The organism is Thermopolyspora sp. NPDC052614, from assembly GCF_040678635.1.
GTDB lineage: Bacteria > Actinomycetota > Actinomycetes > Streptosporangiales > Streptosporangiaceae > Thermopolyspora.
Genome location: NZ_JBFATZ010000016.1, coordinates 56,778 through 114,448, shown reverse-complemented (window position 1 = coordinate 114,448; position 57,671 = coordinate 56,778). Strand labels below are relative to the sequence as shown.

The window sequence follows — 57,671 nt, the reverse complement described above, 5'->3', positions numbered from 1 at the left end:
CCGCCGCTGGAGGCTCCAAGGCCACCGAGTCCGTCACCGGGGTCAGGGTGCTCGTCTCGGTGACCGTGACGGTGACCGGCAGCTCGGCCCCGGGGACCGGGTCGGCGATGTCGAGCGGCACCTCGACCACGCCCGTGCCGGTCGCCTCCCCGGACACCCCCGGGCCGGTGACGGCGACGGTGACGACGGTGGCGGGCGGGCCGTCGAGCACCACGCGCAGCACCTGCCGCGGCGCCTCCTCGGTGCCGACGAACAGGTCGGTGGACTCAACGGCGGTGATCGTGACCGGCACGGGCTAGGTCCTCTCTGTCAGCGTCCGGTTCCTTCATCCGGTACGTCGGGGAAACACCGGATGGCCGGGTCCGTCAGGTGCCCCAGATCTCGAACTCGTAGATCCGGGCGGCCGAGTCGGCGGGCGTGCTGGTGGGTTTGGTGATGTCAAGCCGAACGTACCGCGCCGTGGCCGACATGGGGTGCGTGGTCGTGGCGGCGGTGTTCCCGGTGATGTCCGCCACGGTCGTCTACGGGTCGGACTCGGCGGCGCGTACCCGGATGGTGAAGTCGGCGGTGTTGAACGACGGCGACTCGCCCCCGGACTCGGCGTGTTTCACGACGAACCGGTTGATCTCGTGCACCGACCCCAGGTCGATCTCCAGCCACTTCTCCGCGGTGAGCGTGCACCACTTGTCGGAGGGGTTGCCGTTGACGGCGTTCTCCGGGCCCTCCCCGGCGGCGCACCGGCCGGAGGCGGTGGCGGGCCGGTCCAGGGCCAGGTTCGTCTCCGCCGGCACGTCGCCCGACCAGGTCACTTGCGTACGCGCGGCGGCCGACCGGCCGTACTCGGTGGACACCGCCTCCACCTCGATCGTCGTCGAGGTCTCCGAGCCCGCTCGGTCGAGGCGCGGCACGAAGTAGACGGTGTTCGGGGTGCCGCCGAGGTAGGTGCGGGTGCCGTCGGCGTTGCGCCGGTACACGTCGTAGTGGTGCACGTCCCCGCGCGGCGACGGCCGCCACGACAGCCGCAGCGACTTGCGGGTGGCCGTCACGTCGGACGTGCCGAGCACGGTCAGCCGGGTCGGCGGGGCGGGCCGCTCCACGCCGCCGTCGTACACGGCGAGCTGCCCGATCCGCACGTCGTACCCGTCCACGGGCGCGCCGCCGGGCGACGCCCGCAGGGCGATCTGCGCGATCGTCCGGCCCGCGTGGCGCGACAGGTCGAGCGTCTTCCGCTCCCAGTCGCCGCTATGGGTCGTGCCGAGGTCGAGCGTGGTGAAGGTCGTGGGCGCGTCCGTGAACGAGATCGCGGCCTTGAGCCGCGACGGCCCCGCCGCCGGGGTCTTCAGCACGACCGACAGTTTGGTGTCGCGGTCCACGCGCAGCCGGGACTGGTACAGCCGCACCGTGTTGGCCGCGTCGAGCCGCCCGGTGAGGCGCAGCGACGACCCGCCCTCGTAGGCGTCGCCGAAGTCGATGGACGGGGTGAGCCTCGTGCCGGACGACTCGACGACCCAGCGGTAGGTGGGCGGGATGTCCTGCAACGACAGGTTGTTCCAGCCGCCGGTGCGCACCCGCCGTCCCGCGACGTTGTAGAAGTCGCCGTGCCCGGTGTTGAAGCCGGTCACGAACGGCTTGCGGGTGACCGGCGACGACTCGGCGATGTAGTCGGCCAAGCCCTTCCACGGCGAGGTGGTCGTGGTGTCGGACGGGTCGCCGTTGGCGCCGACCCAGAACCGGGAGTCCTTGGCGTAGAAGTCGGCGCGGTCGCGGGAACTGCGCCAGGTCCATTCGGGCCGGTAGATGCCGAACGAGGTGACGTGCGGGCGGCCGTCGGGGAACACCGCGTTCCAGTTCACGAAGGTGTTGTATCCGTTGGCCTCGGTGTCGATGCCGGCGAACAGCTCGTACTCGCTGCGCCCGAGCGCGCGGGCGGCGGCGCGTGAGGAGTCCAGCTCGGCCTCGGACCACCAGAAGTTGAGGAACATCGAGTGCGCCACCGGCCGGGGGTCGTTCAGGAAGGCGTCGTTCTCCGGGGTGAGCGCGTTCTGCCAGGCGATTCTGCCGTCCTCGGTCATCGCGTCGTACCACATGTAGTGGACCGAGGGGTTCTTGGCGCGGGCGTACTTCATGAACTCCCGCATGTCGGAGGCGATCTGCGGGTCGCCGCCCTCGGTCTCCTGGTTGATAAACCAGCCGTCGAAGCCGTAGTACTTCGCGACCTCGGCGAGCTTGTCGGCGACCGGGAAGCGCGAGCCGTCCTTCCGCAGGAAGTCGCGGACCCACTCGAACCGCCCGCCGTACACCGTCGGCGGGAAGAACACCGTGCCGTACACCTTGACGCCGTTGCGGTGCGCGGCGTCGATGACCGTGGCGTTGGGGGCGAGGATCAGCCCCTCGGCCGCCGAGCCGCCCCAGAAGACCAGCGTGTCCACGTACTGCCAGTGGGTGAACGCGTAGTAGTTGGAGGTCAGGGAGCCTTGGGAGGGGTTGCCCGAGGTGGGGGCGAACGCTACCAGTGCGGCGATGCGGGCCTCACCGGCGCGGGCGTTGGGGTTCGCCTTCAGGGCGGGGTCGGAGACGCGGGGGCGCAGCGGGGTGGTGGACCGGTTGAACGGGGCGTCGGGGTCGGTGCGCGGGTTCCATTCCAGGAGCGTGTTCGGATACCAGTACGAGGCGTAGGGCTGGGCGCCGGTTCCTTCCGGGGGCCGGGACGGCGAGGGCTCTGCGGGCGGGGATGACGCGGGTTGGGCGGCTGCGGGCGGTGCGGCCAGGGCGCCGACGGCCAGGACCACGCCGCAGGCCGCTGCTGACAGATGTCTTCGCATCCGAGAGCGCCTTCTTTCGTGTCGGAGGGGTCGGTGCGTTCGGTGGGGGCCGGCCCCGAGGCGGGAGGCGAGGGGACGCCTCGGGGCCGGCACAGGAGGGGGCAGGTGGCTTTGAGTTCGACCGGTTCAAGCGACCCCGTTCAAGCAGGGTCCGGGCGGTGCTGAGGCGGTGTTCAGGCGGGGTTGGAGCGGGATGGGTGGGTTCAGGCGGGGCTCAGCACGGTTTCGACGCCGCGTGCGCCGAGATACTCGGCGTCGTCGGCGTCGGTTGCGTTCACGATGGCGAGCGGGCCCGACTCGCGCAGCCGTACCCACTCGCGATGAAAGGGGCTGCCTGGCGCGACCTCAGCCCGCCGCTCCGGCACGGCCCGCAGATCCACGTCGCAGACCAGGGCGCGGAGGGGCGCCGGGGACGGCCCCGCGCCCGCGCGCAGGTCGCGGATGACGGTCGCGAGCTCCCGGGTCGCGGGCTTGATCTTGTGGTCCACGGTGAACAGGCCAAGGTCGTACTCCCGCTCGGGAAAGTCGGCCAGGCCGCGGTCGAGGTCGTGCGAGCACCACCAGGTGACGCCCCACAGGGCGGGATTGGCGGTGACGGCGTCGAGCATGCCGCGCACGAACGCCGCCGCGTCCGCCTCCCCGATGTCGGGCCGGGGCGCGCCGACCTCCTGCAGCCAGACCGGCCGCGCCGGGTCCGGGGAGTTCGCCGCCGCGAGCGCCACCAGGTAGTCGGCGTGCGTGACCGTCGCCGGGCCGAGCGGGCCGTCGATGGCGGAGACGCCGTTGAACACCCAGGAATGCACGGTCGTCAGGTCGCCGATCTCGACGCAGTCCGCGGGCGTGAACGGGTGCTCGGGGTCGTACCAGGCGGCGTCGTACAGCGAGTGCAGGCTGAGCAGGCGCGGGGCCGCCGCCCGCGCGATCTCCACCAGCTCGGCGGCCCAGCGCGTGGAGTCCGCCGCCGTCGTCGGGTTCGCCGGCCACAGGTTGTTCACCTCGTTGCCGAGCGTCACCGCGAACACGTTCTCGCGGGTGGCGACCTCGCGGGCGAGCAGGCCCACGTACGTCCCGACGCCCTCGCGCACCCGCTCGTCGGTGAAGACGCTGCGCCGATGCCAGGTGAGCACCCACGACGGCAGGAAGTCGAAGCTCGACAGGTGCCCCTGCAGCAGATCGACGCAGACGCCCAGGCCGAACTCGGCGGCGACGTCGATCAGGGCGAGCAGGTCGTCGATGCCGCGCCGCCGGATCAGCGTCCGGTTGGGTTGGATCCACGGCCAGATCGGGAAGACCCGTACGTGGTCGAGCCCGATCTCGGCGAGGTCGGCGAAGTCCCGCCGCGCGTCGTCGGCCGAGAAGTCGAGCCAGCTGTAGAACCAGCCTCGGGAAGGCACGTAGTTCGCGCCGAAACGCAACGAGGGCCGGTTGGCCTGGTGAGGTGACACACGTCCTCCGGCTGCCGGGTGGCGTCGGAGCGGGGTACGCCCCGAGCATGACCGCCCGCAGCCTAAACCGGTTTAGATCACCCTGCCAAGAGGGGCGGCGCCGCCGTGCTCTCCCGGACCGTGAGCCGGGGCGTGGGCGTCTTGCGGTCGGTACGGCGCGCCGGGTCGGCCACGAGGTCGAGCATCGCGTCGGCGACCTCGTGCCCGAGGGCGAAGGTGTCGCGGGTCAGCGCGGTCAGCGCCGGATGCACGATCCGGGTGAGCACCGAGTCGTCGAAGGCCACGATCGACAGCTCGCGCGGCACCGGCACGCCCATCTCGGTGGCCACCCCGAGACCGGCCACCGCCATCAGGTCGCTGTCGTACACGATCGCCGTCGGCCGCTCGGGCCGGGGCCGCGACAGCAGCGCGCGGGTGGCGGCGGCCCCCTGCGCGTCGCTGAAGTCGGTCGGCAGCGACGTCACCTCGGCCAGGCCGAGCCGCCGCGCGGCGTCGCGCAGCGCCCGCACCCGTCGCCGGGTGTGCTGGAAGGCCGGCAGCCCCGACACGTGCGCCACCCGGGTGTGCCCGAGCGCGGCGAGGTAGTCGGCGATCGACAGCATCGCCTCCCGGTCGTCGGCCCACACGCTCGCCAGCGAGCCGTGCCGCCCCGGCCCGCCGAGCACCACCGCGGGCACGCCGAGCTCCTCGACCACGGGGATGCGCGGGTCGCGGACCTTCAGATCGACCAGCACGAACCCGTCCACCCGGTGCTCGGACGCCCACCGCCGGTACACCTCGATCTCGGCGTCGGTGTCCTCCACCAGCATCAGCTCCAGCGCCACCGACCGCGCCGACAGGCCCGCCTGCAGCCCCGAAAGCAACTGGGCGAAGAACGGCTCGACGCCGAGGGTGCGGGCCGGCCGCGCGATGACCATGCCGACGGCCCCGGCGCGGGCGTTGCCGAGGGCGCGCGCCGCAGTGTGCGGGCGCCAGTTCATCTCCTCGGCGACCCGCAGGATCCTGGCCCGCGTCGCCTCGCTCACTCCGGGGCGGCCGTTGAGCGCGAACGACACCGCACCTTTCGAGACCCCGACGCGGCGGGCGATGTCCTCGATCGTCGGTCGCGCCACGACCGCACCTTCCTCACTCAACCGGCCTTGCTGACATCCGTGCAGCTCAGCAGTGGTACCGCCGAGCCGCGCCCCATGCATTATCCGCTTGGCGGCGGCTCATGGGAGCGTTCCGGCGAAGCTCCCCCACGGCCTCCGCTCGGCGTACCCCCTTGACACCGAAGTCTAGGGGGTGGATAGTCCCCCCACTGAAGCGGTTTAGTGACATGTATGGCGCGGGCAAGGGAGCCGGGCGTCTGCCGCACCATCCCGTCGCTCCACGGACGGCAGGAGGAACCATGCCAAGAAACCGGATACGGCTGGCCGCGATCGTCGCGGGACTGGCGACGGTGGCGGGGTGCGGCCTCGGCGGCGGCGGTACGGCCGGCACGTCGAGCACCCCGACCGCGAACGCCTCCGGGGCCGTGACCGGCACGGTCAGCTTCCAGACCTGGGCGCTGAAGCCGAAGTTCACCGACTACGTGCAGGGCGTCATCGACGCCTTCGAGAAGCAGCACCCCGGCGTCAAGGTGGAGTGGATCGACCAGCCCGGGGACGGGTACGCCGAGAAGCTGCTGAGCCAGGCGTCCACCGGCCAGCTGCCCGACGTGACGAACATCCCGCCGGACATGGCGTACCCGCTGGTCAAGCAGGGCCTGCTGCTCGACGTGGGCGCGGCCGACCCCAAGATCGCCGAAGACTACGTGCCGGGCGGCGTGGACGGCTACAAGTACGCGGGCTTCGAGGGCACCTTCGGCTACCCCTGGTACCTCAACACCGACGTGAACTACTGGAACTCGGAGTTGATGACCAAGTACGGCCTCGACCCGAAGAAGCCGCCGACGAACCTCGACGAGCTCATCGCCCAGGCGAAGATCATGAAGGAGAAGTCGGACGGCAAGGTCTTCCTGATGAGCCGCAAGCCCGTCCTGATGGACCTGGTCAACGCGGGTATCCAGGTGCTCGCCCCGGACGGCAAGAGCTTCACCTTCAACACGCCCGAGGCGGCGGCGATCCTCGACAAGTACCGCGAGGCGTTCAAGGACGGCCTCATGCCGCGCGACGTGCTGACCAGCAAATATGAGGGCAACGCCGCGCTGTTCAACTCGCGGACGGTCGCCTGGACCACCGGCGGCGGCAACTACATCACCAGCCTCGCCGTCGACAACCCCTCGCTCGCCCCCAAGGTCGTGCCCACCAAGGCGTTCGACACCCCGCCCCTGTACGTCCAGGGCCTGTCGATCCCGAAGAACACCAAGAACCTGCCCGCCGCGCTCGCCCTCGCCCGCTGGGTCACCAACGCCGAGAACCAGGCGGCCTTCGCGCACCTGGTGAACATCTTCCCCAGCACGAAGGCGTCGGCGAACGACCCGTTCTTCAGCAAGAGCGACGGCACGAACTCGGGCGACGCCAAGGTGATCGCGTTCGAGTCGCTCGCCACGGCGAAGATCCTCGAACCCGTCCAGGCCACGCAGACGATGCGGGACTTCATCGACCAGCAGTTCGCGCTGGCGATCAGCGGCAAGACGTCGTCGAAGGAGGCGCTCGACGCCGCGGTGGAGAAGTGCAACCAGTTGCTGAACAGCTGACGCCCGACCGCCCGGACGCCGAGCGGGAGGCGACATGACGCACAAGCGCTGGTTCACCCCCTGGCTGCTGGTGATCCCCGCGAGCCTCTGGCTCGTGGTGTTCAACATCTGGCCGGCGATCAACACGCTGATCCTGTCGTTCACGAACGCCAAGCCCCTCGGCGGCGGGCGGTTCACCGGCCTGGAGAACTACCGGCGGCTGCTCGACGACGGGCAGCTCGTGGACGCTCTGCTCAACAGCGTCGTCTACATGATCGTCTGCCTGCCGCTGCTGACGTTCCTGCCGCTGCTGCTCGCCGTGCTGGTGGAGAAGAAGCTGCGCGGCATCGCCTTCTTCCGGATCGCCTTCTACACGCCGGTGATCGCTTCCGCGGTGGTGGTCGCGATCATCTGGCAGTGGCTGCTCGACGACCGCGGGCTCATCAACGGGATGGCGCAGCGGCTCGGCTTCCTCAGCGAGCCGCTGCCCTTCCTCACCGAGCGGTGGCTGCTGGTGTTCAGCGCGATCAGCCTCACCGTGTGGAAGGGCCTCGGGTACTACATGATCATTTACATGTCGGCGCTCGGCAACGTCGGCCGGGAGCTGCACGAGGCCGCCGCCGTGGACGGGGCGGGCCCGGTGCGCCGGTTCTTCTCCATCACGGTCCCGGGCGTCCGCAACACGATGCTGCTGATCTCGCTGCTGATCTCCGTCTACGCGCTGCGGACCTTCTCCGAGCTGTACATCCTGTCGGGCACCACGGGCGGACCCGGCGGCGAGGCGATGTCGCTGGTCATGCTCATCCGGTTGTACGGCCAAGGGCTCACCGGGCAGCTCGGGTACGCCTCGGCGCTCAGCGTGCTGCTGTTCGTCATCACGATCGGGCCGATGGTCGTGCTGGCGCGGGTCAGCCGGAGAGGGGCGTAGTCCGATGGCCGAGAGCGTCCGCGTCAGCCGTACCGAGGAGCCGGTCCCGCAGGCCCCCGCCGACCGGCCCGATCATCACCGCCACCGCCGCCGGATGCGCCGCCGCCGCAGGGGCACGTTCAACACGATCACGCCGCTGGAGAAGATTGTCCGGTACGTCCTGCTGCTGTTCGTCCTGGTCATCACCATCGGCCCGTTTCTGTGGCAGTTGTCCACGTCGCTGAAGAGCATCACCGAGGACGTCTACACCCAGACGCCGAGCTTCATCCCCGAGCAGCCCACCCTCGCCAACTACGCCGAGGTCGCCCAGACCGTCCCCATCTGGTCGTACGCCGGAAACTCGCTGATCGTCGCCGCGTTGGTCGTGGGCGGCAACGTCGTCGGGGCCACGCTCGCCGGCTACGCGCTGGCCAGGCTGCGCTTCCGGGGCATGAGGCTGGTGCTCGGCCTGTTCCTCGCCTCGCTCGTGCTGCCCGCCGAGGTGACGATCATCTCCCAGTTCGTCATCGTGCGGGACCTCGGCTTCGTCAACACCCTGGTCGGCGTCGCCCTGCCCACCATGATCGCGCCGCTGAACGTGCTGCTGATGCGCGCGGCCTTCCAGGCGATCCCGCCCGACATCGACTCCGCCGCGATCATCGACGGCGCGACCGCCTGGCAACGCCTCATCCACATCGGCCTGCCGAACGTGCGCGGCATGCTCAGCGTCATCATGATCTTCTCGTTCATCGGCGCCTGGGACGACTTCCTGTGGCCGCTGCTCGTCCTCACCGACCCGGACAAGTTCACCCTCACCCTCGGCCTGCAGTACCTGAACGGCACGTTCGTCGCCAACCCCCGCCTCATCGCCGCCGGTTCGATGATCGCCTTCATCCCGATCCTGATCGTCTTCACCGTCCTGCAGCGCTTCTTCTTCCGCGGCGTCGACGCGGGGGCGATCAAGGGTTAGGGGAGTCAGCCGGCGAGGGCCGGGATCCAGGTGTCGAGGGTGGGGAACTCGGCGAGCCTGCGCACCTCGCGGCCGTCGCGGTCGATGACCGACAGGCGGTTGGGCGCGGTGTTCTGGTCGACCACGACGAGGTGGTCCTCGTCGTACCACTGCCAGACGAGCATGCCGGGGGTGCGGAAGGTTCCCTCGGCACGGCCGTCGGAGGTGCGCCACACGCAGGCCGTCTGGTCGCGGTCGGGGCAGTTGGTGAGGAAGCGGTCGCCGGACGGGGAGAACGAGGACACCAGGGCGGCCGGGGTGCCGGTGGCGTCGTAGGTGCGGGTGACGCGGCCGGTGAGGTCCTGGAGGCGGACGCCCGAGGCGGTGCGGTGGGCGAGCGTGGCGGAGTCCGGGCCCCAGGAGTAGGCGTCGAACTCGTCCATGCGTTCGTCGCCGGGGACGTCGACGCGGGTCGCGGTGCGGGTGGCGACCTCGACGATGACGAAGCCGCGTGGGGTGCGGGTGTTTCCGCGCACGGTGTGGGAGGTGAGCAGGAGGCGTCGTCCGTCGGGTGACCAGCGGGGGTTGGCGGTGATCACCGGCTTTTCGGTGGTTTTCACGGTGAAGCGGGTGCCGGTGCGGGTGTCGATGAAGGTGACCTGGCCGTCCGCGGAGCCGTCTACGGCGCTTCGGTCGTCCAGTGCGACCCAGGCGCCGTCGGGGGAGACCGCCGGCTCCTGCCGTACCCCGATCCGGGTGAACGCGGACGATCCGGGCGGTCTGGCGTAGGCGATCTGCGGGTCCGGTCGCAGCGCGGCGTAGGCGGCCAGCCGTACGGGGTCGCCGGGCCGATCGAAGGCCGTGACGTCCGTGCTCGGCAGCCGGGTGGCGACGGGGGACGGCGGCGGAGCGGTGGGGGACGCTGGGGGTGTGGGCCGCCCGGAGGAGGGTCCCGTGTCGCGGTCGGCGGACAGCAGTCCGGGCGCGAGTACGGCGAGCGTGACCGCGACGGACACGGCGACCGCACCGGCGACGGCCACCCGGGGGTTTCTCAGGGCGGATCGGCGGGCGGTCGGCGTCTCGGCGATCTGGCTGCCCTGCTCAAGCACTCCGGGCAGCGACGCCCCCGCCGCTCGTCCGAGCAGAGTGAGCAGCGCCTCCCGCGCCGTGGGCCGCTCGGCCGGATCCTTACGTAGGCACGCGGCGACGACGTTCCGCAGCCGGGGCTCCAGCACCGAGAGATCCGGCTCCCGGTTGAGGATCCCGTTCATGATCACGGGTATCGAGGCGCCGGGGAACGGCTGGCGACCCGTCGCGGCGTAGAGCACGGTGCCGCCCCAGGCGAACAGGTCGGCGGGGGGACCGACCGTCAGTTCCTCCCGGAAGTGCTCGGGGGCCATGTACGCCGGGGTGCCCACCAGCCCGCCCGTCAGATGGGTGGCGTCCAGAACCCGGGAGATGCCGAAGTCGATGACGCGCGGCCCGCCGCGCCCGAGCAGCACGTTCCCCGGCTTGAAGTCCAGATGCGCCACCCCCGCGTGGTGGATGGCGGCGAGCGCGGTCAGCGTCCCGACGGCCAGCCGGAACAGCGCCGTCCCCGCCATCGGCCCCCGCTCGGCGATCACGGAGGACAGGGAGGGGCCGTCGACGTGCTCGCTCACCAGGTACGGGACGCCGCCGTCGGTCCCGCTGTCCAGCACCGGCGCGGTGCAGAACCGGGCCACCCTGCGCAGAATCTCGCCTTCCCGGCGGAACGCGGCCAGGTCCTCCTCATCCCGCACGTGCCGCAACACCTTGAGCGCCACATGCTCCCCGTCGCGCCCGGCGGCCAGGTACACCACCCCCTGCCCGCCGGCCCCAAGCCGACCCAGGAGCCGGTACGGTCCGATCTCGGCCGGATCGTCCCCGGCCAGCGGTGCCGTCACCGGGCGGCCCCGGCGGCGTTCGACGGCATCGGGGCCATCCAGGTCATCGGGGTCGCCGGGGTCATCGGGGCCACCGGGGTCACAGGGGTCATCGCAGCGGGGTGAAGTCAAGCAGGATGTTGAACATCGGCTCGTCGCCGGGGATCTCCGTGAGCACCCGGCGGACGTTCCCGTCCAGGTCCACCACGAGGAAGCGGTTCTTCTTCCTGCGGAACTCGGTGAGGATCAGGTGGTTCTCGTCGAACCAGCCCACGGGCCTGGCGACGTCCTCCGGCGTTCCGCTGGGGACGGCCGCCTCGCGCTCGCCGGTGGCGGTGTTCCACAGGCACACGCTCTTCGGCGTACCGGGACAGACCGTGAAGTATCGCTCCCCGGAGGGGGAGAACCAGTCTCCTCTGGCGTAGACCGGGCCGACCTCCGCCGATTTGCGGACCTGTTTGCCTTCCAGGTCGTACCAGTAGACGTTCACCTCCTTGGCGTCCCCGGTGATCCTGGCGACCTGCTGCCCGTCGGGCGTCCAGATGAAGGAGCCGACGTCGGACCCCTTGCCCGTCTCGGCGGTGTACGCCTGCTGCGTCTGGACGTCCACGACGACGAAGCCCTGCCGGGTGTCGGTCTCGCCGCTGCCCTGGCTGTCGAAGTCGTACAGCGTCAGCAGCAGCTTGCGCCCGTCCCTGGACCAGATGGGCGCGACCACCCCGAACGGCTTCTCGCTGACGTTCAGCGAGAACTCGTTGCCGGTGGCGTGATCGACCACGGTGACGCTGTCGGTCGTGGTGCCGTTGAACTTCCGCCAGGTGATGTACGCGGTGTGGGTGCCGTCGGGCGACGTCACCGGCTGCCGGTACTCGTCGGCGCGGGTGAACCCGGCGGGGAACGTCCCATCCTTGGCGGTACGCAGGTAGGTGCCCAGATCCTTCTCGGCCAGGTAGCCGGTGAGCCGTACCGGGTCGCTGGGGTCCTCGTTGAGGGTGGCGTCGAGGCCGGGCAGCGGCACCTTCAGGCTCGCCTGCACCGGGCCGTTCGTCGCCCGGGCCGCGGGCGACGCCGAAGAGGCGGCAGCCGAGGGGGTGACCGGCACGGGGGATGATGACGCGTCCTGACGCGGCGTGGGCTCCGACCGGTTCAGGTACAGGACGGTGCCGGAGAGGGCGAGCGCGACCGCGACCGCCGCCGCACCGGCCACGACGGCGAACCGCCGCCGCCCGTCCGGGGCCGCTCCGGGCACCGTCGTGCCCTCCGCGACCGTGCCGTTCGTGGACCCGCCCGCTGCGGGGACTCCGGGCGCGACGTTCACACGCGCGCCGCCCCCGGCCGCCCCGGGCGCGCCGTCGGTGCCGGGCGTCCGGTCCAGCAGCCGATGCAGGACCTGATCCCCCGACGGCCGCAGCGCCGGATCGGCGACCAGACAGGCCGCCACGATGTCGCGCAGGTCCTTCTCCATGTCGCCCAACTGCGGCGACCCCTGCCCGATCCGCGCGACCACGTCCGCACCGTCCCCGAACGGCGGCCGGCCGGTGGCGGCGAACACCATCGTCGCCGCCCAGGAGAACACGTCCGCCGCGGGCCCCGGCCGCCCATCCTCGTACTGCTCGGGTGCCAGGTAGGGCATGCCCCCGGCGGTCCGCGTGGTGCCGCCGGCCATGCTGAGCGTGGTGTCGATCGCCCGCGCCAGCCCAAAGTTGATCACTCGCGGCCCGTCCGCGGCCAGCAGCACGTTGTCCGGGTTGAACGCCAGATGCACCACCCCGGCCTCGTGAATCGCCACCAGCCCGGTCATCGTCCCGATCGCGAACCGGTCCAGTTCGCCCCCGCGCAACGGCCCTTCGGCGGCAACCCTGCCCGCCAGCGTCGGCCCCTCGACATACTCGGTGACGACGTACGGCCGATCCCCATCCAGCCCGGTCCCCAGCACCTGCGCCGTGCAGAACCCCGACACACGCCGCAACGACTCCACCTGCGCCACGAACCGCCGCGCCGCCGCCCCACCGGGGTCCGGCCCGCCCTCCAGCACCTTGACCACGACCCGGTCACCGGCCTCCCCCTCGGCCAGGAACACCGTGCTGGTCGCCCCGCGCTTGAGCACCTCAAGCACGCGATACCCGCCGATCACGGCATCAGGAGCATCCACGATCACCATTCTTGGTGAGAAGAACCTGACACGCGCAGACAAATGCCATTTGTCTAGCTTTCGACGGATATCACCTGTCGATCGGTCGTTTGAGTGGTTCGGGCCGCAGGCTGGTGCCGCGCGTCGGTGCCGGTCGTACGGCTGCTGATCCTGCAGGCTTAACCGGGGCCTGGGGTTTTTGTCGGTGGCGGTGGGTAGCGTGCCCTCTGTCTTTCCGTCATGGACAAGGAGCGTGCTGTGGCATCTCGTCTCAACCCGTACGTCAGCTTCGCCGGTAACGCGCGGCAGGCCATGGAGTTCTATCAGAGCGTCTTCGGCGGGGAACTGGTCCTGAACACCTTCGGTGAGTACGGCCAGCAGGGCACGGAGTACGCCGACCAGATCATGCACGCCCAGCTCGAGACCCCGAGCGGCTACACGATCATGGCCTCCGACACCCCGCCCGGCATGTCGCACAACCCCGGCGACAACGTCACCATCAGCCTGAGCGGCGACGACGGCGAGGCGCTGCGGGGCTACTGGGAGCGGCTGAGCGAGGGCGGCACCGTGTCGGTGCCGCTGGAGAAGCAGATGTGGGGTGACGAGTTCGGGGCGTGCGTGGACAAGTTCGGCATCCCGTGGATGGTCAACATCGGGCAGTCGGAGGGCTGAGCGGTACGCCCGACGCCGCCGGCCTGGCCGAGCCGGTTCGGATGGGCTCGCCGTGTGAAGCAGGGCCGGTTCGCGTTCGGGTGAGGGCTCGGCGTGCTTCAGGGGAGGGCGCGTCGAGCCTGATGCCGGTCACTCGCTTTGCTGGTTCGGGGGTTCGATCAGTTCGACGAGGACGCCTCCGACGTCCTTGGGGTGGGCGAAGTTGATGAGGGCTCCGGCCGTTCCGCGGCGCGGGGTCTCGTACAGCAGACGGATTCCCTGGGCGCGCAGGGCCGTGCTCGCGGCCTCCAGGTTCGTCACCTGGTAGGCCACCTGCTGTACCCCCGGCCCGGACTGATTGAGGAAGCGGGCGATCGCCGAGCCGGGGGAGAGTGGTGCCAGCAGTTGCAGGCGGGTGCCGTGCCCGTCCGGGCCCACGGCCAGCATGGCCTCGCGGACCTCCTGCTCGGCGTTCTCCTCCACGTGTACGCAGCGCATGCCGAACACGCGTTCGTAGAACTCGATGGCGTCGTCGAGGTCGGCGACGGCCATGCCGATGTGGTCGATGCGCGTCACCCCCGCATCGCGGGCGAGCGTGTCGGCCACGTCGGCGGACGGGTTCTCGGCGGCCATGGTGAGTGACCTCCAGCGGGATGGGGGGCTGGGTGACTGAGGGGTGGATGAGGGGTGGATGGCAGGCGGTTGACGGGGGCGGTCGGCGAGGTCGGTTGACGGGGGCGGCTGACGAGGTCGGTTGACGGGGGCGGCTGACGAGATCGGTTGACGGGGGCGGCTGACGAGGGCGGCACGGTGAAGTGTCGATCGGTGACGGCGGCGGCGTAAGTGTCTTTGGGCCTGGCGAAAAACGGTCGGGAGACCGGTGTCACAGGGGCTTTGGCCTCTGGCGCGGCGGGCCCTGGACACTATGTGGTTCCAGAGGAGTCATCGGATCGTCGCCAGGGTGCCGGGATTTCGGGTGCGGCCTGTGGCGACCGCGCGGCGGGGTGGTCGCCGCGTCGGCGGAGAGGGCCGCGACATGTGCGGACGACGCGGCGTGCCGCTGCGTTTCTTCGCGCTGGTCTTCGCGCTGTCCGTGCCGCTGTGGGGGCTCGGGGAGCTCGCCGGCGTGGTGGGCGTGGTCCGGCCCTACAACCTGCCGGTGAGCGCGCTCATGGGGTTCTGCCCGCTGATCGCCGCGCTGCTGCTGCTTCCGCGCGGTGAGCGGCTCGCCCTGCTGAAGCGGGCGGTGGCGAGTTTCGGGCCGAAACGCTGGTACGTGCCCGCGCTGCTGCTGATGCCCGGCCTCGCGGTGGCGTCGTACGTGGTGCTGCGCCTGTCCGGGGAGGCGGTTCCCGGGCCGCACGTCGTCCTGCCGATGGTGCCGGTCCTGTTCGTGGCGTTCTTCGTCGCGGCGGTCGGCGAGGAGGCGGGATGGATGGGGTACGCCCTCGGCCGCATGCCGGCCCGGTGGAGTGCGCTCACCACCGCGCTGGTGATGGGGGTGGTCTGGGCGGTCTGGCACGTCGTGCCGTGGCTGCAGGCCGACCGCTCGGTCGCCTGGGTCGCCTGGCAGTGCCTTGGCACGATCGCCACCCGTGTCCTGATCGTGTGGGTGTACGGCAACACCGGCGGGAGCGTCTGCTCGGCGGTGCTCCTCCACACCAGCGACAACATGGCCTACGTGCTGTTCCCGGTGGACGGCTCGCACTACGACCCGATGAGTTCGGGGCTGCTCGCCACGGTCGCCGCCGTGATCGTGGTCTTCCTGTGGGGGCCGAGGACGATGGCGCGGCACCGGTACGCGTCGCGGCGGCGCACGACCGCGCCCTCACCTTAGTGGTGGTATTCGACCCGTCATAACGATTATGACGTTGGGCCTAAATTTCGCATGACCTTCGTCCCTACGCGCTTGTGGAGGCCGACGGTCATAGTCATGCCGTTGCTGCCGCCCCGGAGACCCCGGGACGGTGATTGTTCGTGCTCGACCCCGTTCGGTGATGCCCGCCGTGACCCGCATCGCCGAAGGCACTCGGGGACCTCGCGGCGGATGCCACCGAAACAACGGAAAGAGCAACGTATGGGCACCTTTACGCTCGTTGACCATTTCCAGGGCGTCTTGTCCGCGAGATCCGACCAACAGATGTACCGCTTCCTCGCGGACGGGGAGAACGACACGCTCAGCCTCACCGGCGGGGAGCTGGACCAGTGGGCGCGCGCCATCGCGGTCGAGCTGCGGGATCGCGTACCCGCCGGCGCACGGGCGCTGATCGTCTGCCCGCCGGGGCTCGACTACGTGGCCTCGTTCTTCGGCTGCCTGTACGCCGGCGTGATCGCCGTCCCCGTCTACCCGCCCAATCCGGCCCTGCTCAAGCGCACGCTGCCCCGGCTGCTCGGCGTCATCGCCGACGCCCTGCCCGCCGTGGCGCTGGCCCCCTCGCTGGTCGCCTCGATCGCGCCCGACCTCGCCGAGTACGCCCCCGCGCTGGCGGAACTCCCCTGGCTGGCGGTCGACGAGGTCGAGCGGGCCCGCGCGGACGAGTGGCGACGGCCGCCGATCGGCGGGCAGGACGTGGCGTTCCTGCAGTACACGTCCGGCTCGACGGGCGATCCCAAGGGCGTGGTCGTCAGCCACGAGAACCTGCTGCACAACCTCGCGTCCATCCGGAAGCTGTTCGTCGGCGACACCTCCGGCGGGTACGTGGTCAGCTGGCTGCCGCCGTACCACGACATGGGGCTCATCGGCGGGCTGCTGCAGCCGGCGTACGTGGGGCTGGGGGTCGGCTTCATGTCGCCGCTGTCGTTTCTCAAGCGGCCCGGCCGGTGGTTGAGGGCGATCTCCGACAGCCGGGCCGTCTACAGCGGCGGCCCGAACTTCGCGTACGACCTGTGCCTGGCGAAGATTCCCGAGCACGAACGCGAAGGGCTCGACCTGAGCAGCTGGGAGGTCGCCTTCACCGGCGCGGAACCGGTCAACCCCGACACCATCGAGCGGTTCGCCCGCGAGTTCGCGCCGTACGGCTTCCGCCGCAGCGCCTTCTACCCCTGCTACGGCCTCGCCGAGGGAACCCTCCTGGTCACCGGCGGCGATCGCGCCGCCGAGCCGGTGATCCGCGAGTTCGCCGCCGAGGCGCTCAAGAACGACACCGCGATCGCCGCCGCACCCGGGGACGCGGTCCGCCGCCTCGTCGGCTGCGGCGCGACGGTCCCCGGCCAGGAGGTGGTCATCGCCGACCCCGTCACCCACACCCGGCTGCCCGACGGGAAGGTCGGGGAGATCTGGGTGTCCGGGCCGAGCGTGGCGCAAGGGTACTGGCGGCGGCCGGTGGAGAGCGCGGAGTTCTTCCACGCCCGCCTCTCCGACGGCGGGACGGCCACCTACCTGCGCACCGGTGATCTGGGATTCCTGTACGGCGGCGAGCTGCATGTCGCGGGACGGCGCAAGGATCTGATCATCGTCGCCGGACGGAACCACTACCCCCAGGACATCGAACGCTCGGTGGAGGCGTCGCACCCCGCGTTGCGCCCCGGGTGCGGCGTGGCCTGCGCGTTGGACGGCGACGGCGGCGGTGAACGACTGCTGATCGTGCACGAGGTCAACGGCGACCCGGCCCGGCTCGACCTGGACGAGGTCGTCACCGCGATCCGCGCCGCCGTGGCGATCGAGCACGACCTGGCGGTCCACGAGATCGTCCTGGTACGGCGCGGTGGCGTGCCCAAGACCAGCAGCGGCAAGCCGCAGCGTTCGGCCTGCCGCGCCGCGTTCCTCGACGGGGAGCTCGATCGTTCGGTGAGCTGGAGCCTGAGATCCGCCGCCGAGGCACCCGTCGCAGAGGCGGCGGCGTCGGCCCACGACCAGGAGGGACGGACATCTGGGGGAGGGGCACCCGGGGGACGGGCGGCGGGCGACGCGCTAAGCCGCGTGCGGATCGATCGGTGGCTGCGGGAGGAGATCGCGCGGCGGCTCGGGGTTTCACCCGCCACGGTGGACACCGAACAGCCGATCGCCACGTTTGGGCTGAGCTCGCTCGACATGGTGGGGATCGCTGGCGATCTGGAGAACCTGCTCGGGCGGACTCTGCCGGCGACCCTGATCTGGGAGTACCCCACGATCGACGCGCTGGCCGATCATCTGTCAGCGCCGGACGGTTCGTGGCGTGATGGGGTTGCGCCGGACGATTCGCTCCGCGATGGGGTCGCGTCGGCTGGTTCGTCGGCGGATGGGGTTTCGCGGGAGGGTTCGTGGCGCGATGGGGTTGCGCCAAACGGTTCGTCGCGCGATGAGGTCGCGCCGAATGGTTCGTGGCGCAATGGGGCTGCGTCGGACGGTTCGCTCAGCGGTGGGGTCGCGTCGGCTGGTTCGTCGGGGAATGGGGTTCCGCGGCAGCGTTCGTCGTGGGACGGGCGTTCGGACGCACTTGTGTCGGACGGCCCTTCGCCTGACGCCGCGCCGCCGCGTACGGCAGCGCGCGTGACGGCGCGGGCGGACCAGCCCGTCGCGTCGCGCCCGCACGGCGACGCGGGCCTGGAGCCGATCGCCATTGTGGGGATCGGGTGCCGTTTTCCGGGAGGTGCGGACGGTCCGGAGAGTTTCTGGCGTCTGCTGTGCGAGGGCCGGGACGCGATCACCGAGGTTCCGCCCGGCCGCTGGAACGCGGCCGACTTCGACGAGGACCCCGAGACGTCGGACAAGCTCGCCACTCGCTGGGGCGGCTTCCTGGACCAGGTCGATCAATTCGATCCGCACTTCTTCGGCATCACCCCGCACGAGGCGGACCGCATCGACCCCCAGCAGCGGCTGCTCGCCGAGGTGGCCTGGGAGGCGCTGGAGGACGCCGGTGTTCCGGCCGAACGGCTCGCCGGGTCGCGTACCGGCGTGTTCATCGGCATCGCCACCAACGACCACGGGCACCTGCGGTTTCAGGACCTCTCCCGGATCGACGCCTACACCGGCACCGGCAACGCCCTGAGCATCGCGGCCAACCGCCTGTCGTACCTGTTCGACCTGCGCGGCCCCAGCATGGCGATCGACACCGCGTGCTCGTCGTCCCTGGTGGCGATCCATCAGGCCTGCCGGAGTCTGGCCGCGGGCGACTGCACCCTGGCTCTCGCCGGCGGGGTGAACGTCATCCTCTCCCCGGCGCTGGCGATCAACTTCGCCAAGGCGGGCGCGATGGCGGCGGACGGGCGCTGTAAGGCGTTCGACGCGGACGCCGACGGCTACGTCCGCGCGGAAGGCGCCGGCGTGGTCGTCCTCAAGCCGCTCGGCCGGGCGCTGGCCGACCGCGACACCGTCTACGCCGTCATTCGCGGCGGCGCGGTCAACCAGGATGGGCGCACCAACGGGCTCATGGCGCCGAACCCGCATGCCCAGCAGGCGGTGCTGAGCGCCGCGTACGCGAACGCGGGACTGGCACCCGAGCAGGTTGACTACGTCGAGGCGCACGGCACGGGCACTCTGCTGGGCGACCCGATCGAGGCGAGGGCGCTGGCGTCCGTGGTCTCGTCCGGCCGTCCCGCCGATCGCCCCTGCCTGATCGGCTCGGTGAAGTCCAACATCGGCCATCTGGAGGCGGCGGCCGGGGTCGCCGGGCTGATCAAAGCCGCCCTCATGCTGCACAACCGGCGTATCCCGCCCAGCCTCCACTACCGCCGCCCAAACCCGCACATCCCTTTTGGGGAATTGCGACTGCGTGTCGTGGACGGGCTCACGCCCTGGCCATCCGTGGACCGCCCCGCCACGGTGGGCGTGAGCTCGTTCGGCTTCGGCGGCACCAACGCCCACATGATCCTGCAGGAAGCGCCCCCGCCGCCGCCTGCCCCGGCCTCTGCTCGGGAATCCCAAGTGACCGGGTCGGCCTTCGACCGAGCATCCGTGTCAACCACCGAACCGGCCGCCGAGCCCGCGCCGCCGTACCCGTTGGTGATCTCGGCGCGCAACGAGGACGCGCTGCGGGAACTCGCCCAGAGGTACGAGGCCGAGTTGGCGGCGTCGGACGCGACGCCGTACCGGCTGTGCGCCGCGGCGGCGGTTCGCCGTACTCACCACGAGGCCCGGCTCGCCTGTGTGGGGGAGTCGGTGGCGGAGCTGCGTGCGGGGCTTGCCGCGTTCGTCCGGGGCGAGGACGCGCCGGGGCTGTCGCATGGCCGGAGGCGGGTGGGGAGACGGCCCAGGACGGTTTTCGTGTTCTCCGGTCAGGGGCCGCGATGGTGGCCGCTCGCGGGCGACCTGATCGACGCCGAGCCGGTGGTGCGGGAGAGCCTGCGGCGCAGCGACGCCCTGCTCCGCGAGCAGGCCGGCTGGTCCCTGCTCGAACTGATCGCCGCAGGTCCGGAGGACTCCAGGCTGGCCGAGCCCGAGATCGGGCAGCCCGCGCTCTGCGCCGTGCAGATCGCGGTCGCCGCCTTGTGGCGCTCCTGGGGCGTCGAACCGGCCGCCGTCGTCGGTCACAGCATCGGCGAGATCGCGGCGGCGCACGTGGCGGGCGCGCTCAGCCTGGAGGACGCCCTGCGGACGGCGCTGCACCGGGGGCAGGTGATCAGCGGGGCGGTCGGCACCGGCAAGATGGCGGTGGTGGCGCTGCCGATGGAGCAGGTCGCACACCTGCTTGAGGAGCTCCATCTGCGCGCCGTGTGGGTGGCGGCGAGCAATGGACCGTCATCGACCGTGGTCTCCGGCGCCGCCGTGCAGATCGAGCGGCTCGCCACGCTGCTTGACCGTCGCGGGGTGTTCTGCCGCGTTCTGGAATCGGTGGACTACCCCTCGCACTGCCCTCTCATGGATCCGTTCGCCGCGGAACTCGGCCGGTCGCTGGACTTCCTCACGCCCCGCCCGGCCGCCATTCCGATCGTTTCGACGGTTTTGGGAGGTCCGGTCGGCGGTGCCGAGCTGGACGCGGACTACTGGGCGGCGAACCTGCGGCAGCCGGTCCTTCTCGATCAGGCGGTCACCGGCCTGGCCGAGGAGGGGCATGAGGTGTTCGTCGAGATCTCCCCGCACCCCATGCTCGGCGGGGTCATCGCCGAACGTCTGTCGGAGCGGGACGAGAACGGCGTCGTGGTCGCCTCGCTGCGCCGCGATCAGCCGGGCCGGGCGTCGATGCTCGGCGAACTCGGGCGGCTCTACACCGGGGGATACCCGATCGACTGGACCACGATCTACGGGGACGCGCCCGTAATGGTCCGCCTGCCGTCCTACCCCTGGCAGCGTCGCCGCCACTGGCTCGACGACGAGCGGCCGCGCAGGCGATCCGCGCAGCGTACCGGGCATCCGGCGCTGCAGACGTCGGTACGCTCGGCGGCCGAGCCGCGGGCGTACCACTGGACGGCCGCGATCGACCTGGCCACCTACCCGTACCTGGGCGATCACCGGGTGGCGGGGGCGGCGGTGTTGCCCGCCGCCTGGATGCTGGACGCGGCCCTCGCCGCGGCGCGGAAGGCCACCGGGGAACCGCTGACGGTCATCGAGGACGTGCACTTCACCCGGATGGCCGTCGTCCCCGATGCGGCCACGGAGGCGACCGTCCAACTCGTGCTCGTCCCGGAGGCCGGCGGCGTGGGCTCGGCGACGCTGTTCAGCCTCGAAGCGGACACGTGGACGGAAATCGCGCGGGCACGTTACCGCCGCGGCCACGAGGCCGATCGCCCCGGCGCGCTCGCCGAGGTCAGGGAACGCTGCCGGGAGCCGTTGCCACCGGCCGAGCACTACGCGGCACTGAGCCGCAGCGGCCTGGAATACGGCCCCGCCTTCCAGGGCGTCGGCGAGCTGTGGAGAGGACGCGGCGAGGCCCTCGCCCGCCTGGACCTTCCCGCCGGCCCGGCGGCCGACCGCGATCCGTACCAGATCCATCCGGCCCTTCTCGACGCCTGCCTGCAGGCGCTCGCCGCCGCGCTGCCGCCGAGCGAGGGGCGCACCTACCTGCCCGTCGCCGTCGGTGCGTTCACGCTCACCGACGCCCGCGTGGCACCGCGGTGGGCGCACGCGACCGCCGGCGCGATCGGCCCGATGATCGACGGCTGCCGCGTGGTGCTGTACGACGAGGACGGCGATCACGCGGGCACGATCGACGGGATCGTGCTGCGTCCCCTGCGGGAACGGGACCCGATCGCGGAGTCCCTCCTGCACCTCGCCTGGTACGCCGACGACACCACAGGTGAGGACCGGGAATCCGACCAGGGCCAAGACGGAGACCGGCAGCACGACCGGTTCCACGATCGGCAGGACGACGGGAATGCCTCGGCCATCGGGTGGTGGCTGGTGTTCGCCGATCACACCGGCGCCTGCGATGCCCTGCGGTCGGAGTTGCAGACGCGCGGAGGCGCCTGCGTCACGGTGATGCGTGGCGACCGCTACCGGCGCGTCGGGCGGGACGCCTACCTGATCGACCCGGAGCGCCGGGAGGACATCGCCGCGCTGCTCAACGAGCTGACGGCGGCACGGCCGGAACCGTGCGCCGGAATCGTCTATGCCTGGGCTCTGGATGCGATCGAGGGCGACCATGCGTCCGGCGACGAGGACCCGCCTGGTGACCTGGGCAACGGGCCGGTGCTGCATCTCGTTCAGGAACTTGCCGGACGGGACTGGGCGCCGTCGCCCCGGCTGGTGCTCGTCACTCGCGGAGCCCAGCGCGTGGGCGCTGAGACCACGCCGGTCGCCCCGGTCGGGACGGCGCTGTGGGGCCTCGCCCGGGTGATCATGCTGGAGCACGGCGAACTGCGGCCCGTGATCATCGACCTCGACCCGGACCGGCGCGACGGCGAGGCGGTGCTGCTGGTGCGGGAGTTGCTGCGCCACGACGGCGGCCAAGAGACTCCCCTGACTCAGGTGGCGGTGCGTGACGGCACGCGCTACCTGCCCGCGCTGCGTCCCTGGACCCGGCCGGATGAGACCAAGGTGGATTGGCCGTCCCGCCCGTACGACCCGCGCGTCGATCGCAACGTGCGGATTCTCGCCGCGCGCCCGGGACTGCTCAGCAGCCTCACCCCGACCAGCTGGGAGCGGGTGCCTCCGGCGCCCGGTCAGATCGAGATCGAGGTCGCTGCGGCCGGGCTCAACTTCAGCGACGTACTCAAGGCGATGGACATCTGCCCGGGCCAGCCGCCGGGCGTGCTGCCGCTCGGCGCCGAATGCGCGGGCACGGTCGTCGCCGTGGGCGAGGGCGTCACCGGCCTCACGGTCGGCGATCGGGTGATGGCGGTGGCCCCCTCCAGCATGGCGGCCTTCGCGACGACCACGGCCAAGCTGGCCGCCCCGATCCCCCCGAACCTGAGCACGCAGGAGGCGGCGGGCGTCCCCATCGCCTTCCTGACCGCCGTGTACGCGCTGGAGTACCTGGCCCGTCTGGGCGAGGGCGAGACCGTGCTGATCCATTCGGCGACCGGCGGCGTCGGCATGGCCGCGCTTCAGGTCGCCCGACGGGCGGGCGCGCGGGTGCTGGCGACCGCCGGTACCGCCGCCAAACGGGACCTGCTTCGCCAATGGGGCGTCGAGCAGGTGATGGATTCCCGGTCCCTCCGGTTCGCCGAGCAGGTGCGGGAGGCGACCGGCGGGCGCGGGGTCGATGTGGTGCTCAACTCGCTCGCCGGTGAGGCCCTGGTGCGCAGCCTGTCGCTGCTCGCGCCGGGCGGACGCTTCGCCGAGATCGGCAAACAGGACGTCTACCAGGACGGTCACCTCAACCTCGGCGCGCTCCGGCACGACCGGTCGTTCTTCGCCGTAGACCTGGAGCGGACGCTCGCCGAGCGGCCGGACCTGATCGCCGACCTGTTCGACCGGATCGGACGCGGTTTCGCCTCCGGCGACTTCACCGCGCTGCCGGTGACCGATTTCCGGTACGGCGATGCCGAGGCGGCGTTCACGCACATGGCGCAGGCGCGGCACACCGGGAAGATCGTGCTGGTTCCGGGCGGCCACGACACCATCGCGGTGCGTCCCGGCCGGAACCCGATCCGGGCGGACGCCACCTACCTCATCACCGGCGGTCTCGGCGCGCTCGGCCTGGAGGCCGCCACACTGCTCGCCGCACGGGGCGCGCGGCACCTGGCCCTGGTCGGACGGCGCCCGCCGTCGGAGCGGGCCGGGGCGGCGATCGATCGGCTGCGGGCCGACGGCGTCCGCGTCGAGGTCCGGACGGCCGACGTCGCCGGGTACGCCGACGTCACCGCGCTGCTGTCGGAACTCGACGCGTCGATGCCGCCGCTCGCGGGGGTCGTGCACGCCGCCGGTGTGCTCGACGACGGGCTGCTGACCAAGCTCGACGCGCGGCGGCTGCGATCGGTCGCGGCCGGCAAGGCGCTGGGCGCGTGGCATCTGCATCGCGCCACCCTCGGCCGGGACCTCGACCTGTTCGTCCTCTACTCGTCGGCGGCCGGGCTCGTCGGCTCGGCGGGGCAGGGCAACTACGCCGCCGCGAACGCCTTCCTGGACGGCCTGGCGTACCACCGCCGCGCCTCGGGGCTCCCCGCGCTGAGCATCGCCTGGGGACCCTGGGCCGAGATCGGGCTCGCGGCGCGGCCGGGTCGCGGGGACGCGCTGGCCGCCGTGGGCGTCGTCGCCCTGCGCCCGAACGACGGGGCCGAGATCCTCGACAAGCTGCTGGCCTCCGACGCGGCCCACATCGGCGTGCTGCCGCTCGACCTGGATCGGCTCGCGTCCGCCGCACGCGACGGGCTCGCACCGGATCTGCTCGCCCGGCTCGTCGCCGATGCAGACGCGTCGGTGGCGGGCGAGTCGTCGGACGGAGCCGCCCGCTCGGCCGAGATGCGCGGGCGACTGCTCGCCGTCGAGCCGGGACGGCGGCGTACGGCCATCCTGGTACGGCACTGCCAGGAGGAACTCGCGCGGGTGATCAAGGCGGACCCGGCCGAGATCGACCCGGCCGCGCCGCTGGCCGGGATGGGCCTGGACTCTCTCATGGCGGTCCAGCTCGCCAAACGGCTGGAGGCGTCGCTCGGCGTCACCTTGTCGGCCACCGTCGCCTGGCGTTTCCCGACCATCGAGGCGCTGGTGCCGTACCTGGCCGAACGCATGGGGATCGAACTCGCCCCCGCGCAGGCGAACGGCGTCCGTGGCGGCACCGGCGGCGATGTCGGCGATGCCGACACCAATGACGGCCCCGATACAGGTGCCGATGCGGGTGCCGATGCAGGTGATGGCGGAGGGCCGGAGCTGGAAGAGCTCTCCGAAGCGGAGCTGGAGGCACTCCTCCTGGACAAGATCACGCAGGTTGAGCAGGGCCTGAAGGACTCACTTCCTCCCCACATCTGAGGGCGATCCACGCCGTGGAGGTTCGATGACGTCGCCGAACGAGACACTCAAACGCGCCTACCTGACGATTGAACGATTGAAGGACCGGCTCGACGCGGTCGAGCGGGCCCGGTCCGAGCCGATCGCGGTCGTCGGTCTGGGGTGCCGGCTTCCCGGCGGCGCCGTGGACGGGGAGTCCTTCTGGGCGCTCCTGGAAAGCGGCGCCGACGTGGTGACCGAGATCCCGCCCGACCGGTGGGACGCCGACGCCTACTACGACCGGCGACCCCAGCAGCCCGGCAAGATGAGCGCCAAGTGGGGCGGCTTTCTCGATCGTGTCGACACCTTCGACCACGAGTTCTTCGGGATCTCCCGGCGTGAGGCCGTCGCCATGGACCCGCAGCAGCGGCTCACCCTTGAGGTGGCCTGGGAGGCGCTGGAGAACTCCGGCCGGGACCCGTCGAGCCTGGCCGGTCGGCCGGTCGGCGTGTTCATGGGCGTGAGCAGCTACGACTTCGCGGCACGCACCTTCCTGCGGGCAGGCGACATCACCGCGTACGCCAGCACCGGCACCGCGCACAGCGTGCTGACCGGCCGGCTGTCCTACGTACTCGATCTGCGGGGCCCCAGCGTCGCGGTCGACACCGCCTGCTCCTCGTCCCTGATGGCCGTGCACCTGGCCTGCCGCAGCCTGCGCACCGGCGAATGCGACCTCGCCCTGAGCGGCGGCGTCAACGTCATCATGTCCCCGCTGCCCAGCATCGCCTTCTCGCAGTTCCCCGGCATGGTCTCACCGGACGGGCGCTGCAAGGCCTTCGACGAGTCGGCCAACGGTTACGTGCGCAGCGAAGGCTGCGGCATCATCGTGCTGAAGCGGCTCTCCGACGCGATCCGGGACGGCGACACCGTGCTCGCCGTCATCCGCGGCGGCGCGGCCAACCAGGACGGGCGCAGCTCCGGCGTGACCGCGCCCAACGGTGACGCGCAGCGGCAGGTGCTGCGCAACGCGCTCGCGGCGAGCGGCGTCGAGGCGGGCGACGTCTCCTACATCGAGGCGCACGGGTCCGGAACCCGGCTCGGCGACCCGATCGAGGTCGAGGCCCTCGCCGACGTGTACGGCCGCCCCGACGGGCCACCGGTCTACCTCGGCTCGGCCAAGACGAACGTCGGCCACGCCGAGGCGGCGGCCGGGATCATCGGCCTGCTCAAAGTGATCCTCGCCCTGGACCGGGCCGTGATCCCCCCGAACGTGCACTTCACCCGCTTGAACCCGCACCTGTCCTTCGAGGGCACGACGTTCGCCGTCCCGACCGAGCCGACGCCGTGGCCCACGTCCCGGCGTGTCGCCGGCATCAGCGCCTTCGGCTTCAGCGGCACGAACGTCCACCTGATCGTCGAGGCCGCCCCGAATCACGCCTCCGGCACCGTCGAAGAGGCCCCGGACGAGCGGCGCCCGCTGTCCGTCCTGGCCATTTCGGCGAAGAGCGATCAAGCGCTGGCCGATCTCGCGGCCCGATACCGGGATCGGCTCACCGACGATGACGCCGCCTCGGCCGCCGATATCTGCTTTTCGGCGAACACCGGCCGGGCGCACCTCAGTCACCGGCTCGCCGCCGTCGGGGAGACGCGGCGGCAACTCGCCGAGCGGCTCGCCGACTTCGTGGACGGGCTGCCCGGGGACGAGCCCGTCACCGGAAGGGCGCGTACCGCCGACGTGGTCTTCCTGTTCCCGGGCGAGGATGTGGCGCGCACGGGGATGGCCGGTGACCTGTATCGGACGCAGCCGACCTTTCGTGCGGCGCTCGACAGGTGCGCGCAGGTCCTTCGGCCGCTGCTCGACCGGCCGCTGTGCTCGGTGCTGTATCCGGAGGACTCCCGGGACGCCGGCCTCGGCGACGATCCGGTCTACGCACTACCGGCTCTGTTCGCGGTGGAATACGCGTTGGCGGAGCTGTGGAGGTCGTGGGGGGTGGAGCCGTCGGCCGTGCTCGGCCACGGTTTCGGGGAGTACGTCGCCGCCTGCGTGGCGGGTGCGCTGACCCTGGAAGAGGCCCTCGCGCTCGCGGTCGAGCGCGGGCGGATCCTGGCGGCCCTGCCGAGCGGCGCGACTTCGCGACCGGCCGAGCCCATGCTCGACGCGTTCCGCCGTACCGCCGAAACGATCGAACCGGCCTGCCCGCGCATCCCCTTCGCCGCCAACGTCACCGGGCAGGTGTGGCCGTGGGACAAGCCCCTCGACGCCGACTACTGGTGCCGCCACATCCAAGAGCCGGTGCGCTTCGCCGACGGCGTGGCCGCTCTGGCCGAGCTCGGCTACCGGACCTTCCTTGAGCTGGGCCCCGACCCCGTACTGCTCGGCTCGGTCGGCGCGATCCTGCCGTCCGATCGCGACACGCTGCTGCTGCCCAGCCTGCGGCCCGGCCGGGAGGACTGGCGGGTCCTGCTGTCCAGTCTGTCCCGCCTGTACGTGAACGGCGTCGCCGTTGACTGGCGCGGCTTCGACCGCGACTACCGGCGCAGCCGGACGTCCGTTCCGGTGTACGCCTTCCAGCCGATCACCTGCCAGCCGGACATGCCACGCGACGACCAGGGCATCGGCGAGGCCGCCGCCGAGCCGCGCGATCCCGCCTTCGACGCCGGTTCCGCCGAGGACGACGACCTGCTGTACCGGCTCACCTGGCAGCGATCGGACCCGCCGCCCGCGGCCGCCGCCGGCCCGGACGGCGGGCCGTTCTGGCTGGTGTTCGCCGATGACGCGGGCGTGGGAGGCCGTCTCGTGGACACGCTGGCCGGGCGCGGCGCCCGATGCGTGCGCGTGGTTCCGGGAGACGCGTACCGGTTCGCCGGTGGCGGTGAGGCGGCGGTCCGCGCCGACGCGCCGGGGGACTTCGCCCGGCTGCTGGAGGAACTGCGGCTCGGGCCGGACCAGGACGTGCGCGTGGTGTACCTGTGGGCGCTCAACGACGCCGACTCCTTGCTGGAGGCGCAGCGTACGGGCCTGCTGGGCGCCGCGTACGCGGTGCGGGCGCTCGTCGGCGCGGGGCTTTCCGGCGCGGCGCGGCTGTGGCTGGTGACGCGGGGGGCCACCCGGCCGCGTGACCGGCTCGCCGCAGGCCAGGCCGCGCTGTGGGGCCTGGGCAGGTCCCTGCAGCAGGAGCACGCCGGAGTCTGGGGCGGCCTGATCGACCTCGACCCGGACGACGACACGGGCGACGACCCGGGCGACGACACGGGGACGACGACGGCGGCGCTGCTCGGCGAGATCGAGCACGACGACGGCGAGGACCAGGTCTCCTACCGGGACGGCGGCCGGTATGTCGCCCGCCTGGTGCGCGCCACCCCGCCGCCCCCGCCGGACGGCCCCATCTGGCGGCCGGACGCCAGCTACCTGATCACCGGCGGCTTCGGCGGCGTCGGGCTTGAGGTCGCCCGTTCCATGGTGGCCGCGGGGGCGCGGCGGCTCGTCCTCGTCGGGCGTACGCCGATCCCGCCCCGCGGCGAATGGGCGAACCTGCCCCCGGACGACCCGGCCGCCCGGCGCGTGACGGCGATCCGGGAACTCGAAGCGCTCGGCGCGAGCGTCATCACCGCGTCCCTCGACGTCGCCGACGAGGACGCGATGCGCGACTTCCTCGACCGTTTCGACCGGGAGGGCCACCCGCCGATCAGGGGCGTGGCGCACGTGGCGGGCACCGGCGAGATGTCCCCCCTGCCCGACCTTGAGCCGGACGCGCTGGAGCGGCAGCTTCGCCCGAAGGCGCTGGGCGCGTGGGTGCTGCACCGGCTGTTCGCCGAGCGGCCGCTCGACTTCTTCGTGTTGTTCTCCTCCACCGCGTCCGTGCTGAGCTCCCCGTTGGCCGCCGGATACGCGGCGGCCAACGCCTTCCTCGACGCGCTCGCCGACCTGCGTACGAGCAGCGGGCTCCCCGGGCTGTCCGTCAACTGGGGCATCTGGAGCGGCACCGGCATGGCGGCGCGTGAGAGCGGGACCATCCCCGGCGCCGCTCCGGCGCAGAGCCGGGGCATGGACGAACTGCGGCCGCCGCAGGCGCTGCGCGCGTTCCATCGCCTGCTGCGGTACGCCGAGCCGCAGGCGGCGGTCGTCCCGGTGGACTGGGCGGAGTGGGGCCGCCGCTACCAGGAGGTCTCCGGCTCCCGCCTGCTGGAGATCCTGCTGCGGTCGCCGGACGCCCCGACCGCGTCCGCAGGGACATCCACACCGGTACGCGGCGCGCTCGCCGGCCTGATCCCGGCCAGGGCGGAACTCCTCGCCGCGCCGCCCGCCGAGCGTGCCGAACTGCTCATCGCGGGGATGGTGCGGGGAGTCGCCGCGACGACGGGCGCGGTGTCGGCGGTGCAGCGCGACCGCCCGCTGATCAGCCTGGGCCTGGACTCGCTCATGGCGGTCGAGCTCCGCAACGCGGTCGAGAGCAGGCTGGGCGTGTCGCTGCCGCTGTCGGAGCTGCTGGCCGGGGCGACGGTGGAGACGCTGAGCGAGCACATCGTGCGACAACTCGCCGACGACCGGGCGGGACCGGGCGCGATCGAGCGCGTGACCCGCAAGGCGGACGTCACCGCCGAACTCCTCTCCCAACTGGACGAACTCACCGACGAGCAGGTTCGGGGGCTGACGTGACCCAGTTCGACGAGCGCGTGGCGGCGCTGTCACCGGAGAAACGGGCGCTGCTTGAGCGGCTCCTGCGCGAACGCGGGGAGGACGTGTTCCCCCTGTCGGTGGCGCAGCAGGGCATCTGGTTTCTGGAGCAGCTCCGGCCCGGCAACCCGGGCTATGTGGTGCGCGCGGCCGTACGGGTGCGTGGGGAACTCGACGTGCGGGTGCTCCGCGCCGCCGTCGAGGAGATCGTGCGCCGCCACGAGGCGCTGCGCACCGTCTTCCGGACGCGCGACGGCAAACCCGTCCAGGTGGTGCGGGACGGGCTCGCCCTCGACCTGCGGCAGCAGGAGGCGACCTGGTCCGGCGAGCAGGACCTGCCACGGCACGTCGCCGAGGCGCTAAAGGATCCGTTCGACCTGGCCGAGGGGCCGCTGCTGCGGCTGAGGCTGCTGCGGGTGTCGGCCCGGGAGCACGTGCTCGCGGTGGCGATGCACCACTTGATCTCCGACGGCTGGTCGGTGACGGTCTTCCTGGCCGAGCTGTCGGCCCTGTACGAGGCGTACGCCGCCGGACGGCCCTCGCCGCTGCCTCCGCTCGCCATCCAGTACGGCGACTTCGCAGTCTGGCAGCGGCGGCGCGACGACGAGAACCTGGCCACGGGCCTGGCCCGCTGGCGGCGCGAACTGGCCGGGGCGCCCGACGCGCTGCCGCTGCCGACCGACCGCCCGCGCCCGGCCGTCCAGGGGTTCAACGGCGCGTCCGTCGCCTTCGAACTGCCCGCCGAGGTCGTCCGCGACCTGGACCGCACGGCCAAGCAGCAGGGCGCGACCACCTACATGGCGCTGCTCGCGGTCTTCCACCTGCTCCTGCGCCGTTACAGCGGCGCGGACGACGTGGTGGTCGGCGTGCCGCTGGCGAACCGCGAACGCGCCGAGGTGGAGCCGCTGATCGGGTTCTTCGTCAACACCCTGCCGGTGCGGGCGCGCCTCGGCGGGAACCCGTCGTTTCGCACCGTTATCGACCGGGTCCGTCAGGCGTGCCTCGGCGCGTACGCGCACCAGGACATCCCATTCGAGAAGATCGTCGCCGACCTGCGTCTCGATCGGGACCTCAGCCGGCCGCCCATCTTTCAGACGGCCTTCTCCTATCAGAACGATCCGCTCTCGACCGTCACGGTGGCCGGGCTGGAACTCGACCGCATCCCGCTGCCCGCCGAGGGCGCACGCTTCGACCTGGAGGTGCAGTCGTTCGACCACGCCGGCGCGGTACGCGGCTGGTTCGAGTACGACCGGGACCTGTTCGACGAGCCGATCATCGCCCGCATGGCCGCCCACTTCCGCCGCCTCGCCGAACTGGTGGCGGCGTCGCCGGACACCCCCGTCGAGCGCCTCGACCTGCTCGATGACGACGAACGGCGGACCGCCCTGGCCGATGCCCGCGGACCGGTACGCGTGTGGCCCACCCCTGACCGGAACGCGGGCTGGGTGCACGAGCAGGTGGCGTGGTGGGCGCGGCACACGCCGGACGCGGTGGCGGTGCGTTTCGAGGGTGAGTCCCTTGGCTACGTGGAGCTGGACCGCCGGGCCGCCCGGCTGGCGCGGCGGCTGCGCCGGATGGGGGCGGGGCCCGGAACGCTGGTAGGGGTGGCGGTGCCGCGTTCCGCCGAGCTGGTGGTGAGTCTGCTCGCGGTGTTGAAGGCCGGTGCCGCCTATGTGCCGCTGGACACCGATCTGCCGCAGGCCCGGCTGGCGTACATGATCCAGGATGCCGCCGTGCAGGCCCTGCTCACCCGACGCGACGTGCTGAAACGCCTGCCGCCGACCGCCGCCGAACCGCTGTGCGTTGACGACCTCAACCTGGACGCGGACCTTGATGTGGACCCGGATGTGGTCGTGGACGGCGAGGACCTCGCGTACATGATCTACACGTCGGGCTCCACCGGGCGGCCCAAGGGCGTCATGAACGTCCACGCCGCCATCCGCAACCGCCTGCTGTGGATGCAGGACCAGTACCACCTGACCCCCGCCGACCGGGTACTGCAGAAGACCCCCGTCTCCTTCGACGTATCGGTCTGGGAGTTCTTCTGGCCCCTGATGACCGGCGCGACCCTGGTGGTCGCCAAGCCCGGCGGTCACCGCGACCCCCGCTACCTGATCGACCTGATCCGCCGCGAGCAGATCACCACCCTGCACTTCGTGCCCTCGATGCTCCAGGTCTTCCTCCGCGAGCCCGGCGTCGAGGAATGCACATCCCTGCGGCGGGTCATCTGCAGCGGCGAGGCGCTGTCCCGCGAGCTCCAGGAGCGCCTGTTCGCCCGATCGACCGCCGAACTGCACAACCTGTACGGCCCGACCGAGGCGGCCGTCGACGTCACGTACTGGCCCTGCCGCCGCGACGGCGACCCGCGCCCGGTGCCGATCGGCTTCCCCATCGCCAACACGCAGATCTACGTGCTGGACGAGCGCCTGCGCCCGGTCCCCAAGGGCGTCGCCGGAGAGCTGCACATCGGCGGCCGGAACCTGGCCCGCGGCTACCTCAACCGCCCGGACCTGACCGCCGACCGTTTCGTCCCGAACCCGTTCGGCGCCGGCGACCGCCTGTACCGCACCGGCGACCTCGCCCGGGTCCGCGAGGACGGCGCGATCGAGTACCTGGGACGCCTCGACCACCAGGTGAAACTCCGCGGATTCCGCATCGAACCCGGAGAGATCGAATCCGTGCTGACCTCCCACCCCCGGGTGAGCGAGGCCATCGTGGTCGCCCGCGAGCCACGCCCCGGCGACGTCCGCCTGGTCGCGTACCTCACCGGCGACGGCGAACCGCCCGACGTGGCCGACCTGCGCGATCACCTGCGCGAGCGGCTGCCCGAGTACATGGTCCCCGCGGCCTTCGTCGTCCTGCCCGAGCTTCCGTTGACCGCGAACGGCAAGGCCGACCGGGCGGCCCTGCCCGAGCCGGACCTCTCCCGCCCCGAGACCCGCACCGCGTTCGTGGCCCCGCGCGACGACCTGGAACGCGTGATCGCCGACATCTGGCGCGACGTGCTCGGCGTGGACCGGGTCGGGGTGCACGACAACTTCTTCGACCTCGGCGGGCACTCGCTGCTCATGCCCGAGCTCAAGGCGAGGCTCACCGAGACCGCCGGGCGGGAGGTGTCCCTGATCGAGCTGTTCCAGTACCCCACCGTCGGGGCGCTCGCCGGGGCCTTGACCGGCCCCGCCGCCGGTTCCGCGACAGGCGGGCGCGACCGCGCCGACCTGCGCCGTCGTTCCCAGGCACGCCGGCGGCCAACCCGCCGGTCAGGTGACGAGGGGTGAGCACCATGGCAGAGAACACAACCGACGACGTCCCGGAGGGCCCCGACCACATCGCGGTGATCGGCATGGCCGGCCGCTTCCCCGGGGCCCTGGACGTCGAGTCCCTGTGGGACGACCTCCTGCACGGCCGCGAGAACATCGCCGCGTTATCCGCGGCGGAGCTCGCCGAGGCCGGCGTCGCCCCCGAGCTGCTGGAACGGCCGGACTACGTCAAGGCCAAGGGCGTGCTCGACGGCGCCGACACGTTCGACGCCGCGTTCTTCGGCTACAGCCCACGCGAGGCCGAGATCATGGACCCGCAGCACCGGGTCTTCCTCGAATGCGTCTGGACGGCGCTGGAGTCGGCGGGCCACGACCCGCGGGCGTTCCAGGGCAGGATCGGCGTGTTCGCCGGGGCGAGCCTCAACTCCTACCTGCTGTTCAACGTGCTGGCGAACCGGGCGGTGGCCGAGTCGGCGGGCGCGTACCAGACCCTGCTCGCCAGCGACAAGGACTTCCTCGCCACCCGGGTCTCGTACAAGCTCGACCTGAGAGGCCCGAGCGTCACCGTGCAGACGGCCTGCTCCACCTCCCTCACGGCGGTGCATCTGGCCTGCCAGAGCCTCCTCAACGGCGAATGCGACATCGCGGTCGCCGGGGGCGTGTCGGTCAGCGTGCCGCTGAAGGACGGATACCTGTACCAGCAGGGCGGCATCCTGTCGCCGGACGGCCACTGCCGCCCGTTCGACGCCGCCGCGGGCGGCACCGTCGCGGGGAACGGCGTCGGCGTCGTCGTGCTGCGCCGCCTCGGCGAGGCGCTCGCGGACGGCGACCAGGTGGACGCGGTGATCCGCGGGTCGGCGATGAACAACGACGGCGCGGTCAAGGTCGGCTACACCGCGCCGGGCGTGGACGGGCAGGCCGAGGTGATCGCCGAGGCGATGGCGGTGGCCGGGGTCGAGCCCGGCACGATCGGCTACGTCGAGGCGCACGGGACCGGCACCGCGCTCGGCGACCCCATCGAGATCGCCGCGCTCACCCGGGCGTTCCGGGAGCGTACGTCCGAGGTGGGGTTCTGCGCGGTCGGCTCGGTGAAGTCGAACGTCGGCCACCTCGACGCCGCCGCCGGGGTCACCGCGTTGATCAAAGCGGTGCTGGTGGTCAAACACGGGATCATCCCGCCGACGGTCGGCTTCGAGCGGCCCAATCCGGAGCTGGCGCTGGAGACCAGCCCGTTCGTCATCGCGGCCGAGACACGGCCGTGGCCCGCGACGGCGTCGCCGCGCCGCGCCGGGGTGAGCTCGTTCGGCATCGGCGGCACGAACGTGCACGTGGTGCTGGAGGAACCGCCGGTCGGCACGCCGGGCGGGCCGGGCCGCCAGGTGCACGCGCTGCCGCTGTCCGCGCGCTCGCCGCAGGCGCTCGCGGAGAGCGCCGATCGGCTCGCCGATCATCTCGACCGCCATCCGGAGGCGGACCTCGGCGACGTCGCGTTCACGCTGGGGACCCGCCGCCGGGCGTTCGACTACCGGCGTACGGTCGTCGCCGGGACACCCGGCCAGGCCGTCGCGGCGTTGCGCGGGGTCACCGCGTCCGACGCCGTCGCCGCCGCCGACGGGGCCCCCGTGGCGTTCCTGTTCCCCGGCCAGGGCGCGCAGTACCCGGGCATGACCCGCGACCTGTACGAGCACGAGCCGTACTTCGCCGCCGAGTTCGATCACTGCGCCGAGCTGTTCGCCGAGCATCTCGGCGAGGACCTGCGCACCTTGGTGTTCCCCGCCGCGGACGACGCCGACGCCGCCGCGCGGCTCGCCCAGACCGCGTTCACCCAGCCGGTCATGTTCGCCGTCGAGTACGCCCTGGCGCGGCTGCTGTGCGAATGGGGCGTGCGGCCTCGGGCGATGGCCGGGCACAGCATCGGCGAGTACGCGGCGGCGTGCCTCGCCGGGGTGCTCTCGCTGCCGGACGCGGTGCGGGTGGTGGCCGCCCGGGGCCGGCTCGTCCAGGCGCGGCCCGGCGGCGCGATGCTCGCGGTCATGCTGCCGGAGGCCGAGACGACCGGCCTGCTCGGCGACGACCTGTGCCTCGCCGCCGTCAACTCCACCGCCATGTGCGTCGTCGCCGGGCCCGAACCGGCGATCGAGGACCTGCGCGTCCGGCTCACCGCCGCCGAGGTGGGGTGCAGTCGGCTGCACACCTCGCACGCCTTTCACAGCCCCGACATGGACGAGGCGGTCGCGCCGCTCGTGGAGGAGTTGCGCGCGGTGCGGCTCAACCCGCCGTCGATCCCGTTCGTGTCCAACGTGACCGGGACCTGGATCACCGACGAGGAGGCCACCGACCCGGCGTACTGGGGGCGGCAACTGCGTCGGCCGGTCCGGTTCGCCGACGCGATCGGCGAGCTGCTGCGCGAGTCCGGGCCGTTGCTGGAGGTCGGTCCCGGGCGGACCCTCGCCGGTTTCGTCCAGGCGCACCGGGATTGGACGCCGGAACGCGTGGTCGCGACCACTTTGCGCCATCCCCGGCAGCGTCAGGACGATCGTGAGGTCCTGCTGCAGGGCGTCGGCGCGTTGTGGAGTGCCGGGGCGAACGTCGACTGGGCCGCCTGCTACGCGGGCGAGGACCGTCGCCGCCTCCGCCTGCCCGGCTACCCGTTCCAGCGGCAGCGCTACTGGGTGACGCCCGACCCGGCCTCCTCCCACGGCCGATCCGCCGCGCCGGTACCCGCCGCGGGCCCGTCCTCCTCGGAGCCGACGGCGCGAACCGGCCCGTTCTACACCCCCACCTGGCGACGGCTGCCGCACGACGGCCGGACCACGCCCTGCTCCTCGCGCGTGGTGGTGCTCGGCGCGGACCTCGCCCTGGGCCGCGCGCTCGCGGAGTCGCTGGAGGCGCAGGGCGCCACCGTGGTCCGCGTACGCGCCGCCGCCGAGCTGCGCCGGGAAGGCGACCTGAGCTGGGCGATCGACCCCGCCGACCGTGCCCACTACGCCGCTGTGCTTGAGGAGACGGACGAGCCGGTACGGCTGGCGCACCTGTGGAGCCTCGCCACGGACCCGGCAGGCGACCTGGACGAACGGCTGGAAACCGGCACGCGGATGGCGTTCGACGGCCTGCTCGCGCTCGCCCAGGGGATCGGGGACGCGCGTCCGGCGCATCCGGTCGCCATCGACGTGCTCTGCCGAGGCGTGCACGAGGTGACCGGGGACGAGCCCGCGCAGCCGGAGAACGCCCTCCTGCTGGGCCCGGCTACGGTGATCCCGCAAGAGGTCGCCGACGTGACGTGCCGGACCCTGGACATCACCGGTGTAAATCCACACGATCCGGACGCCCAGGCCGTCACCGCCATCTCCGCGATGCTGCGGCGCGACGAAGGCCACGCCCCGGACGCGTCTGACGCGGCCTCGACCGGCTCGGCACCGCGCGATCTTGCCCTGCGCGGCCGGTACTGGTGGGCGCGAGGGTTCGAGCCGCTGTCACTCGCCCAAGGCGACGGCGTCCGGCTCCGGCCCGACGGCGTCTACCTCATCACCGGCGGGCTCGGCGGCGTGGGGCTCGCCCTCGCCGAGCACCTGGCGGAGGCCATCGCCGATCTGGGCGTGCCCGGGGCGGCCGGTCCGGTGCTGGCGCTGCTCGGCCGGTCGCCGTTCCCGGCGGAGGACACCTGGGACGACCTGCTGGACGCGCACCCCGAGCAGGACGCCGTCACCCGCCGCGTCCGACGCCTCGTACGGCTGCGCGAACGCGGCGTCCGTATCGTCACCCTCCAGGCCGACGTGGCCGACATCGCGGAGACGGCCAAGGCGGTGGCGGAACTGCGTGACCGGTTCGGCCCGGTCAACGGCGTCATTCACGCCGCCGGCGTCCCCTCGCGCGGCCTCATCATGGGCAAGTCCCGCGAGGACGCGGCGGCGGTGCTCGCCGCCAAGACGCGCGGCACCCTCGTCCTCGACCGCGTCTGCGCGGGCGACGACCTGGACTTCTTCCTGCTGTGCTCGTCCCGGGCCTCGGTCGTGGGCGGCCCGGGGCAGAGCGACTACGCGGCGGCCAACGCCTTCCTCGACGTGTTCGCCCGGTGGCGGCGGAGCCGTACCGGGGCGGTCGTCTCGGCGATCGGCTGGGACACCTGGCGCGGCGTCGGCATGGCCGCAGGCCTCGCCGCGGGCCTCGGTGGGGGCCTCGGCGGCGGGCGGGCGACGGGCCATCCGCTGCTGCACCGCCTCGTCGAGGAGACCGGCGACGCCCGCTCGTACGTCACCGAGTTCAGCACCGCCGACGACTGGATCGTGGACGAGCACCGGATCATGGGGCACGGCCTGGTGCCCGGGACCGCGTACCTGGAGCTCGTCCGCGCGGCGGTGGCGGAGCAGGCGGCCGGACGGGTCGTCGAGCTGCACGACGTGCTGTTCACGATGCCGTTGATCGTTCCGGACGGGCGTACTCGCGAGGTCGTCACCACCGTGCGGACGGATTCGGGGACCACCCGGTTCGCCGTACGCGGCCGGGCCGGGGACGGCGGCGACTGGCAGGAGCACGCGAGCGGCACGATCACGTTCCACGAGCGCGCCGCGACCGAGACCCGCCGCGACCTGGAGCAGGTGCGGCGCGAATGCGGCGTGACCGAGGTGATCGGGACCGAGGACGAGCTCAAACGCCGCCTCAAGCTGGACGTCGTCGAACGCGGCGAACGCATCCGGTTCGACTTCGGCCCGCGCTGGCGATGCCTGCGCGAGATCCAGGCCGGCGAGGGGCGGCTGTTCGTCACGTTGCGCCTCGACGACGCGTACCTGGGCGACCTCGACGAGTACGCGCTGCATCCGGCGCTGCTCGACGTGGCCGGTGCGGCGGCCCGCGTGCAGGGCGGCGACGTGTACTACCTGCCGCTCACCTACCGGCGGCTGCGGGTGCACGCCGGGCTGACGGCCACGGTCTTCGGCCGGGTCGAGCTGAAGGAGCGGCCCGGCGGCACCGGCGAGACCCTCACCTGCGACATCGACCTGTACGACCCCGACGGGCGGCTGCTCGTCGAGATCACCGGCTTCACGATCAAGCGGATCAACGACCTGGACGCGCTCGTCGGCCAGATCGAGCGGCTCGCCGCCGCCCCGGACGCCGAATCCGTCGCGGGGGGCGCGTTGCACGCGCTCAGCAGGGGCATGAGCGCGCGGGACTGCGTGGCGGCGTTCGCCCGCGTGCTCGCCGCGCCGGATGTGCCCGCGCACCTGCTGGTCTCGGGCGGTGACCTGGTGGTTTTGGAGCGGCTGGCGCGTTCGCTGACCCCGGCGCAGGTGATCCGGGAGGCCGAGCGCATCGCGCCGTCCGCGGACACGCATCCGCGGCCCGATCTCGCCACGCCGTACGTGGCTCCGGCGACCGACGAGGAGCAGGCGGTCGCGGAGATCTGGCGGGAGGTCCTGGGGCTCGACCGGGTCGGGCTGAACGACGACTTCTTCGCCCTCGGCGGCCACTCGCTCGCGGCCGTGCAGATCGGCTCGAAGCTCGCCGCCCGCTACGACGTACGGCTTGAGCTGCGGGACTTCTTCGACACCCCGACCGTCGCGGGCACGGTCGCCGCGCTCGCCAAGGCCGGGCGTACGGACGCGGACGACGACGACCCCATCCCCGTGCTGCGCCGCGAGCGGGACGACGGGGGCCACCTGGACGGCCTGGACGGTCTGGATGACCTCGATGACCTGGACATCGACGGACTGACCGACGCCGAGGTGGACGCCAGGCTGCGCGAACTACTCGCCGAGGAGTCAGGGCGACCGGAGGGAAACGACTGATGAGCGATTTTGACCTGGCGAGCCTGAGCGCGGCCGAGAAGCGGGCCATGCTCGCCGAACGGCTGCGCGAAAAACGACTCGCCCGCGAACGGCGGGCCCGGGAACGCCGCGAATCGGAACGTCCCCACCGCTTCCCCGCCTCCCACGCCCAACGCCGCCTGTGGTTTCTGCAGCGGTTCGCACCGGGGAGCGCGGCGTACAACGTGCCGAGCGCGGTGCGCGTGCACGGCCCGCTCGACCTCGACGCCTGGCGACGCGCCTGCGACGAGATCGTGCGGCGGCACGAGGCGCTGCGCACCACGTTCGAGACGGTCGATGGGGAGCCCGTGCAGGTGGTGGCCGCCGCGTCCCCGCCGGAGTTCGTGGTCGTCGAGTGCGGCCCGCTGACCGAGACGGAGATCCACGCGCTGGCACGCGAGGAGTTCGCCCGCCCGTTCGAGCTCAGCACCGGCCCGCTGTTCCGGGCGCGGTTTCTGCGCCTCGGCCCGGACGAGCACATCCTGCTGCTCACCGTGCACCACATCGTGGCCGACCTGTGGTCGATGGCGCTGGCCGTCCAGGAACTCGTCGCGCTGTACCGCGGCTTCGTCGAAGGCGTCGAGGTCGCCCTCCCCGAGCCGCCCGTCCAGTACGCCGACTACACCCTCTGGCAGCGCGAACGCCTCAGCGGCGAGAAGGCCGCGGCCCAGTTGGAGTACTGGAAGCGAACGCTGCGCGGCGCCCCACCCGCGCTGGAACTGCCCACCGGCCGCCCCCGGCCACCCGTGCAGACCTTCCACGGCTCGTCGCGGCCGTTCGGGCTGCCCGAACCGGTCGTCGCCGGCCTGCGTACGCTCGCCCAGAGCGAGGGGGCGACGCCGTTCATGGCGCTGCTCGCCGCCTACCAGGTGCTGCTGCACCGCTACACCGGCCAGGACGACATCGTGGTCGGCGTCCCGGTCGCCAACCGCGCACGGCCCGAGATCGAGCGTGTGATCGGCTTCTTCGTCAACACGCTCGCCCTGCGTACCGACCTGTCGGGGCGGCCCACGTTCCGTGAGCTGCTGCGGCGGGTACGGCAGGCCTGCCTGGGCGCTTTCGCCAATCAGGAGGTGCCGTTCGAGCGCCTCGTGGAGGAGCTGCACCCGCGCCGGGACCTGTCCCGCTCCCCGATCTTCCAGGTCTCCTTCATCTACCAGAACATCCCGCTCCCCGAGTTCGAGGTCGCCGGGCTGCGGCTGGAGCCGATGTACGTGGAGAGCACCACGGCGCGCTTCGACCTGGAGCTTCAGGTTTTCGAACGCGCGGACGGGCTGAGCGGCTGGTTCGAGTACAACACCGACGTCCTGGACGCGGCCACGGTCGAGGGGCTCGCCCGGAACCTCGGGCAACTCGTCGAGAACCTGATCGCCGAGCCGGACCGCCCGATCGGCCGGGTGCCGATCCTCACCGAGGACCAGGAACTGCGGCTCGCCGAGGAGGGAAACCAGACCGAACGCCGCTGGCGGGACCCGGCCGCGGCACACCGGCGCTTCACCGAGCAGGCCCGGCGGCGACCGCAGGCCCCGGCGCTGCGCCACGGAGACGAGATCGTTCGGTACGGCGAGCTGAACGACCGCGCCACCCGCCTGGCCCATCGGCTGCGCCGCCTCGGCGTCGGCCCGGAAACCCTGGTGGGTATCTGCGCCGAACGCTCGCCCCGCATGGTGGTGGCGCTGCTCGCGGTGCTCAAGGCCGGCGGCGCCTATCTGCCGCTCGACCCGGCCTTCCCGCCCGAGCGCCTCGCCTACATGATCGAGGACTCCGGGCTGGAGGTCCTGCTCACCGAACGCGACGTGCTGAGCCGCCTCGCCTTGGGCGACGCTCCCGTCACCCACACCATCCGCCTGGATGAGCGCGACGAGCAGGAGGTTGTGGGATCGCTCGACGAGAGCGTCGATCTTGACGACCTCGCGTATGTGATCTACACCTCCGGGTCCACCGGCAGGCCGAAGGGCGTGCAGATCACGCATCGGGCCCTCGCCAACTTCCTGTCGGCGATGCGGGAGCGTCCCGGCATCGGCCCGGATGACACGTTGCTGGCCGTGACGACCCTGTCGTTCGACATCGCCGCGCTGGAGATCCTGCTGCCGCTGACCGAGGGCGCCTGTGTCGTCCTCGCCGACGGCGCGACCGCGGCGGACGGCGCGCTGCTGGCCGACCTGCTGGCGACCAGCGGCGCCACGATGATGCAGGCCACACCCTCGACGTGGCGCATGCTGCTGGACGCGGGCTGGACCGGCGGCGCGGGCCTGCGGGCCCTCGCCGGCGGCGAGGCGTTGCCGCCGGAACTCGCGCAGCGGCTTCTCGGCGTCGGCGTACGCCTGTGGAACATGTACGGCCCGACCGAGACCACGATCTGGTCGTCGGTGGCGCGCGTCGGCCCCGGGCCGATCCGGCTGGGCGAGCCCATCGCCAACACCCGGCTCTACGTTCTCGACGAGGCGGGCCGCCTCACCCCGCCCGGCGTACCCGGCGAACTGCACATCGGCGGCGCCGGTCTGGCCCGCGGCTACCTGAACCGGCCCGATCTGACCGCCGACCGGTTCATCCCCGACCCGTGGCGGCCCGGGGCCCGGCTGTACCGCACCGGCGACCTGGTACGGCGTACGGTGGACGGCGGCATCGAGTTCCTTGGCCGGCTCGACCACCAGGTCAAGCTGCGTGGCTTCCGCATCGAACTCGGCGAGATCGAAACCCTCCTGCGAAGCCAGAAGGAGGTCGCGGACGCGGTCGCCGCCGTCCGCGAAGACACCCCGGGCGATCAACGCCTGGTCGCCTACGTCGTTCCGGCGGCAGCGGAGGGGGAGGATTCGTCGTCGGAGGTCGGCGCGGGCGAAGCCGAGCGGTGGGTCGAGCGACTCGATCAGTGGCGCCGAGTGTGGGACGCCGCCTATGACGCGGTCGGCGCGTTCGTCGGCGAGGGAGCGAGCGGGAACGGAGTCGATCCCGGCTTCGACACCCGGGGGTGGATCAGCAGTTACACCGGTCGGGCGATACCCGCAGAGGAGATGCGGGAGTGGGTGGACCACACCGTCGGGCTCGTGCTCGCCCGGCGACCCCGTTCGGTGCTCGATGTGGGGTGCGGTACCGGGCTGGTCCTCTCCCGGGTGGCCCCGCACTGTGCGCGGTACTGGGGGACCGACGTCTCCGAGGTCGCGCTGGCCAGGCTGAACGCCCTCGGGGTGGGGGCGCCTCGCGACGGTGAGAGCCGAGAGCGGGAGCTGTTCGCGTGCGCGGCCGACAGGCTGGACGAGCTGCCCGAGCAGCGGTTCGACGTCGTGCTGCTCAACTCGGTGGTGCAGTACTTCCCCGACGAGGAGTACCTGCTGGCGGCGCTGGAGTGCGCGCTGCGGCGGGTGGCCTCCGGCGGCGTCGTGATCGTCGGCGACGTGCGCAGCCTGCCGCTCCTTGACGCCTTCCACGCGTCGGTGCTGCGGGCGACGGATCCGGGGCTTTCCGGCGAGCGGCTGTGGAGCCAGGCCCGCCATCGGGCCGGGCAGGACGAGGAGTTGGTCATCGACCCGCGGCTGTTCACCGCGCTTCCGGCCCGGTTCCCGGAGATCACCGACGTCGCGGTGGCTCCCCGGGCAGGCCGCCATCACAACGAGATGACCGTTTTCCGGTACGACGTGCTGCTCACGGTGGCCGGGGAGCAGGTCGCCGCCTCGGAATGCGACTGGCTCGGCTGGGATGACGGCTGGTCCTTGGCGCTGCTGGGCGAACGGCTGTCCGGCGTACGGCCGGAGCTGCTCGCCTTGAGCGAGGTGCCGAACGCCCGGGTACGGCGCATGCTCGGTGAGCCGGGCGGCGTGGACCCCGAGGAACTGCGGGGCATCGCCGACGCGAACGGATACTCGCTGTCCCTGGACTGGTCGGCGCACGGACCCGACGGCCGCTTCGACGCCGTGCTGCGCCGGATCGACGGCGGACCTCCGGGGGCGGCATCGCGGCGTATCGGCGAGCCTTCGCCGAGGCCGGTGCCTCGGCGTACCAGCGAACCTCCGCCGCCACGGTGGGCGGACTACGTGAACGGGGCCGGGCTGCGGCGGATCCGGCGGCTGGTGCCGCGGCTGCGTGCGAAGCTGCGCGAGCAACTGCCCGACTACATGGTGCCCTCGTCGTTCGTGTTCCTGGACGCCCTGCCGCTCACCCCGAACGGCAAGATCGACCGCGCGGCGCTGCCCGCGCCCGACGGCGGCCGGGAGCAGACGCGGGCGGTGTACGTCGCCCCGCGCACCCCCGTGGAGGAGGTGCTCGCCGCCATCTGGGCGGAGACCCTCGGAGTCGAACGGGTCGGCGTCGACGACGACTTCTTCGACCTGGGCGGCCATTCGCTGCTGAGCACCAGGGTCGTCGCCCGGATCCGGGAGATCTTCCAGGTGGAGGTCCCGCTGCACCGCCTGTTCGGCGAGCCGACCGTGGCCGGGCTGGCGCGGACCCTGTTGGCGGACGCGGCATCGCGTGCGCTGGTCGAACGCACCGCCGAGCTGGTGATCAAGCTCGGTGAGCTGTCCGACGACGAGGTGGCCGACGCCCTCGGCGAGCCCGGCGGCGCGGGCGTCCTCGGAGGTGCCCGATGACCGACGCGAAAGGGCTGCGGCTGTCGCGGCGGCGGCTGGACCTGCTGGAGAAGCTGCTGCGCGAGGAGGGTTTCGAGCGTGCGCCGGCCCGGACCGTGCCCCCTCGCCCGGATCCGGACGCCCCCGTTCCGCTGACGTTTCCGCAGCGGCGGATCTGGTTTCTGGACCGGCTCGCCGGGCGCACGTCCGCCTACGTCATCTCGGCGGCGCTGCGGGTGCGCGGGCCGTTCAGCCCGGAGACGTTCACCCGCGCCTGCCAGGAGGTCGTGCGCCGCCACGAGACGCTCCGCACGGTGTTCTTCGAGGCGGGCGGCCACCCGTACCAGCGGGTCCGCGCGGACCTGACGGCCGACGTCCGGGTCGTCGATCTGCGCGGGCGTACGGCGGAGCGGGCGGAGGACGAGATCATGCGGCGGGAGGCCGAGCTGGTCGAGCGGCCCTTCGACCTGACGACCGGCCCGCTGCTGCGCGTCGAGGTGCTGCGTCTCGCGGACCAGGACACCGCGCTGCTGCTCACCATGCACCACCTGGTCGGCGACCGGTGGTCGATGGGCGTGTTGATGCGCGAGCTCACCGGCCTGTACGGCGCGTACGCGGCCGGGGCGCCGACGGGGCTGCCGGAGCTGCCGATCCAGTACGGCGACTTCGCCGCTTGGCAGCAGAACTCTCAGGTCGCGGACGCCTGGGCGGAGGACATCGCCTACTGGACCCGGCAACTCGCCGGCGCGCCCGTCGATGCGGGACTGGCCGTCGGACGCCCGCGCCCCAAGGAGAAGACCTACCGGGGCTCCTCCGTGCCCGTCGAACTGCCGCCGTCGCTGGTCGCGCGGCTGCGTGAGCTGGCCGGGCAGGAGGGGGCCACGCTGTTCATGGTGCTGGCCGCGGCGGTCAAGATCCTGATTCAGCGGCTGGGCGGCGGCACCGACGTGGTCATCGGCACGCCGATCGCGGGCCGTACGTCGGTGGAGTTGGAGCCGCTGATCGGCCTGTTCGTCAACACGCTCGCGCTGCGCACGGATCTGGGCGGCGATCCGTCGTTCCGGGAGCTGCTGCGCCGCGTCGCCGCCGTGTGCCTCAAGGCGTACCAGCACCAGAACGTGCCCTTCGACAAGCTGGTCGAGGCGCTGCCGCTGGAACGCTCGCTCGCGCTCACGCCGGTGTTCCAGGTCTTGCTCTCGTACCAAAATGTCCCGTTCCCCTCCTGGGACCACGGGGCGGTCACGATCGAGCCGATTCCGCTGGAGGCGCCCAAGGCCGAGTTCGACCTGCTCTTCGACCTGTTCGAGGACGGGGACGCCAGGGCGGGGGGCTCGATCTGGGGGCGGCTGGAGTACAGCACCGACCTGTTCACCTCCGACGACGCCCGGCGGATCGCCCGCGCGCTGGTCGAGGTGCTGCGCACGGTGGCCGAGGACCCCGATCGCCGGATCGGCGAGCTGCCGATCGCCGACGAGGCGGAGTGCGTGGTACGCGGCCCCGCACGTCGCTGGTGTGATGATGAGGTGAGCCCCGAAACGGGCCCGGGGCCGGTCTGGGCGCACGAGTACGTGGCCTGGTGGGCGCGGCGTACGCCGGATGCCGTGGCGGTGCGGTTCGACGGCGAGTCCCTCGGCTACGCGGAGCTGGAACGGCGGGCCGAGCTGCTGGCCCGGCGGTTGCGCCGTGCCGGGGTGGGGCCGGGCACGCTGGTACGGGTGCCGCCGGGCCGTACGGCCGACGCGGTCGTGCGGCTGATCGCCGTGCTGAAGGCGGGAGCCGTCCATGTCGCGCCGGACTTCGCCGGTGACGCGGCTCCGGACGACGCGGTGTTCGACTTGGGGCTCGACATAGGGCTCGATGGCGTGCTCGACTCGGCCGATGAGGACGACCTTGGCGGCGGCCCCGGCGTGACCGTGACCGGGGAGGACCTGGCGTGCGTCGTCGGCGACTCGGAGTACACGCACGAGGAGCTGCGCAACCTGCTGCTGTGGATGCGGGACGAGTACCGCGTCACGTCGGCCGACCGGGTGCTGGGCAACGCGCCGCTCACCGCCGACGCGTCCCTGTGGGAGACGCTCCTGCCGCTGGTCGCCGGGGCGACGCTGGTCGTGGCCGGTGACGGCGGCGGTGCCACCCACGGCGACGCGTTCGGCGACCGTCGCCTCGTCGAGCTGATCCGCCGCGAGAAGATCACGACGGCGCACTTCCTGCCGTCGCGGCTCGCGGCCCTGCTGCGCGAGCCGGGCCTGGAACGCTGCCTGAGCCTCAAGCGGGTGATCTGCGGCGGCGAGCCGCTGCCCGCCGAGGTCCGCGACCGGTTCTTCACCCGCAGCCGCGCCCGGCTGCACACCCTGTACGGCTCCTGGGCGGCGTGGACGTGCACGCGAGACCGCACCCCCGGTCCCGTGCCGATCGGCACGCCGATCGCCAACACCACGGTGTACGTGCTGGACGAGCGGCTCCGGCCGGTCCCGGCGGGCATGGCGGGCCAGGTGCACGTCGTCGTCCGGCGGCGCACAACGCCCCAGGGCGCGCGAGGGACCCGGGGGGATCGCGGCGACCGCCTCGTCCCCAACCCGTTCGACCCGGGGACCATGCTGTATCGGACCGGCGACCTGGGCCGCGTCCGCGACGACGGCGTCCTCGAATACCTCGGACGCCTCGACCGGCATGTACGGCTGCGCGGCTTCCTCGCCCACTTGGGCGACATCGAGGCGGCCCTGCTGGGGCACGAGCGGGTCAACGAGGCGTTCGTCGTCGTGCGCCGCCGTGGCCCGGTCGCGTACGTGACCGGCGACGCGCCGCCTGACGCCGCCGAGCTCACCGCGTACCTGCGGGAACGGCTGCCGGACTACATGATCCCCGTGGCGTTCGTGGTGCTGCCCGCCCCGCCGCGTACGAGGAACGGCAAGGTCGATCTGGCCGCGCTGCCGGACGTGGAACTCGCCACGGGCGGGCCGAAGAACACGTTCGTGGCGCCCCGCGACGACCTGGAGCGCGGCATCGCCGAGATCTGGCGGGACATCCTCGGCGTCGAGCGGGTCGGCGTGCACGACGACTTCTTCCAGCTCGGCGGCCACTCGCTGCTGGCGACCAGGCTCGCCGCGCGGATCGCCGCAGAGCACGGCGTGGAGTTCCCGCTCCGGAAGCTGTTCGACAACCCGACCGTCGCGGGAATCGCGGCCGGTCTCGCCGAAGCGGGGGCCGGCGCACGGCAGGTCGCGGACCCGATCCACGTGGTGGATCGCAGCAGGCCGCTCCCGCTGTCCTTCGCGCAGGAACGGCTGCTCGTCCACCATCCGGTCCCCGCCGACGACGCCCACCACAACGTGCCGACGGCGCTCGTCCTCACCGGCCGCCTCGACCAGCCGGCCCTCCGCCGCGCCCTCGACGCGCTCGTACGACGGCACGAGACGCTACGGACCCGCTTCGTCACCACATCATCTGGTTGGTCCCAGATCGTCGATGCCCACGGTTCGTGGCCGCTCTCCGTGGTCGATGTCCGAGACGCCGATCCGGGGGATGCCGATGCGAGGGTGCGCGCGATCGTCGACGCGGAGAGCCGTCGGCCCTTCGCGATCGACGCCGAGCATCTCGTGCGGGGCACGCTCATCGTGACCGCCGCTGATCAGGCCGTGCTCGTGCTCGTCATGCACCACCTGGTCACCGACAACTGGTCCTACGGCGTGCTCGTCCGCGATCTGTGCGAGCTGTACATGTCCGAGGCGCTCGGGCGCGAGCCGCGACTGCCGGAGCTGCCGGTGGGGTTCGCGGACGTCGTGGCGTGGCAACGGCGGCGGCTCGCCACCGGAGCGGCCGACGAGCAGGTGGACTACTGGCGGAGACGGCTTTCCGGATTGCCCGCCGTACCGGCGCTCGCGGCCCCCGACGACTTCGCCACCGGCCCGGATCCCGCAGGAGACGAGCCGATCACCGGTTACCGCCGCTCCTTCATCCTGGACGCGGACGTGACCGATGCCCTCAACGAGCTGGCGAGGGCATCGGGCGCGACATTGTTCATGGTGCTGGTGGCGGCGTACGGCGTGCTGCTGGCGGAGGCGTTGGGACGCGACGAGGCGATCGTGGCGTTCCCGGAGGCGGGCCGCGAACGGCCGGAGACGGCCAACCTGGTCGGCTACCTCGTCAACGACCTGGTGGTGCGCGTGGACGTCTCCGGCGCTCCCGCCTTCGGTGAGCTGATCAAACGGGTCCGCGAGGACACGCTCGACGCGCACGACCGCCGTGGCGTCCCGCTGTGGTCGGTGGACGGGGTCATGAGCGAGGGCTCCGACCCGTTCCGCCACCGGTTCAACCTGCTGAACGCCCCGATACCCGCGGTTGACCTGCCCGAATTGCACGCGGAGCCGCTGAAGCGAGCCGGCGACTACGTCTTCTCCGAGGTCACAGCCGACATCCGGCCCGGCGAGGCCGATCTGGCGCTGATCATGCGTGAGCACGCCGGCCGGCTGCGCGGCATGTGGCTGTGGGACCCCGGCCGCGTCGATCCCAAGGCAGTGGCGGGCCTGATACGCCGCTGGCCCCACCTGGTCGCCGCGCTCGCGACCGACCCCGACCGCCCGGTGACCGACGCGTACAGGTCGCCGGCCGGGAGGAACGGCTGACATGCGGTTGGTCACCTACCTGTTCCGGTCCGCACGCGGGACCTTCCTTCTGGCCCTCGCGGCGGGCCTGGTCAGCGGCATCGCCGGGGCCGCGTTCATCGCCCCGGTCAACGCGGCCCTGGGCGACCCGGACGAGGCCGCCTCGGGGTCCATTTGGATCTGGTACGTCGCGTTGTGCCTGATCGCCGTCGTCACCCGGGCGTTCGCGCAGATCCAGTTGTTCCGCCTGTCCCAGCAGGTGATCTACCGGCTGCGCCGCCGCATGGTGGACGCCATCCTGGACGCCCCGCTGCGCGCGGTCGAGACGACCGGCACTCCGCGCCTGTACTCCGCGCTCGCCGACGACGTCGTCGTGGTCGCCGACGCGCTGCCGGGCCTCCCGCTGGTCTGCTCAAGCGCCGCCTTCCTCCTGGTCGTCATCGTCTACCTCGTGATCGTCTCGCCGGTCGTCGCGCTGGTCACGCTCGCCGCCGCCGTCGCCGGAGTCGCCGCGTACCGGGCCTTCGCCGCGTACGGCATGCGCTATCTGGCCGCGGCCCGCACCGAGCAGGACGCCCTGTTCGAGCACTTCCGCACGGTCGTGGAGGGCGTCAAGGAGCTCAAGCTGAACCGGGCCCGGCGCGACGCGCTGGCGGGCCGCGCGCTCGACGCGACCGCGATGTCCTACCGGCGGCACAGCGTCGTGGGCCTGTCGGTCTTCGAGGCGGCGGCCGGAAGCGGGCAGGCGATCATCTTCGCCCTGGTGGGCGTGCTGCTGTTCGCGCTTCCCGCGATGGCGGCGATCCCCGCGGCGTCGATCGCCGCCGCCGTGCTCGTGATCCTCTTCGCGGTCTCCAGCCTGCAGGGCGTCCTGGTCTGGCTGCCGACCCTCGGCCGGGCCTCGATCGCGCTCGGCAGCATCGAGGCCCGGCTCACCGAACTGGAGACGGCCGGCCGGGAGGAGCCCGCCACGACGCCGACCCCCGCGTTCGGCGACTGGCGGTCGATCCGGCTGCACGGCGTACGGCACGTCTACCGGGGGCCGACGGGGGAGGAGTTCACGCTGGGGCCGCTGGACCTGCGGGTACGCCGCGGCGAGGTCCTGTTCGTGGTCGGCGGGAACGGCAGCGGCAAGACCACCCTCGCCAAGCTGATCACCGGCCTGTACCCGCCGCAAGGCGGCACGATCCGGATCGGCGGAACCGAGGTCACCGGCATAAAGGACACCGGCATAAAGGACACCGGCATAGAGGACACCGGCGTAGAGATCACCGACGCCGACCGGGACGCGTACCGCCAGCAGTTCTCGGCCGTCTTCTCCGATTTCCACCTGTTCGACAACCTGCTCGGCCTGCCCCCGCAGGACCTGCTGGACAAGGCGCGGCACTATCTGGCCCGGCTGCGGCTCGACCACAAGGTGAGCATCGTCGACGACCGGTTCTCGGCCACGGCGCTGTCCCAGGGGCAGCGCAAACGGCTCGCGCTGCTGCTCGCCTTCCTGGAGGACCGCCCGGCCTACGTGTTCGACGAGTGGGCCGCCGACCAGGACCCGGAGTTCAAACGGTTCTTCTACCGCGAGCTGCTCGCCGAGCTGAAGGCCAGGGACAAGGCGGTCGTGGTGATCAGCCACGACGACCGCTACTTCGACGCGGCCGACCGGCTCGTCCGGCTCGACTACGGCCAGATCAGCGACGCCCCGGCCTGGCTCACGTCCCCGCCGCCGGGGCCGGGCGACCCCGAGGAGGTGCGGTCGTGACCGGAATCGGCCGATGGCTGCCGGGCCAGGAGCCCAGCCCGTACGCCGGGCGGCGCCTGATCTGCCTGCCGTACGCGGGAGGCGCGGCGGCGGCCTACCAGATCTGGCGGTGGCTCGCCCCGGACGGCCTCCAGGTGTGCCCGGTGGAGCTGCCGGGCCGCGGCGCCCGGTTCGGCGAGGACCTGTTCCAGCGCCTGACCCCCCTGGTCGAAACGCTGGCGGACGCGATCGCCCCGGCCCTCGACCGGCCGTTCGCGATCTTCGGCCACAGCATGGGCGCGCTGCTCGCCTTCGAGCTGACCCGGACGCTGCGGAAATTCGGCCTGCCCGAGCCGGAGCACCTGTTCGTCTCCGGCGCGGTCGCCCCCGGCACGCCCCGCCGGGAGCGCCCGCTGCACGACGCCCCCGACAACGAGATCAGGCGGAAACTGCGGACGCTCGGCGGCACCCCCGAGGAACTGCTCGGCAACGACGAGCTCATGGAGCTGATGCTGCCCGTCCTGCGGGCGGACTTCGCCGTGCTGGAGACCTACGAGTACCGCGAGCAGGCCCCGCTCGCCGTCCCCATCACCGTCCTCGCCGGCCGGTCGGACCCGGTCGTGCCCGTGTCGGCGCTGCGCGGATGGCGCGACCAGTCGACCGTTCCGCTGCGGCTGCGTCTGTTCCCCGGAGGCCACTTCTACCTGCACGACGCCGCCGCCGACATCGTGCGGCTGATCTCCGACACGCTTCGCCACGCCCGCCAAGTGGAGAGGAAATGACCGACACAACCGGGATGCCCGAGACGGTGGGCGACGCCTTCGCGCTCATCGCGGCGCAGGACCGCGCCCTGCTGCCGCCCGGAATCATCGACGCCTACCCGCTGACCCCCCGCCAGTACACGCGCCTGTGGTGGGGCGACGGGCCCGCCGCCGCGGTCGTCGCCGGATACCGCGTGCCGAGCGGCACGTCGTTCACGCCCGACGCCCTCGACGCGGTGATCCACCGCCACGAGGTGCTCCGTACCTCGATCGACCTCGACGGCTACGGCGAGCCCCTGCTGCTCGTGCACGCGCGCGCCTCCCGCGCGGTGTCCTGGCACGACCACACCGGCATCGCCGCCGACGAGGGCGAGCGGCGGCTCGCCCGCATCGTCGCGGCCGAACGGGCGACGCGGATCGACCCGGCGGACCCGCCGCTGCTGCGGGTGAACGTGGTCGCCGAGCCGGACGGCGGCCAGGTCCTGCTGCTGTCCGCGAGCCCCCTGCTGTGCGATCTCGTCGACCTGGACCTTCTCGCGGCGGAACTGCTGCCGCCGGAGCCGCCGCGGCCGTCGGACCGGGCCCGCGGGCCCGCCGTGATCCGGCACTCCGCCTGCGCGGCGGCCGAGCTGGCGACGCTGTCGGACGAGGCGGACTGGGACCACTGGGCGACCGTCACCGGGACGCGCGTCCCCTTCACCCTGCCGTCGGCGTACCGGGGCGATTCGGGGCAGGCCGAGCACACCGTCGAGTTCTCCGACCTGCGCGCCGGACTGGACGCCCTCGCGGCGCAGGCCGGGGCCGAGCCGTGGATCGCGCTGCTCGCCGCCCACGTGGCCGTGCTCGGCATGCTCACCCGGGAGCCCGCCGTGCACACCGACCTGGTCCTCGGCCCCGACTGCGGCGAGGAACTGCACCGCCGTACGCTCCCGCTGCCCGTCGGCCGGGCCCGCACCTGGCGAGAACTCGTGGCACGGGTCCGCCAGGACGAACGGGACTGCCGGGCACACCGCCACATCCCGGGCGACGAGCCGGTCCGCGACGCCACCCACGCGATCTTTGAGGTGGACGGGCGCGCCCGGCCCGCCCCGGCGATCGTCCGCACCGACGAGCCGCACGGCCTGCGCGTCATCGCCGGGGCGGAGCGGCTGCGCCTGCGCGTCCGGGGCGAGTCGGTGGCCGCGCCGCACGCGGCACGGATCGCCGCCATGTACCGGGCCGTGCTGGAGGCGATGGCGGCCGACCCCGACGGCGACGCGCGTGCGGCGTGCCTGCCCCCGGGGGAATGGCGGGACGTGCTGACGACGTGGGCCGTGGGCCCGACGGTCGCCCGCGGCGACGCCTGCGTACCCGAGCTGTTCGAGGCCCAGGCGAAGGCGATGCCGGACGCGACGGCGGTGCGGGCGCCCGACGGCGACCTCACCTACCGGGAACTGGACGAACGGGCGAACCGGATCGCCCGCCACCTCGCCGCGCTCGGCGCCGGGCCGGACGTCTTCGTCGGCGTACGGCTCGGGCGGACCGCCGACCTGCTGCCGACGGTGCTCGGCGTGTGGAAGTGCGGGGCCGTCTACCTGCCGCTCGACCCCGAGCTGCCGGAGGCCCGGCGACGGCACATGATCTCCGCGGCGGGGTACACGCTCGTGGTCGACGCGGAGTTCCTGCGCCGGGACCGCGCGGCGATCGAGGCGCGGCCCGCCTCGCCGCTCGGGCTGCGCACGGACCCGGCCCGGCTCGCCTACGTGATCTACACGTCGGGTTCCACGGGCAAGCCCAAGGGCGTGCTCGTCGAGCATCGCGGGCTCGTCAACTACCTGTTGTGGACGTGCGAGGCGTACGCGGGGCAGGGCACGGGCGGGGCCCCGGTGTTCTCGTCGATCTCCTTCGACCTCGGCATCCCCAACCTGCTGACGCCGCTGCTCACCGGCCAGGCCGTCCACCTGCTGCCGGACGGGCTCGACCCCGCCGACCTGGGGAACGCCCTCGCCGCGGGCACGCCGTACGCCTTCGTGAAGATGACGCCCGGACACCTCGACCTGCTCTCCTACGCGCTCACCGCCGAGCAGGCCCACGGCCTCGCCGGGATCGTCATCGCGGCGGGCGACTCGTTCAGCACCGACCTCGCCGCACGGTGGATCCGGCTCGCCGGCCCCGGCGGCACCCGCGTGGCGACCGAGTACGGGCCGACCGAGATCACCATCGGCAACTCCGGGCAGCAGGTCGCCGAACCGCCGGAGACCGACCTCGTGCCGCTCGGGCAGCCGATTCCGAACACCACGATGCGGGTGCTCGACGAACGGCTGCGTCCCGTCCCGGTGGGAGTGCCCGGCGAGATCTGCATCGGCGGGGTGGGCGTGGCCCGCGGCTACTTAGGACATCCCGACCTCACCGCCGACCGGTTCGTGCCCGACCCGTACGGGCCGCCGGGATCCCGGCTGTACCGCAGCGGCGACCTCGGACGCTGGCTGCCCGGCGGCGTCCTCGACTTCCTCGGCCGCATCGACGGCCAGATGAAGATCCGCGGCTACCGGGTCGAGCCGGGGGAGATCCAGGCGGCCGTGCGCGAGCACCCGGACGTGCGGGACTGCGTCGTCGCGGCGCGCCAGTCGGGGCTGGTGGCGTACGTGGTGCTCGTGCCGGGGCGGCGGCTGGACGCGGCGGCGCTCCGCGAGCACCTGGCGGAGCACCTGCCGGACCACATGATCCCGTCGGCGTTCGTCGCGATCGACCGCATCCCGCTGACGGCCAACGGAAAGGTCGACAGCCGTGCGCTGCCCTCGCTTCTTTGATATCACGCCCTCCAGCGCCTTCTCCGGCACGTTTTCTGACACGTCGTTTTCCGGCACACCGGTCTTCGGCGCAGTGATTTTCGGCGCCTCGTTCTTTGCCACCCCGTCCTCCGGTGCACCGGTCCTCGGTGCCTCGTTTTCTGACACGCCGTTCCCTCACCCCCCGTCACCCGGACGCGGAATCTCCGCGACGCCGTCCTTCATAGACAGGTATTCGGCACGACCGAAAGCACATCCGGCACCACGAAAGGGAATGTCATGACGCTCCACGACGCGCTACCTACGACAGAGCGCACAATGGACGGACCTCGGACAGAGCGCACCACGGACGGCCACCGGCTGAAGCTGACCGGCGCGGAGCGCGCGGCGGTGTGGGCACTCGCAGTGGAACTCACCGGGACGACACCCGGCCTGATTGACGACCTTGACTGGGTCGCCCGAGCGCGGCGGCTGAGCAGCGGGTTGCCCGAGCGGCTGCGCCAGGCGATCCGGGAATTCCGGCACGACCCCGGAGACCAGGGCGCATTGATCATCAGCAATTTGCCCGTCGCCGGGTACGAACTCCCCAACACGCCGGACATGCCCCAGTCGGTGGAGCGGATCGTGTCGCCGCCCGCCGCCACCGTCATGCTGGCCGGGCTCCAACTAGGCGAGGTCGTCGCCTACCGCGAGGAGAAACACGGCGCACTGGTGCAGAACATCGTCCCGGTGCCGGGCCTGGAGACGTCGCAGAGCAACGCCGGCGCCGTACCGCTGGAATTCCACATCGAAAACGCCTTCCACCCCTTCCGCCCGGACTATGTGGGCCTGCTGTGCCTGCGCAGCGACCACCTGAAGCAGGCGGGGACCACCGTGGCGTCGATGCGGCACGCCCTCTCGCGCATCAGCGACGACGACCTCGCGGTGCTGCGCGAGCCGCGCTTCGCGACCTCGTCCCCGCCGTCCTTCCAGACCGACCTGCGCAGCGGCCCGCACCCGTTGATCGACGGCGCGGCCGAGGACCCGAACCTGCTGGTCGACTTCAACGCCACGGTGGCCCTCGACGACGAGGCGGGCGCGGTGCTGAAGCGGCTGCGCGCCGTCCTGGACGACGTGACCACGGCCGTCGTGCTGCAGCCCGGCGACATGGTGTTCGTCGACAACCGGACCGCCGTGCACGGCCGTACCCACTTCACCCCCCGCTACGACGGGAAGGACCGGTGGCTGCTGCGGGTGCACATCCACCTGGACAACCGGCGCAGCCGGGTGCGCCGCCCCGGCAACGGCCCGGTCATGATCTGAGGAGAGTCAATGGACAAAGCCGACACCTATCTCGTCGTCGTCAACGACGAGGAGCAGTACTCGGTGTGGTGGGAGGACCAGGAGGTGCCGGCCGGCTGGCGTGCCACCGGCTTCCGCGGCACCCGTGAGGAATGCCTGAACCACATCACCGAGGAATGGACCGACATGCGCCCGGCAAGCCTGCGGGCGCGCACCGCGCCGTCCGAGCCGTCCGAGCCGCCCGCCCGCTGACCCGGCGGCGCCCCCACCCCCGTCACGACCGTCACTTCCGCCGCATCGCAGGAGAACCATGTCCACAACCACGAGGGCGACCCCCTCGGCCGGTCACGGCACGCGGCAACGCGAGTCCGCCCTGTACCGGCTCGGGGCCGGGGCCGCACGGCACCCCATCCGGGTCATCCTCGCCTGGCTCGTCTTGCTCGCCGCCGCCACGGTGTCCGCGGGCTACTTCACCTCGCACCTCACCAGTGGAGGCAACGAGGTGACCGACTCGGAGTCGCTACGGGCCGAGCAGGTGATCGAGGGCCGGTTCCCCAGCGTCGCGAGCGAAGGCGACGTGTTCGTGGTCCACTCCGCTCGGCTGACCGCGCAGGACCCGGAGTTCCGACGCGCCGTGGACGGCGTCGTCGGCCGGGCGGCCGCCCGGCCCGAGGTCATCTCGGTCGGCATCCCCTACACCGCGCCGGAGCGGCTGATCTCCCCGGACGGGCACACCGCGCTCGTCCGGGTCGGCCTCACCGGCGATCCGGTGGAACTGCAGCGGCAGGCCGGGCCGCTGCAGGAGGTGGCGCGGAGCCTCAGCACGCCCGAGATCGAGGTGTATCTCACCGGGTCGGCCCCGCTCGCGGCGGAGATCGGCGCGCAGGGCGGCGAGGATCTGGCGCGGGCGGAGAGCATCGGCTTCCCCGCGGCGGCCGTCGTGCTGGTGATCGCCTTCGGCTCGTTGGTCGCGGCGGGCATACCGCTGCTGCTCGGGGTCGTGACGCTGCTCGCCGCCTTCGGCGTGCTGGGCGTCGCCGCCCTCTTCACCGATTTCGACGTGTTCGTGCAGACGGCGGTGAGCATGGTCGCCATCGCCGTCGGCATCGACTACTCGCTGTTCATCGTCACCCGGTTCCGTGAGGAGCTCGCCCGCGCGACGGGCGACCGCGCCGAGGCGGCCGGGCGGACCATGGAGACGGCGGGGCACGCGGTCGTGTTCTCCGCGATCACCGTGGTCGTCGCGCTCACCGGCCTGCTGCTGGTCAGAGCGCCGAGCGTACACGCGATGGCGCTGGGCATGATCGCCGCCGTGACCGTGATGATGATCATCGCGGTGACGTTGCTGCCCGCCGTACTCGGGCTGCTGGGGGAGCGCATCAACCGCCTCGCCGTACCGTGGGCGCGGCGGTCGCTGGCGAACCCGGATCCGGAGCACTCGGCGTGGGCGCGGATCGCCGCGATGGTGATGCGCCGCCCGCTGGTGATCGCCACGGTGGTGACGCTCGCCCTCGGGGCCGCGTCGCTGCCGGTGTTCCAGCTTCAGTACGGCGTCGACCTGGGCACCGGCGCCGTCAGCGACTCCCGGGCGGGCAAAGGGTACAACCTGGTCGCGCAGGCGTTCGCGCCCGGCGCGCTGACGCCGATCAGCGTGGTCGCGGCCAACCGGGACGGCCTGTTCACCGACGCGCAACTCGACGCCATCGCCCGCTTCACCGCCGACGCCGAACGCGACGCCCGGATCGACGAGGTGGTGTCGATCACCGGCGTACTCGACGAGCAGGTCCGGTCGCACGACTCCACCGCGCTGGCCCAGGTCATCACCGCCGCCCACGACCGCGTCCAGGAACTGGTGAGCAGAGACGGCGGCGCCGCCGTCATCACCATCTGGTCCCGCTACGGCGCCGACACAGAACAGACCGCCGGACTCGTCCGCGACCTGCGCGAACGGGCCCACGCCGCCTTCACCCCGGTCGGCCTGACCGCCTCCACCGGAGGCTCACCGGCGCGCATCGTCGACGTCACCGACGAGAGCACCCGCGGCATGCCGCTGGTTGTCGGCTCCGTGCTCGCCGCCTCCTGGGTACTGCTCCTGATCGCCTTCCGGTCGCTGGTGCTGCCGTTCCTCGCCATCGTGATGAACCTGCTGACCTCGGGCGCCGCCTTCGGCCTGGCCGTCCTGGTGTTCCAGGAGGGGCACGGCGCGGACCTGTTCGGCGTGCAACGCACCGGATTCGTCCAGGTGCTCGTGCCGCTGTTCGCCTTCGCGCTGGTCTTCGGCCTCTCCATGGACTACCAGGTGTTCATGCTGTCGCGAATGCGCGAGGAGTACGCCCGCACCGGCGACAGCACCGGCGCGGTCACCTCGGGCATCACCCACACGGCCCGCGTCATCACCGCCGCCGCCACCATCATGGTCGTCGTCTTCGCCGCCTTCATGTTCACCCGCAACCTTGAGATCAAGCAGATGGGCTTCATGCTGGGCCTGGCCGTACTGATCGACGCCACCATCGTCCGCCTGCTGCTCATGCCGTCCCTGATCCGCCTCATGGGCCGCTGGGCCTGGTGGCCGGCCCGCGTCACCACGCCCGACCGGCCCTGCCCTGTGGAACCGCCGAAGTGACCGACGGCCGGTCTACGGCGTCGCGCCGACCACCGGGCGGGCGGTGGGCGGTCGTTCACGCGAGGGCGGTCTGCGCGGCCTCCTTCGCGTACTCGCCCGCCCACCGGCGGTCCGCCTTGCCCGCCGCCGTACGGACGAGCTCGTCGACGAACAGCACCCGGGTCGGCTTCTTGTAGCTCGCCAGGTTCGCGCGTACGTGCTCGATGAGATCCTCCTCGGTGGCCGCCGCGCCCTGCTTGAGCACCACGATCGCGTGCGGGGTCTGGCCCCATCGCGGATGCGGCACGCCGACCAGGACCGCGTCGGCCACCGCCGGGTGCTCGATCAGGACCCCTTCGACCTCCTCGGCGTCGATCTTCTCGCCGCCGCTGTTGATGACGCCGCTCGCCCGCCCGAGCAGCGTGAGCGAGCCGTCCTCGTGCAGGATGGCGCGGTCGCCGGGCATCGCGTAGCGCACGCCGTCGATGACGCGGAAGGTGGCGGCGGTCTTGTCGGGGTCGCCGAGGTAGCCGAGGGGCATCCGTCCCGGCGCGGCCAGCAGGCCCACCTCGCCGGAGCCGGGCACCACGTCCCGGCCGTCCTCGCCGATGACGCGGGCGTTGGGCGCGAGCATGAACCGCGACGTCTCCGGGTCGTCGCCGCGCACAGTCGTGAGGATCCCGTACGGCCCGCCCTCGCTGGAGGCGATCACGTCCATGCACCGGATGTCGGCGTGCCTGAGCAGGGCGAGCTTCGGCCCGGCGCTCCACCGCATCCCCGCGCTGCGCACCTGCCGCAGGCTCGACAGATCGTACGGCGTGCCCGCGGCGACGGCCCGATCCAGCTCCTCCACCATCGGCGTGCACTGCACGTCCCCGATGATGACGATCTCGTTGACCCGGCGGCGTACGACGGTCTCCCACAACTCCTTGGCGG

The 57,671-nt window shown here is 72.2% G+C and carries 26 protein-coding genes (2 of these 26 cut by a window edge); 17 read left to right on the top strand and 9 right to left on the bottom strand.

Going from position 1 to position 57,671, the window contains the following annotated elements; genetic code table 11:
* From AB0K60_RS28500 to AB0K60_RS28480, 5 genes are all read right to left on the bottom strand, one after another.
* Positions 1–292: the 5' end (the start) of an NEW3 domain-containing protein gene (locus AB0K60_RS28500; protein WP_364061647.1), read on the bottom strand. The gene continues 4,229 nt to the left of window position 1, outside the view; the window shows 292 of its 4,521 coding nt (coding positions 1–292); the start codon lies at positions 290–292; the stop codon falls past the left edge of the window.
* Positions 293–365: 73 nt separating this feature from the next.
* A complete protein-coding gene (locus AB0K60_RS28495; RefSeq protein ID WP_364061644.1) occupies positions 366–515 on the bottom strand; it encodes a hypothetical protein in 150 nt (49 codons plus the stop codon).
* Between the two features lie 6 nt (positions 516–521).
* On the bottom strand, positions 522–2,822 hold the full coding sequence (locus tag AB0K60_RS28490) for a discoidin domain-containing protein (protein ID WP_364061641.1): 2,301 nt from the start codon (positions 2,820–2,822) through the stop codon (positions 522–524).
* 203 nt (positions 2,823–3,025) lie between these two features.
* A complete protein-coding gene (locus AB0K60_RS28485; RefSeq protein WP_364061638.1) occupies positions 3,026–4,267 on the bottom strand; it encodes a glycosyl hydrolase in 1,242 nt (413 codons plus the stop codon).
* Between the two features lie 77 nt (positions 4,268–4,344).
* Positions 4,345–5,379, bottom strand: coding sequence for a LacI family DNA-binding transcriptional regulator (locus tag AB0K60_RS28480; protein ID WP_364061635.1), 1,035 nt, complete (start codon positions 5,377–5,379; stop codon positions 4,345–4,347).
* 278 nt (positions 5,380–5,657) lie between these two features.
* Between AB0K60_RS28480 and AB0K60_RS28475 the strand changes: the two genes are divergently transcribed.
* Genes AB0K60_RS28475 through AB0K60_RS28465 form a run of 3 tightly spaced genes read left to right on the top strand, consistent with a single transcriptional unit; the run spans position 5,658 to position 8,803 of the window.
* Positions 5,658–6,947 (top strand): sugar ABC transporter substrate-binding protein, encoded by a 1,290-nt coding sequence (locus tag AB0K60_RS28475; RefSeq protein ID WP_364061632.1) that lies wholly within the window; start codon positions 5,658–5,660, stop codon positions 6,945–6,947.
* A gap of 34 nt (positions 6,948–6,981) precedes the next feature.
* Complete coding sequence (locus AB0K60_RS28470) at positions 6,982–7,854, top strand: sugar ABC transporter permease (protein WP_364061629.1); 873 nt, start codon at positions 6,982–6,984, stop codon at positions 7,852–7,854.
* Between the two features lie 4 nt (positions 7,855–7,858).
* Positions 7,859–8,803: a carbohydrate ABC transporter permease gene (locus AB0K60_RS28465; RefSeq protein ID WP_364061626.1), complete on the top strand. Its 945-nt coding sequence runs from the start codon at positions 7,859–7,861 to the stop codon at positions 8,801–8,803.
* Between the two features lie 5 nt (positions 8,804–8,808).
* Here the strand turns inward: AB0K60_RS28465 and AB0K60_RS28460 are convergent, their stop codons facing one another.
* Both AB0K60_RS28460 and AB0K60_RS28455 read right to left on the bottom strand, forming a co-directional pair.
* A complete protein-coding gene (locus AB0K60_RS28460; protein ID WP_364061623.1) occupies positions 8,809–10,707 on the bottom strand; it encodes a protein kinase in 1,899 nt (632 codons plus the stop codon).
* 88 nt (positions 10,708–10,795) lie between these two features.
* On the bottom strand, positions 10,796–12,838 hold the full coding sequence (locus tag AB0K60_RS28455; protein WP_364061620.1) for a protein kinase: 2,043 nt from the start codon (positions 12,836–12,838) through the stop codon (positions 10,796–10,798).
* A 237-nt stretch (positions 12,839–13,075) separates the two neighbouring features.
* On the opposite strand from AB0K60_RS28455, the gene AB0K60_RS28450 reads away from it, so the two are divergent.
* Positions 13,076–13,489: a VOC family protein gene (locus tag AB0K60_RS28450; protein WP_364061617.1), complete on the top strand. Its 414-nt coding sequence runs from the start codon at positions 13,076–13,078 to the stop codon at positions 13,487–13,489.
* A gap of 129 nt (positions 13,490–13,618) precedes the next feature.
* On the opposite strand, the gene mce is transcribed toward AB0K60_RS28450, so the two are convergent.
* Entirely contained in the window at positions 13,619–14,101 is a 483-nt protein-coding gene (gene mce / locus AB0K60_RS28445; RefSeq protein WP_364061614.1) for a methylmalonyl-CoA epimerase, read from the bottom strand.
* Positions 14,102–14,504: 403 nt separating this feature from the next.
* Here mce and AB0K60_RS28440 point away from each other — a divergent pair, with 403 nt between their 5' ends.
* The 13 genes from AB0K60_RS28440 to AB0K60_RS28380 all read left to right on the top strand — a co-directional run bounded on the left by AB0K60_RS28440 (position 14,505) and on the right by AB0K60_RS28380 (position 56,756).
* A complete protein-coding gene (locus AB0K60_RS28440; RefSeq protein WP_364061611.1) occupies positions 14,505–15,305 on the top strand; it encodes a CPBP family intramembrane glutamic endopeptidase in 801 nt (266 codons plus the stop codon).
* Between the two features lie 240 nt (positions 15,306–15,545).
* On the top strand, positions 15,546–24,731 hold the full coding sequence (locus AB0K60_RS28435) for an SDR family NAD(P)-dependent oxidoreductase (RefSeq protein WP_364061608.1): 9,186 nt from the start codon (positions 15,546–15,548) through the stop codon (positions 24,729–24,731).
* Between the two features lie 25 nt (positions 24,732–24,756).
* Complete coding sequence (locus AB0K60_RS28430) at positions 24,757–29,346, top strand: type I polyketide synthase (protein ID WP_364061605.1); 4,590 nt, start codon at positions 24,757–24,759, stop codon at positions 29,344–29,346.
* Positions 29,343–32,642, top strand: coding sequence for an amino acid adenylation domain-containing protein (locus AB0K60_RS28425; protein ID WP_364061602.1), 3,300 nt, complete (start codon positions 29,343–29,345; stop codon positions 32,640–32,642). Before AB0K60_RS28430 ends, AB0K60_RS28425 begins: the two co-directional genes overlap by 4 nt.
* Positions 32,643–32,647: 5 nt before the next feature.
* Positions 32,648–38,407, top strand: a complete 5,760-nt coding sequence (locus tag AB0K60_RS28420; protein WP_364061599.1) for an SDR family NAD(P)-dependent oxidoreductase — start codon at positions 32,648–32,650, stop codon at positions 38,405–38,407.
* On the top strand, positions 38,407–43,008 hold the full coding sequence (locus AB0K60_RS28415; protein ID WP_364061596.1) for an amino acid adenylation domain-containing protein: 4,602 nt from the start codon (positions 38,407–38,409) through the stop codon (positions 43,006–43,008). Before AB0K60_RS28420 ends, AB0K60_RS28415 begins: the two co-directional genes overlap by 1 nt.
* The gene (locus tag AB0K60_RS28410; protein WP_364061593.1) at positions 43,005–47,609 is read left to right on the top strand and encodes a condensation domain-containing protein; all 4,605 of its coding nucleotides are present in this window, start codon (positions 43,005–43,007) and stop codon (positions 47,607–47,609) included. The genes AB0K60_RS28415 and AB0K60_RS28410 overlap by 4 nt, the downstream gene beginning before the upstream one ends.
* Position 47,610: 1 nt before the next feature.
* The gene (locus AB0K60_RS28405) at positions 47,611–49,344 is read left to right on the top strand and encodes a cyclic peptide export ABC transporter (RefSeq protein ID WP_364061590.1); all 1,734 of its coding nucleotides are present in this window, start codon (positions 47,611–47,613) and stop codon (positions 49,342–49,344) included.
* Entirely contained in the window at positions 49,341–50,105 is a 765-nt protein-coding gene (locus AB0K60_RS28400; protein ID WP_364061587.1) for an alpha/beta fold hydrolase, read from the top strand. Before AB0K60_RS28405 ends, AB0K60_RS28400 begins: the two co-directional genes overlap by 4 nt.
* A complete protein-coding gene (locus AB0K60_RS28395; RefSeq protein ID WP_364061584.1) occupies positions 50,102–52,873 on the top strand; it encodes an amino acid adenylation domain-containing protein in 2,772 nt (923 codons plus the stop codon). Before AB0K60_RS28400 ends, AB0K60_RS28395 begins: the two co-directional genes overlap by 4 nt.
* 297 nt (positions 52,874–53,170) lie before the next feature.
* A complete protein-coding gene (locus AB0K60_RS28390; protein WP_364061581.1) occupies positions 53,171–54,154 on the top strand; it encodes a TauD/TfdA family dioxygenase in 984 nt (327 codons plus the stop codon).
* Positions 54,155–54,163: 9 nt separating this feature from the next.
* Complete coding sequence (locus AB0K60_RS28385; protein ID WP_364061578.1) at positions 54,164–54,385, top strand: MbtH family NRPS accessory protein; 222 nt, start codon at positions 54,164–54,166, stop codon at positions 54,383–54,385.
* 58 nt (positions 54,386–54,443) lie between these two features.
* Positions 54,444–56,756 (top strand): MMPL family transporter, encoded by a 2,313-nt coding sequence (locus tag AB0K60_RS28380; protein ID WP_364061575.1) that lies wholly within the window; start codon positions 54,444–54,446, stop codon positions 56,754–56,756.
* 55 nt (positions 56,757–56,811) lie between these two features.
* Here the strand turns inward: AB0K60_RS28380 and AB0K60_RS28375 are convergent, their stop codons facing one another.
* Positions 56,812–57,671: the 3' portion of an AMP-binding protein gene (locus AB0K60_RS28375; RefSeq protein ID WP_364061572.1), read on the bottom strand. 787 nt of this gene lie beyond the right edge of the window; only the last 860 of its 1,647 coding nucleotides appear in the window; its start codon lies off the right edge, out of view; it ends in the stop codon at positions 56,812–56,814.

Bases quoted from the DNA above. Each gene is read 5' to 3' on its own strand.
- AB0K60_RS28490 (WP_364061641.1), bottom strand. From the start codon at position 2,822: ATGCGAAGACATCTGTCAGCAGCGGCCTGCGGCGTGGTCCTGGCCGTC.
- AB0K60_RS28475 (WP_364061632.1), top strand. From the start codon at position 5,658: ATGCCAAGAAACCGGATACGGCTGGCCGCGATCGTCGCGGGACTGGCG.
- AB0K60_RS28470 (WP_364061629.1), top strand. From the start codon at position 6,982: ATGACGCACAAGCGCTGGTTCACCCCCTGGCTGCTGGTGATCCCCGCG.
- AB0K60_RS28465 (WP_364061626.1), top strand. From the start codon at position 7,859: ATGGCCGAGAGCGTCCGCGTCAGCCGTACCGAGGAGCCGGTCCCGCAG.
- mce (WP_364061614.1), bottom strand. From the start codon at position 14,101: ATGGCCGCCGAGAACCCGTCCGCCGACGTGGCCGACACGCTCGCCCGC.
- AB0K60_RS28440 (WP_364061611.1), top strand. From the start codon at position 14,505: ATGTGCGGACGACGCGGCGTGCCGCTGCGTTTCTTCGCGCTGGTCTTC.
- AB0K60_RS28435 (WP_364061608.1), top strand. From the start codon at position 15,546: ATGGGCACCTTTACGCTCGTTGACCATTTCCAGGGCGTCTTGTCCGCG.
- AB0K60_RS28430 (WP_364061605.1), top strand. From the start codon at position 24,757: ATGACGTCGCCGAACGAGACACTCAAACGCGCCTACCTGACGATTGAA.
- AB0K60_RS28420 (WP_364061599.1), top strand. From the start codon at position 32,648: ATGGCAGAGAACACAACCGACGACGTCCCGGAGGGCCCCGACCACATC.
- AB0K60_RS28415 (WP_364061596.1), top strand. From the start codon at position 38,407: ATGAGCGATTTTGACCTGGCGAGCCTGAGCGCGGCCGAGAAGCGGGCC.
- AB0K60_RS28410 (WP_364061593.1), top strand. From the start codon at position 43,005: ATGACCGACGCGAAAGGGCTGCGGCTGTCGCGGCGGCGGCTGGACCTG.
- AB0K60_RS28405 (WP_364061590.1), top strand. From the start codon at position 47,611: ATGCGGTTGGTCACCTACCTGTTCCGGTCCGCACGCGGGACCTTCCTT.
- AB0K60_RS28395 (WP_364061584.1), top strand. From the start codon at position 50,102: ATGACCGACACAACCGGGATGCCCGAGACGGTGGGCGACGCCTTCGCG.
- AB0K60_RS28390 (WP_364061581.1), top strand. From the start codon at position 53,171: ATGGACGGACCTCGGACAGAGCGCACCACGGACGGCCACCGGCTGAAG.
- AB0K60_RS28385 (WP_364061578.1), top strand. From the start codon at position 54,164: ATGGACAAAGCCGACACCTATCTCGTCGTCGTCAACGACGAGGAGCAG.
- AB0K60_RS28380 (WP_364061575.1), top strand. From the start codon at position 54,444: ATGTCCACAACCACGAGGGCGACCCCCTCGGCCGGTCACGGCACGCGG.